We start from the raw sequence: 57671 nt of genomic DNA, 5'->3' as shown, positions 1-57671 counted from the left end.
GGATCCTTGATTTGACTATACAACTTGCCGTCTGAAAATGTACCGGCGCCGCCTTCGCCGAACTGCACGTTGGACTCGGGATTGAGTTCCCGCTTGCGCCAAAAGCCGAAGGTGTCGACGGTGCGTTCGCGCACTACCTTGCCACGTTCGAGGATCAAGGGACGCAAGCCCATTTGGGCCAGCACCAGCGCCACGAACAGGCCGCAGGGGCCGGTGCCGATGACGATCGGGCGCTCTCCACTGTCGTGGCCTTGCGCCTGCAAGCCGCCTGCCACGAAGCGGTAGCTGGTGTCGGGCGAATGTATCACGTTGGGATGGCGCCCGCAGCGTTCTAAGACTGCTGCTTCATCGGTCACTTCAGCATCGATTGCGTAGATCAGGACGATTGCGCTGCGCTTGCGGGCATCGTAGCTGCGCTTATATACGGTAAACCGTGTGAGGCTGGCGGCATCTATACCAAGCCGCTCTAACACCGCCGCACTGAGCTGCGCCTCTGAGTGACCGAGCGGCAGTTTTAATTCAGTAATTCGCAACATAGACTATTAGTCAATTTCAAAATTTAAAAGGTCAATAGCGCTATTTTAACCGCTCCCTAAAACCTGAACCAGCGTGCGGCTCGCACTCGACTGTTGCAAAACTGCACACAGGTCGATGCTGCGGGAAAGTAGTCTCATAAGGATCCTATCTTCGGTCTACGTATCGTTATCTCTGCAAATTATCGTGGCACCTATTAACCGTTAATGTTATCAGCTGTTCCATATGCTGCATTGCAGCACAAAATAAGTGTATTTTTCCTTGCACATGCAGAAGTGTTACAAGTGTTGTTTCTTCGCATAGTTTTCTGTATCGAAATTTGACACTGGGACTTTGGCCATGGTTCTATGTAAGGCTTGAATATTGTTGATCAACTCAGACAATGTTTAGAAGAGCACCCATGAGGTGGCTTTTGAAAATCTGAAGTTTGCCAGTAAGAACACAAGGATTTGAAGAAGCAATACTTTTACCCGAGCAGATCTACCGAAACGCTTAAATTAATTAGGAAATCACATGTTGAGAAAAACAGTTTTAGTGCGCGCCTTGGCAATTGCTTTCAGCGCCGCTTCCTTGACCGCAATGGTCGTGCCTGCCGCTACGGCGCAGTCAAACGTTTCCGGTTCAGTCTACGGCAAAGTGGCCCCAGGATCGGGTAGCAGCGTCGTTCTGAAGAACCTGGACACCAACCAAAGTCGTACCGTTCCGGTTGACCAGGCAGGTAGTTTTTCGGCTAGCGCAATGCCAATCGGCCGCTACAGCGTGACCGTCATGAAGGGCTCGTCCGCAGGCGAGACCTCAACTGTTGAAGTGCTCGCTGGTCAGGGTGTCGAGGCTGCATTCGAAGCGCCAACCACCGGCGTACAGTCGGTCAAGATTACCGGCCGCGCCAAACGCATTGACGTTTCGAGCGCAAACAACGGCGCCACCTTCACCGCGCGCGAACTGGCCAAGCTGCCAATTGCCCAAAACGTCGACGCGATCATCCAGCTGGCACCTAACACGACCCGAGCCGACTCGCGCTATGCCGGCGGAGCAAGTTTTGCGGGCGGCGGTGCGTCCGAAAATGCTTACTACATTAACGGTTTCCCAGTCACCAATCCCCTGACCCAGCTCGGTTCATCCGAACTTCCATTCGGCGCGATCGCCCAGGCACAAATCCTGACCGGCGGCTACGGTGCCGAGTTCGGCCGTTCGGTAGGCGGTGTGGTCAACATCACCACCAAAGGCGGTACCAATACGTGGGAGGCTGGCGCTATGGCAAGCATCGAGCCAAAGAAGCTGCGTTCCGACCGTACTGACATTTACTATCCAACTACCGGCGCGTTCCCGAAAACCGACGACAAGCTGTACCGTCGTCGTTCGGAGAATACCCAGGAAAAGACTGTCGTTGGCGCTTACCTTTCCGGTCCAATCATCAAGGACAAACTGTTCATGTTCGTTTCGGCTGAAAGCACCGAGACCAAAATTGCCGCCACCGATTCCGTCAATGGTATCCGCATCGGTGGTTCGCCTGCAGGCGCCTGGCTGAATCAGGACCGCAAAGTTCAGCGCTACCTGGGCAAGCTGGACTGGAATTTGACCGACAACCATCGCCTCGAACTGTCGTTGATCGGCGACTCGCCAAAAGTTCATAACGCGTACAGTGACTATACCTACGGTCCGGCACCGACCTTTACTGGCACCCACACAGGCGTGTTCTCGAGCGACAAGACCGAGAAGAACATCAACGACAATGGCGCCGCTGTTCAGATCTTGAAGTACACGGGTAATATTTCGGATGCCTTCACCGTACAAGCGCTGTATGGTCGCTCGAAGTCCAAGCACATTGAAGAGTTTACCGGCTACAACCCAACACTGTATACCGTCACAACGACGGCTGGGGACACCCCGGCTGGCGTTACCATCAACAATCCGCAGACCATCACGGGCAACCTGGTTGCGCCAGGCTCGAACGACCGCATCGAATCGTTCCGTCTCGACCTGGAATATAAGCTGGGCAACCACACCATCGGTTTCGGTCTAGACAATAACAAGTTGACCTCGAACAACGCGGGTGAAGTTTCCGCAGGCGGTGGCAACTGGACTTATTCGAAGATTGACCCGGCAACGACGCCTCTGGATTCGTTTGACCTGGGCGGCGGCATGTCCAAGGGCTCCGGTACCAGCGGCAGCCCGTACGGACTGCAGGGCTTTTATGTGACGAAAAACCTGTTCACGACCGTGACGAATGCATATTCGAACCAAAACGCCCAGTATATTCAGGATAAGTGGCAAGTAACCCCGAACGTGGTGGTCACGGGTGGTATCCGGATTGAAGGCTTCGACAACCAAAACGGCGATAAGGTGAAATACCTTGAGCAAAAGAACCAAGTTGCCCCACGTCTGAACGTGATTTGGGACGTAAATGGCGATGCTTCGACCAAGATCTTCGCCAGCGCTGGACGTTATCACTTGCAAATCCCGACCCACCTCGCAGTACGCGGCGCGGGTCGCGCCACCAACACAACTCAGGCATTTGCTTACACCGGTGTTGACGCCAAGGGCGTGCCGACCGGCCTGACCCAGTTATCGGCACCAGCGTCGGCGAACAACGAATACGGCCAGGCCAAAGAGCCTCAGACGTTGTCTTCTGTGGGCCTGAAGCCTACGTTTCAGGACGAAATCACCATCGGCCTGGAAAAGCAGCTGTCGGCTAACATGAACTTCGGCGTCAAGGCAACTTACCGTACGCTCGGTTCGACGATCGACGATTTCTGCGATGGCCGTCCGTTCACGAAGTATGCAAAAGATCACTCGATCAGCACTGCTGCGTGGCAGGAAGAAATCGATGCCGGCAATCCAGCGCCATACTTTGGCTGCGCCAACTTCAATCCGGGCAAAGCTAACGCCTTCTATGTCGACTTCGCTGGTACGACTAGGAACGGCGGTACCGCCAAGAACCTGACGCTGGCCTCGTTTACGAAAGAAGACTTGGGATTCCCGGCCGCCAAGCGTGTCTACAAGGCAGTTGACGTCTTCGCCGAGCACCCGATGCGCAACGGCTGGTACAGTAAGGTGAACTACACTTGGTCGCGCAGCGAAGGTAACACCGAAGGTCAGACCCTGTCCGACGTGGGCCAAACCGACGTTGCCGCAACGCAGACCTGGGATTACAAGGAACTGGCGATTGGTGCTTACGGCAGGCTGCCAAATGACCGTACCCACCAGCTCAAAGGTTATGGCTTCTACGAGTTGACACCACAGATCACCGTCGGCGCCAATTTCCTGATCGCTACCGGCCGTCCAAAGAGCTGCCTCGGTCGTTTCCTGTTTGATGGCACCACGCCTAACTACAGCAACGGTCCACACTATTGCGGTGGCAATTCGGTCGCTACTAACGTCCTGTCGCCACGCGGCACCCGTGGCAATCTGCCAACGGACTCGCGCGTCGATTTGAACATTGTGTATCGCCCAGCAATGGTCAAGGGATTGGGTTTGAAGATGGACGTATTCAACTTCTTGAACCGCCAGGCTGTCGAGTCGACCGAAGAGCGTTGGAACAGTGCGAACAATCGCCGCAGCACGTTTGGTCGTACGCTCAGCACGACCTCGCCACGCTTGATTCGTCTTACCGCCGAGTACAACACCAAGTTCTAATCGATCCTTCGTTGTGATCAAAAAACCCGCAGCCCCTGGGCTGTGGGTTTTTTTTCGCCGCGCGGCAAAGGTCCCTGTGGCCAAAAAAATTTCCGGTACTATTGCCCTATAGATAACTTTCTGGGAATTGGTAAAATGAAGGTGACGATTGCGAGAAAGATGTTGCGGCTGCGTTTCTGTGTACGTTGGCCATGACGGCCCGTGCCGATGAGCTGGCTGATGGCATAAAGGCGTTGGAAAAGCGCGATTTCGCGCATGCGCAGCGGATTTATAGCCGGCTGGGGAATGCCGGCAATACGCAGGAACAGTTGCTTTTAGGCTAACTGTACGGTTTCGGCGAGGTCGTATCTGAAGATCTGGTAATGGCAGAGATGGAGTTTGGCAGAGCCCAGGCTAGTAGCCTGTCGGACTTGAACTGATGGGCCACTGCCACATTCTTGGGCTGCTCAATAAATAGGCAAATTTAGCCAGTTTTTGTCCGTTTATGCGCTTTTTCTGGGAAATTCCCTTATTTACCCGAATTTTGGGCGCAATACGGCCATGCGTTTCAAATTCCACGCCAAACAGACCAAGCTCCATTCGCCGTTAACCAGGTCCAAACCGCGCAGCGAGAACTGACGGAAGCCCATCACCGATTTGATCGGTGCCAAAGACCGGTTCGATGGTTTGCTTGCGCAGGGCATACTGCGCACGCCTGGCCTTAGTTTTAAGCGTGCGCGCCATGGCTTGTACAACGCCGGCATCCTTGGCCAGCGGCGCCGGTTCGCTGTGGCGTTCGCGCCAGTCGGGATGGTGCTGGTCGCGCGCGACGGCGATCAGTGGAGTCACGTTTGCATCCGCGCAGGCGACGATGTTCTTTTCACTGCAGTATCCTGTGTCGGCGAGCAGGCAGGTGGGCATGCCTACGACCGCCGACTGCTCCTTTATGAGCGCCAGCATCGGGACCACTTGTTCCTTGTCGTTGGGCGCCTGCGTGACATGTGAGGCAACCACCAGCATCGTCGCGACGTCAGCTGCAGCTTGTGCATTGTAGGCTTGCTCGAAGCCGCCGCCCGACACCGGCATGATGCGCGATTGCTCGTCCGTCAGATTGATCTGGTCGCTCGTTTTCGGACCTGGTTCGGGCGCATTGGGCGGTTTGCCTCCCAGCTTCTTGCCGGCTTCCTTTTCCTTGGCGGCGCGGCGCGCCATCTTCTCTTCGTATTCCGCCTTCTCGCGCTGAAAGCGCTCCTCGGCAAGCGCTTCAATCTTGCGCTTGGCGCCGGCCATCACCGCCAGGCGGTCTTCGCGGCGCTTGATTTCATCGGGCAGACTGACGCCGTCTGGGACGTCGGTCGCGTCGGCCTGTTCGGCCAAGGCCAGTAACTCCTGCACTTCGGCCTTGAGTTGCACTTCCAGTTTTTCGATATGCCCATGCGACAATGCGCTATGGCGCGAAGCATTGGCGTGAATCTTGGTGCCATCCAAACTGATCGTACCCAAGGTGAGCAAGTTCATTTCCTTGGCCAATTCGAGCACCTGTAGGAACACGTTCACCACCTCGACCAGGAAGCGCCGCCGAAACGTGGCCAGCGTGTCATGGTCAGGATGGGTGCCGGCCGCGATGTAGCGAAACGCCACCGAGTCGTAGGTTGCGCGTTCGAGCCTACGGCTGGAGAACACGCCAGTGGCATAGCCATAAACCAGAATACCCAGCAGCGTCGCTGGATGGTGAGCTTTCGAGCCGCGGCCGGCATATTGCCGTGTCAAATTCGACAGATCCAGCAGGTCGATCACTTCGACAATGAAGCGCGCCAGGTGATCTTCGTTCAGCCAGTCCTCCAGAGAAGGAGGCATCAGATAGGCTGTGTGGCGGTCGATAGTGACGAAGCGGGACATGGTGGAAATCCGTTGCCTGAACAGACAACATTTTCTCATATATACCCTTCGTCAGGGCGATAAGTCCGACACGCTGCTAGCGGGCAAAGCGATTCCTGAGGAAATATCCGGTTTGATGAGCCTGGCCGAACTCGGTCGCGCCCGCGGCACGATGGACAAAGCGTATGCGCAGGCTGTTAGCCTGAATTTTGCATCAAAAAGGGCAAGAATGCCGTAAGTGATTGATAAAATGTGAGTTGAACTAAACCGCTGACGCGATGGCTGGGCGGCTCGATGGCCGCAGGCGGGATTTGCACTGCCGAAATGCTGCTTGCGTTGAAAGGGAATGAGGCAAAGCCTGTGAAGTGGGGGATTTCCCCGGCTCACAGGAGAGTTGCCATGACACCCTTACGCCAACGCATGTCGGACGCAATGCTGCAACGCGGTCTTTCAGCATGCACCCGGGACAGCTACATCGGCGCCATTTACCGAATGGCCAGGTACTATCGGCGCGACCCGGCCGAATACACCGCTGCCGAGGTGCAGGCCTATCTTCTGCACCTTGTCAAAGACCGCAATCTGGCCTATAGCACGATGAATGTGACCGCTTGTGCGTCCCGCTTCCTGTATGAGACGGTGCTCAATCACGAGTGTGAAATGTTCCACATCCCGATGGCCAAGGTTCCCGCCGTCCAGCCTGGATTGCTGTCCCGCAATGAGCTTGCGCGCTTGTTTGCGGCCTGCTCCAGTCCCGTGCATCGCATGCTGCTACAAACGATGTACGCCACCGGCTTGCGTGTGTCCGAGGCCTGCGCCCTGCGCGTGGAGGACATCGACAGCGCTCCTGGCCGCATGTGCATACGGGTCGAGCATGGCAAGGGCGGACATAGCCGCTACACCATACTGAGCGTGACGCTGCTGGCGTATCTGCGTGCCTACGTGCGCGGCACCACGTCGCGCGACTGGTTGTTCTGCAACCAGCGCAACGCGCAACCGGTCAGTGTCTCAAGGGCCCAGCAGGCCTATTATGGCGCCCGTTCCCTGGCGGGCATCACCAAGTCTGGTGGTATCCACACGCTGCGTCACGATTTCGCATCGCATCTGCTCGAAGGCGGAGTCGATCTGTTTACAATCCAGAAGCTGATGGGCCATGCCCATATCGGCACCACAAGCCGCTACCTGCGGCTGATCAGCCCACAGTTTCGCCCGCCGAAGAGCATCGCCCCGCTGGACCTGTTGGCCGGCCTACCCAAACTGTAGTCCCCCGGCATGGTATCCGGTGGCCACTCTGGCCGATGCGCTACGCCAGTGCGGCGCGGCGTATCTGGCAGCGCATGCCCTGAACACGCCCCAGGCGAAGGCCTGGCGGGCGATTGTTGCCTGTCGCACAGCCGCGCTCGGCGGCCAGCACCTGGCGTGCGACAGTTGCGGACACGAGCACTGGCAGTTTCTCAGTTGCCGGTCGCGCCACTGTCCGCAATGCGGCACCCGCGCCAAGGATGTCTGGCTGCAGGGCCGGCTGTCGGAGGTGTTGCCGGTGCCTTACGCCCACACTTGGTGTTTACGCTGCCGCAAGGGCTCAATGGCTTGTATGGCATGCACCCGCGCTGGGTGATCGACACCCTGTTTGCCTGCGTGGCGCAAACGCTCAAGGAGTTTGCGCCAACGACAGGTGGATGGGTGACGCCGGCGGCGCCCCCGCGTTCAGCCTGGTGCTGCACACTTGCACGCAGGACTTGCAGCGCCACATCCATTTGCACGTTGTGATGGCCTGCGAGGTGCTGGCCAAGGATGGCCAATGGGAGGCCCGGCCCAAGTGTTGGAATACCTGGGCCGCTACACCCACCACACCGCGATCGGCAACGAGCGCAGCCGTTCGGTCGACGCCGAACAGGTGGCGTTCACGGTGGGCGCCGACGATCATGGCGGCAAACGCATGGTTCGGCTCGATGGCGCGGAATTTGTGCGCCGTTTCTTGTTGCACATACTCCCCACCGGCATCAAGCGCATTCGCCATTACGGCATCCTGGCGCCTGCCTGCAAAAAGGCCAGGCTCGGCGCCGCACGCCTTGCCTTGGACATGCCCGTCCTTAATCGGCAGGCATTGGAGTCGGCCCAGGCGTACATGCTCAGAGTGAGCAAGGTGGATGTATCGCTGTGCCCATGCTGCAAGAAAGGCAGGCTGCGCATCCTCGAGACGCTGCAGGGATTGCGAAGTTTGTCGGCACCGGCCAGTGCAGTGAGCGCGCAAAGCCTGGGACCACCGTGATGCGTCGAATTTTTCACAGAAGCGATTTCAAGTGGGGCCGCGCTGCCTCATGGAGCCTGCTGCGCACTGCGGGCGCAACCATCCACGCAGGATGCAAACGCCGTGCGCCAGGCGCCATGAACGAGGTCTTTTTATGTGCGTGGAGAGTTCGTCGAAGACAGATTTCGTTCCAGGCCGGCTCATAGTCCGCCCGCATACGCGGATTGAAGCTTTCAATCCCCTATCGCCACAGTCCCGGGTGGCGGCTCAGTCCAACACGGTTTATCTGCCGCTGGGGCTTCGCGGCCTGCTCGCGCGACCGCGGAGCGGCAGATAAACGCTATTCGTTACCTGGACTTGATGCCGGCATGCTGTACGAAGAAATTTATTGCGCGCGCGGTCAAGCTGAAAACTATATCAAACATCTCAAGGACGATCTGGCCGCCGACCGCACTTCCTGCACCAGCTTTCTCGCCAACTGCATGCGCTGCTGCTGCATGCCGCCGCCTATATCTTGCACCAGCAATTGAGAACGCAGGCACTGCAGCATACCGCGCTGTCGCAGGCGCAGCCGTCGACGGTTATCGCCAAGTTGTTCAAGATTGCCGTGCAGGTCAAACAGTACAAGAACAAGATCGTCCTTCATCTGCCGAGCGCTTGCCCGGTCAAACATCTGCTGCAAACATTGACTGAGCGGCTGTGTCTGCCGACTTCACCAAAGACGCTCAACTCTTCCTGAACAAGTCACGTCTGGTCCGCCGAAAACTGACCATCCACCCGCCCGCCATCAACCCTCATACCGCTTCATTGATGTCCCGTTTAATCGGGTAGGGAAGCCATTGCTCGCAACATTGCAATCGCTGCCGATGAGGCCCCGCGTTTGCCAGCGGGAGACGCAGTGGCAGTTTATGAAACATTCAGGCTAGGGAATATTTAAGCTGCACTGCGGTTCGCACGGCAGGCAGCGTTGCCAATAGTAATAATCGCGGCTCTACAAAAATCCCTACACCCCGCCCGGCACTGCAACGGTCGCCATGCGCGCCGTTTCAGTGCGCAGTATCCGCAGCTAAAATTCATCGACCGGGAAGATGCGCGTCAGGCGGTTGGGTCCGCACTGTTAGCCGGCCCGTCGAAGTGTTACATGCCGCCCCACAAAGCGCCCAGCGCCGCCACGGCAGCAATGCCCGCCGTTTCGGTGCGCAAGATGCGCGGACCCATCGACAGGGCCAGCGCGCCGTTGGCGAGCGCTGCTTCTTCTTCCTGCTCGGTAAAGCCGCCCTCGGGTCCGACCATCAGGCTCAAAGCCTGCGGCGGCTGGTGGCGCGCCCAAGCGGCCAGCGATTGTTCGCCCCGCGGGCTGAGCAGCACGCGCTTGTGCAAACCCTGCTGGCCGGTCCAATGCCGGATGTCGTCAATGGCGCCGACCTGCGCCAGGCGATTGCGCCCGCATTGCTCGGACGCTGCCACCACCACCGCCTGCCAGTGCGCGCGCCGCTTGTCGGCGCGCTCGCCCGTCAGCCGCAGTACGCAGCGCTGGGCCGCCAACGGGGCGATAGCCGCCACGCCCACTTCCACCGCCTTTTCAATGATCCAGTCCATCTTGCTGCCTTCGGGCAGGGCTTGGGCCAGCGTGATTGCGTACGGCAGCTCGACGTCGCGCGCGACCTGCGCCTTGATGCTGGCGCTGGCGCGGCGCTTGTCGACGCTGTCGAGCTGGGCGACATACTCGGCGCCGTCGCCGTTAAACAGGCGCAATTGGGCGCCCGGCAGCAGGCGCAGCACGTGCAGGTGGTGGGCCACGGCGTCGGGCAGGGCGATGGTCAGGCCGGCAGCGAGCGGGGTGTCACAGTAGAAACGGGGCATGCGAATCCTGTTTGTCGATCAGAAACAAGGCTTCATTTTAATTCGACCCCTCTTGGTCTGGTAAAATAGTTGGCTCAGATCTCTTGCAACGCCGCCCCGCATTCCCAATCCTCAGACCCAAGCTACCATGACACCTACGCTACCGACGACTTTGATGGCCAACGCGATTCGCGCACTGGCAATGGACGCAGTTCAACTGGCCAATTCCGGCCACCCTGGTATGCCGATGGGGATGGCCGACATCGCCGTGGCATTGTGGGCCGGCCATTACCAGCACAACCCGGCCAACCCGAAATGGGCCAACCGCGACCGCTTCCTGCTCTCCAACGGGCATGGCTCGATGCTGCATTACGCGCTGTTGCACCTGTCGGGCTACGCCTTGAGCATGGATGACATCAAGCAATTTCGTCAACTCCATTCCAAGACCCCCGGTCACCCGGAAGTGGACATCACGCCGGGCGTTGAAACGACTACCGGTCCGCTCGGCCAGGGCATCGCCAACGCGGTCGGCATGGCGTTGGCGGAGTACCTGCTGGGCGCTGAATTCAACAAGCCCGGTTTCGACGTTGTCGACCATTACACCTATGCGTTCCTGGGCGACGGTTGCCTGATGGAAGGAATTTCGCACGAAGTGTGCGCGCTGGCCGGCACCTTGAAACTGAACAAACTGATCGCGCTGTACGACGACAACGGCATTTCCATCGACGGCAAGGTCGAAGGCTGGTTCACCGACGACACCCCCAAGCGTTTTGAAGCCTACGGCTGGAACGTGATCCGCGCCGTCGACGGCCATGATGTGGCCGCGGTCGACGCTGCCATTGCGCAAGCCAAGCTGGCCGACAAGCCCACCCTGATCTGCTGCAAGACCATCATCGGCAAGGGTTCGCCCAACCTGCAGGGCGGCGACAAGGTGCACGGCGCCGCACTCGGCGACAAGGAAGTGGCGGCCGTGCGCGAGCACCTGCTGTGGACCTCGGTCCCGTTTGAAATCCCGGCGGAGGCGTACGCGGCCTGGGACGCCAAGGCGCAGGGCGCCGCAAGGGAAGCGGCCTGGAACGACAAATTCGCCGCCTACCGCGCGCAGTTTCCGGAGCTGGCCGCCGAACTCGAGCGCCGCATGCAGGGCGAGCTGCCGGCCAATTTCGACGCCGTACTGTCCGCTGCCATCGCCTCGTGCGTGGAAAAGAAAGAAAACATCGCCACCCGCAAGGCCAGCCAGAACGCGATCCAGGCGCTGGCGCCCGCGCTGCCTGAATTTTTGGGCGGCTCGGCCGACCTGACCGGTTCCAACTTGACCAACTGGAAAGAGTGCGTCGCGCTGCGTTCCGGCAAGCCGGGCAACCACATCAACTACGGCGTGCGCGAATTTGGCATGAGCGCCATCATGAACGGCATTGCCCTGCACGGCGGCTATATTCCGTTCGGCGCCACCTTCCTGACCTTCTCGGACTACAGCCGCAATGCGCTGCGCATGGCCGCCCTGATGAAGCTGCGCTCGATTTTTGTGTTCACGCACGACTCGATCGGCCTGGGCGAAGATGGCCCGACGCACCAGTCGATTGAACACGTCTCGTCGCTGCGCCTGATCCCGAACCTGGATAACTGGCGTCCGTGCGACACGGTCGAGTCGAGCGCTGCCTGGGGCGCCGCCGTGCGCCGCAAGGATGGCCCGTCGACGCTGATCTTTTCGCGCCAGAACCTGCCGTTCCAGGAACGCAGCGAGGCGCAAATTGCCGACATCGCCCGCGGTGGCTACGTGCTGCAAGATGCACCGGATGCCAAGATCATCCTGATTGCCACCGGTTCCGAAATCGAATTGGCCACCAAGGCCGCTGCCGCCCTGACGGCCGAAGGCGTGGCCGTGCGCGTGGTGTCGATGCCGTCGACCGACGTGTTCGACCGCCAGGACGCCCCCTACAAGGCGTCCGTGCTTACGCGCGGCGTGCCGCGGGTGGCGATCGAGGCCGGCGTGACCGACTTCTGGTACAAGTACGTGGGCCTGGAAGGCGCGGTGGTCGGCATCGACACCTTCGGCGAATCGGCCCCGGCGCCAGTGCTGTTCAAGCACTTCGGCTTTACGGTCGAGAACGTCGTGGCCAAGGCCAAAATCGTACTGGCAGCATAGAATTGACAAACAACTGGCAGGCGCATCAACAACTTCAGGGACCCTCTTTTTTTAATCATCAGGAGCATAAGCATGACGATCAAAGTTGCAATCAACGGTTATGGCCGCATCGGCCGCAATGTACTGCGCGCTTTCTACGAAGGCGGCAAGAAACATGACATCCAGATCGTGGCCATCAACGACCTGGGCGATGCCAAGTCGAACGCCCACCTGACCCGCTACGATACGGCCCACGGCAAGTTTCCTGGTACCGTGACGGTCGAGGGCGAGAACATGATCGTCAACGGCGACGTGATCCGCGTGTTTGCACAGCGCAATCCTGCTGAAATTCCTTGGGGCGACCTGGGTGTGGACGTGGTCCTGGAGTGCACGGGCTTTTTCACCACCAAGGAAAAGGCATCGGCTCACCTGAAGGGTGGCGCCAAGAAAGTCATCATTTCGGCTCCGGGCGGCAAGGATGTCGACGCCACCATCGTGTTCGGCGTGAACCAGGACGTACTGAAAAGCACGGATACCGTGATCTCGAACGCGTCGTGCACCACCAACTGCCTGGCTCCCCTGGTCAAGCCGCTCAATGACGCCATTGGCCTGGAAACTGGCTTGATGACAACCATCCACGCGTACACCAACGACCAGGTGCTGTCGGACGTGATGCATGAAGACTTGCGCCGCGCCCGTTCGGCCACGATGAGCATGATCCCGACCAAGACCGGCGCTGCCGCCGCGGTCGGCCTGGTGCTGCCTGAGCTCAATGGCAAGCTGGACGGTTTCGCAATTCGCGTGCCGACCATCAATGTCTCGCTGGTCGACCTGACCTTTATCGCCAAGCGCGACACGACAGTCGATGAAGTCAACGCGCTGATGAAGGCGGCCGCCGAAGGCGCCATGAAGGATGTGCTGACGTACCAGACCGAGCCGCTGGTATCGATCGACTTCAATCACAACCCGGCGTCGTCGAATTTTGATTCGACGCTGACGAAAGTGTCGGGCCGTTTGGTCAAGGTATCGTCGTGGTATGACAACGAGTGGGGTTTCTCGAACCGCATGCTCGACACCACCGTGGCGCTGATGAACGCGAAGTAATCGTTCTTGGCTGTACACAAAAACGCCCGGCTTGCCGGGCGTTTTTTTGCCATCATCGTCCGCGCATCGTCCGCGTGCCCATGCGGTCAATGCGTGCGGCGGCTATTTGAACTTGTACACCAGCGTCACCCGCACATTGCGTCCCTGCACATCTTCCCGGTCTTGCGGAATCACGCCGCCGCCCGACTCGTTGATCGAGCGGTAGTCGATCGGCGGGCGCCGGTTGAACAAATTGCCCACGTGCGCCGACAAGGTCAGGTTCTTGATCCCCGTGTAGCTGACGTTGTAGTCCGCACGCACATACGAGGCGACGCGGCATTCCTGCGCCGACCAGTCGCGCTCGGCGCAGCCGGCGTCCGTGTACTGGTCGTCGAAATAGTCGCCGTTGAGCGTGGTCGGGCTGTTCCAGGCGAAGCGCAAGCTGTTGTTCACATTGCCGGTCTGCAGCGCGGCCGTGAAATTGGCCACCGTTTTGGAGTAGCCATAACGCCCGGCCAGGTTGTCGCCGTAGCTGCCACCGTCGCGCTCGGCAAAGAAGGTCTTGAAGTCGAGCAGGCGCGTAGCGTTGAACGTCAAGTCCCAGCGCCCGATGCCTGAATCGATGCGCGCTGCCGCGCCCACGTCAAAGCCGCTGGTGCGCGTCTTGGACACGTTCAAAAAGGTGCCGTTGATCGACGACAGCGGGCCGGCCGTGACGCCGTAGCGCTGCTGCACGGTGGCCGTGCTTTCGCCCTCGACCGAGGTGAAGGTCGACTCTTGCGTGAGCGGCAGGCGGTTGATCACGCCCGGCGCTTGCTGCGCCTCGGCGGCCAGCAGCTCGTCGTTCGATTTGAGCGAAATTTCATCCTTGCGCCGGATGCGCCAGTAGTCCAGCGACAGGTTGTAACCTTTGATTGGTTCCAGCACGAAGCCGATGGTGGCGCTGCGCGAGACTTCCGGTTTCAGGTCGGGATTGTTGCGCACAATGCTGGGCACGCCGCCAAAGCATTCCTTGCTCTCGACCGCGTCGGCCTTGGCCGAGGTGATCGCCTTGAGCGGATCGGTCTCGGGCAAGGCGTCGGAGCGGGCGCGCAAGTCGTTGGCGTAGGCCTGCGCTTGCGAGCAGCGCTGCGGGTCCTGGGTGCCGCTGGAAAAGGCGAACTTGCTCGACTGCGCGCTCTCGGTCAGGTTGGGCGCCCGAAAACCGGTCTCGATGGTGCCGCGCAGCAGCAGCGCCTTGGACGCTTCGAAGCGCATCGCCAGCTTGGGCGAGACGTGCGCGCCAAAGCCGGGAAACTTGTCGACGCGCGCCGCGCCGGTCATGTTCAGCGCGTCCGTCAGCGGCACCTCGGCCTCGGCGAAGGCGGAGGTAGAAGTGCGCGCGGCGTCGGCGCTGGCCGCGCCGTTGCTGACGATGTCGCCGGCCAGGAGGTTGGCCGTCGGTGAGATCAGGAATTTCTCGTGCCGGATGTCGGCGCCCAGCGCCATCAGCACCTTGCGGCCTCGAAATTGGCCAACTTCGCCGCTAATCCTGCCATCCCAGAATTGCTGCGTGATCTTGCCGTCGTAACCGTTTTCGGGAAACAGCGCGTTGATCACTTCGGGCGAATTGATCTGGCCCAGGCGGTAGCTGCGGTTGAAGAATTGCTGGTCGCGCAGGTTGCCGTCTTCGTCATAGCCGGGCGTGCCGATGACCTGCGTGAAACCGTTGACGCTGAAAAAAGTGCCGCGGCTGCGGTCGGTCGACTTGCTGCCCATGATGCCGATCGCACTTTCCCAGTCGTAGTTGCGCCAGTTGCCTTTCAGGCCAGCCAGCGCCCGGTATTGCGAACTGTCGGACTGGCGAAAGCCCGGGTCGTCGAGGAAGCGGTAACGCAGGTCCAGGTCCCGGCCCGACTGGTTCAGCGGGTGGCCGGCGGGGATCGGACCATGGTCGAAAGTGCGGGCCTGGCCTGTGGCCGGGTTGCCCCAGGTGGTCACGCCGGCGGCCGAATCGTAGGTGGCGTAAGTACTGCCGTAGGTGGTCTTGGTCTTGGAGTACAACACTTCGGCAAAGCCTTCCATGGTGTCGGAAAAGCGCAGTTTGCCGGACAACAGCAGGTTGGCGCGATCGGCCTTTGGCTGGACTTCAAAGCGGCTGAAGCGATCGTACACGCACAGGCCTGCTGCATTGAGCGTGGTGCAGCCGGGCAGGGCGCCCTGGCCGATCAGGTTGCCCGGAAAACTGAAGGTGGACGGCGCGCCACGGTTGCCGAACATCAGGCCGCTGGCGGGACGCAGGGTGGCGAATTTGCTACCGTAGGCCGGATTGATATCGTCGACGACCTCGCGCCAGAACACGTTGCCGCGCTTGAAGAATTCAACGTTGGCCAGCACGTTGTAGCCGTCCACGGCCATGTCGCCAATGCCGCCGGTGAGGCTGGCAGTGGACTCGTGAAAGCCGCTGTGCTTGCTCGCCTGCTCGTGCGTGGCGCGCGCGGTCAGGCCGCGGTAGTCGCCGCGGGTGATGATGTTGATGACGCCGGCCACCGCGTCCGAGCCGTAAATCGACGAGCCGCCGCTGCGCAGCACTTCGACGCGCTCGATCGCGTCCAGCGGCAGGCTGTCGAGGTTGGTGAACACTTCGTTGTAGTCGGCCAGGGCATACGGCGCCACGCGGCGCGAATTGAGCAGCACCAGCGTTGACTGCTTGCCCAGGTTGCGCAGCGACGCCGACGAGGCGCCGCCGGCGAAGGAACTGCTGCCGCCGACGTCCGACAGGCTGCTGGTCGAGGCGGTCATGGTGTCGACCAGTTCGCGCACCGAATTGACGCCGAGGCGGTCGATCTCGGCGCGCTTGATCACTTGCAGCGGCGTGGCAGTCTCGGCATCGATGCGCGCGATGTTGGAACCGGTGATGACCACGCGCTGGACCGGAGCGTTCGGCGCGGCAGCATCCTGGGCCAGCACAGCATGCGCCGGGCCGAAGGTCAGGGCGACGGCAAGGACAATCTTTTTTAGACGAAAAGGAAACGGCATGATGTTGTTCTCTCTGTAAAGGTGGGGGCAGGCCGGGCACATCGCGGCATCAATCAATGGACAATGGCCCTGTTGACGGAGTTCTGGGAAATGCTTCGGGCTTGAGGCCAGTCAATCCGCCGACGAAAAACAGGGCAAAAAAAACCGCCCGAAGGCGGTTTTTAGCGTTCAACGAAATTGTGCTTAGAACTCGTAGCGCGCCGTCAAGCGAACGCTACGCACCTGCTGGAACGACGTAGGGCGCCGGTAGTTGTTGCTCAGCTGACCTTCGATAATGCGCGTGCCCGTGTCGGGATCGATTTCATTGACTGTAGTTGCGCGGCTGTAGTCGCGCGTCTCGTTCCATTCCACAACCTTCTGTGTGTTAAACAGATTGAAGATGTCCATCTGCAAGCTCAGCTTTCCCTTGGAGATCTTTGGCATGTAAGCCAGCTGGACATCCAGGCTGTTGGTCCAAGGCGTACGGCCTGCCGTTCCGCGCTGACCCAGCACGGAAGTGCGACCGGCGTCCGGACCATCCGAGCGCAGGCAATAGTACGACGATGCGGTCGAGTAGCCTTCTGCGTCGGAGAAATCAGGCTGGGTACCTGGAACGAAGCCGATGCAGCTGGTTGGACGGCCCGACGATGCGGTGGCATTGATGCCGAGGCGCAGGGTATCGGTCAGCGCGTAGTTGCCAAATACCTTCAGCACATGGCGGCGGTCGTTCGACGTGTAGCCATTCGAGCCATGGGTCAGCGAAGGGAAGTCGAAGTCTTGGGATACGCCGGCGTCTTCTTGGTTGATGACCGAGTTCACATAGCCTTCAGCGGTCCCCTTGGTCTTGGCCAGCGTGTACGACGCGTTAACGCTCCACTTGCCATCCCATGGACGATCCAGGGTGAATTCCAGCGCCTTGTAGCTACGGCTGTACTTCTCCAGGCCGACATAGCTGGCTGGAAAGGTGGTCTGGGCCAGCTTGCCATTGTTGTCCAGGTCAACGTTGAGCGTCACGTCATTGCCCGGATTGACGATGGCACACGGCGCCATGGTGCGGGAGTCGAAGTCCGGGTGGCCGTTGTCGGCGGCCCAGCGTTCAAAGCCCAGGTGCGAACAGTAGTCATCCATACCGTTCTGGACCTTGCGGTAGGTGCCCTTGATGCCCGCACGCCAGCCGTTGAACACCAGCTTCTCGGCGCCAAGGATCAGTTCATCCTGGGACATCGGCTTCAGGTTGACGTCGGCGATGGTCGAGGGCAATGGCAAGGCGCCGTCACCATTGACCTGCTTATTGCCGATTTCAACCGTGCCCAATGGCGCCTGGGTGACCGGGTCGCGGCCGGTGTAGGTGTAGAACTGATGGGTGAACAGTTCGCCGCGGGTGGCGCGGATGTTGGTGTTGGCAGCGACTGGAATATAGTAGCGGCCCAGGTTGCCATACACCTTCATGGACGCGTCGCCATTGACGTCCCAAGCGGCGCCCAGGCGCGGGGCCAGCAGGCGTTCGGCCTTGACGAAGCTCACGCCGTCGGAGTTTTTGTTGTCAAACGATTCCCAGCGCAGGCCACCGTACGTGAGTACGTTCTTGGTAATTTTCCAGCTGTCTTCGATGTACAGCGCCGTGTTCTTGACTTCGAATTCACCCGAGGTCGAGGTGATGATGCGCTTGCGCGCATATTTCGCGCCGGGTGCCACGGTATTGGGCACGCCATTCACAGTGCCGGTGGGCGAAGGAATATAGCGCCAGTAGAGGCCGCCCGAGTAGGTCGAGGAACCGGCTGCAGCCGACGTGAACTTCTGGGTGTCGATACCGCCGCGCAGGGTGTGGTCGCCCAACACGTAGTCGACGTCGATGCGGAAGGCGCGGCGGCTGTCCTTGTCGTCCTTTGCGGACGGGTCACGGATCGATTCACCTGGGAAAGGACCGGTCCAGCAGCCGATTTCGGTCTGGTCATCCACGACGACAGGGCAAGACTGGTCGGCCACGCGGAAGCCCGTGGTTTTTTCTACCTTGTCGTCCACGGAACCCACCAAGGCCGACAAGGTCAACGCATCCGTCAGGTAGCCGGTGTATTTGCCGATCAGGGTATGTCCGCCCGAAGTCAGCTTCGATTCCTTGCCGGTACCCACGTGGCTGGAGGCATACTGGTTGGTCAGCGCGTTCTTATAGTCAGTGACGTCGATTTCTTTCTTGTTCGTGATGCCGGTGAACTCGAATCGATGTTTGTCGCTCGGCGTGAAATCGAGCTTGATCATGCCGTTCGGGGTCGTGTCAATGAACGTGTTGCTGTTCGAACCGCGAAAGCGGTGCTCGGAATCGCGCTTGCCTTCGACGACACCGAAGAAGAACAGTTTGTCCTTGATGATCGGGCCACCAAGGAAGACATTGGCGCTGATATCGTTGAACCGGTCGTAAGCACGGTGAACCGTGTACTCGCCAGGGGAATCGAGGTTCTCGACATTCTGGCCCTTGGCTCTACCCGCGTCTGGGCTGTAGATGACCGAAGCGCCGCCTTTCCAGGTGTTGGTGCCGCGCTTGGTCGCGAGCGAAATCACGCCTCCGAGCGAGCGGCCGAACTCGGCGCCGTACCCGCCCACTTTCACCTGCTGCGAACCGATAGCGTCGAATGGCAGGTTGGCGTAGGACAAGAAGTTGCGGATATTGGTAACGTCAAAGCCGTTGATGTAATACCCGTTTTCCGCAACGGACGCGCCGGCAAATGCTGGCAGGTTGCCGGCGCCGAGGTCGGCGTCACCCTTGACCACGCCTGGGGCCAGGATGGCGATGGCGTTGACGTCGCGCGCCACTGGCAGCGCTTGCATCTGCTCGGCGGTAAATACCGTCGTCGACTCCACGCTCGAGACGTCAATCTTGTTGCGGCGGCGTGAAACCAGCACGCGTTGCATTTGACCAGCTTCAGTCAGTACGACCTGGGTGCCGGTACCGATTGACACGGTGACTTCGCGGGCCACGCCGTTCGAAGTTACCGTGTACTGGCCTGGCGGCAGCTTCGATTGTACGAACGAACCGTTGGCATCAGCGACGAGCTGGCGCGAAGTATTGGTGTCAACGCTGGTGATCGTGACTTTTTGGCCTGCGGCGGCCTTGCCGAAAATGGAACCCTCTGACTGCTGCGCGTAGGCTACGGTTGAAACCAGCAAGCTGGCGGCGATGGCCAGTGCGGTACGGGTCAAGGTAGACTGCCGAAATGCATTTTTTCTCATTCCAATTTCCTTAAATCAATGTGTCGCTCGTGAGTTCTGTTAGAACTGCGTAAGGTCAGGTCCAGCTATCATTCTTCTGTACAAGATTGCGCCTTGGGCTATCTCAACACTATTGCAATTTGATGTCAATTTATATGCATGTCAACTGCGCAAGAAACAACGATCGGCGACGCTGGAGGCGGCAATTCCGGTGTCCTGGATGGTCCACGGGGTAAATTCGAGGGCGCCCGTCATTACAGGCGCTATGCGCGGGAGCGGCGCAGTGGGCCGCGCCACGCGAAGGTAAAGGGCGTCATTCAGCGCAGCAATGGCCGGCATGGCCGGGTCAATTCAAACAAAATTGGTGCAATGACGCCGCGCCCGGCAGCACAGCTTGCGCCGCCCACCGGCTACGGCGGCCATCATCCCAGAATCTGACGCCACAGTTGGACGACGCTGGCGCTGTGCTGGGCCACCAGCGCCGGATCGATGCGTGCATTGTCCTGCCCCTGCAGGCGCAACTGGTGCTGCAGCCGGCGCATCGCGCGGTAGGCGTCGCCCACCGCCAGCCCGAGGGCGGCATCGACCAGCCCCAGTTCGCCGGCCACGCGCAGCAGGGCAATATTGCCGGCGTTGGCGGTCAGCTGCGCATACTGCGCCGCGTGGCGCAGTACCAGATACTGGACGATGAATTCAATGTCGATCATGCCGCCCGCGTCGTGCTTGAGGTCGAATAGCGCGCCGCGGTTGGGGTAGGCGTCGCGCATCTTCTTGCGCATCTTGAGCACTTCCGCCTTCAGTTGCGGTTCTTGCGTGGCGCGCTCCTTGCGCAGCACGCGCTCGCGGATGGCTTCAAAGCGCGCGCCGATGGCAGCATCCCCGGCGCAAAAACGGGCGCGCGTGAGCGCCTGATGCTCCCACACCCAGGCCGCGTTGTCCTGGTAGCGCTCGAACGCAGTCAGTTTTGAGACCAGCATGCCGCTCGCGCCATCCGGGCGCAGCGCGGTGTCGATGTCGAACAGGATGCCGGCCGAGGTGTGCGCCGTCATCCACGTAATAAAACGCTGCGCCAGCTTGGCGTAATTGGCGCTCGCGTCCTGGTCGTCATCGTCGAACAAAAAGATCACGTCGAGGTCCGAGACGTAACCGAGTTCCTTGCCGCCCAGCTTGCCGTAAGCGATCACGGCAAAGCGCGGCACTTCGCAGTGGCGGCTGGCGATCGTGTTCCAGGCGGCGTCGATGGTGGCCGCGACGATGGTGTCGGCCAGCGCCGACAGATAGTCGGCCAGGCGCTCGACCGTCAGGTCGTCGGCCAGGTCTTGCGCCAGCAGCCGGAACAGCTGGGCATGGTGGGCTTCGCGCAGGATGTCCATCTGGCGTTCGGTGTCGCCGGCAGCTTCCAGCAGCTGGGCGCGCAGTTCACGCGCCAGCGCCGCGTAGTCGGGCGCGGCGTGGCGCATGCGGTCGTCGAGCAGTTCGTCGAGCACGATCGGGTGCCGGGTCAGGAACGTGGCCGCCCAGCCCGACGCGTACATCATGCGGATCACGCGTTCGAGCGTGTGCGGGTATTCGGTCAGCAGCGACAGATAGGCCGACCGGCGCGCGATGGCCTCGAAAAAGTCGAGCAGACGCCCCAGCGTGGCGCTCGAACTGCCGCCGGCGCTGGTGGCCGCCGTTTTGCCGATCAGCGGCAGCGCCGCGTTCACCAGCGCCAGCAGGCGCGTGCGCGACGCCTCCGGCAAACCCTGGACGCGCGGGCTTTGCCAGGTCGCCATCAGGCGCCGCGCCGCGCCTGCCGGGTCGTCGAAGGCCAGTTCGGCCAGGCGCGCCTGGATCGCTTGCTGGCGGTCGAGGTCGGCCAGTTCGCTGGATGACTGGGGGTCGACATTGCCGGCGCTGTTGCCATTGCCGGCCTTGTCGCTGAAGATGGCGTCGAACTGGCCGGCCACGAAGGACCGTTCCGCGTCCAGGCGCGCGAGCAGCGTGGCCGTATCGGGCAAGCCCATCATCCGCGCCACGGTGGCGCGGTCGGCGTCGTTGGCGGGCAGGGTGTGGGTCTGGGCGTCGTCCAGGTATTGCAGGCGGTGTTCCAGGTTGCGCAAGAAACTGTAGGAGGCCAGCAGGCGCTCGACGGTGTCGGGCGTGAGCAGGTCCTTGTCGGCCAGCACGCGCAAGGTGGCGCGGGTGGAACGCTCGCGCAGCGCGGCGTCGCGCCCGCCGCGGATCAGCTGGAACACTTGCGCCAGAAATTCAATTTCGCGGATGCCGCCGCGCCCCAGCTTGACATTGTTGCTGCGGTCCGGGTGCAGGCGCTCCTGGCGGTCGACCTCGGCGCGAATTTGCGCGTGCATGTTGCGGATCGCGTCGATCACGCCAAAATCGAGGTAGCGCCGAAACACAAAGGGCCGCACGATAGCGTCGAGCGCGGCGATGTCGTCAGGCGTGCCGGTCACGGCGCGCGCCTTGACCCACGCATAGCGCTCCCACTCGCGGCCCTGGACGATCAGGTATTCCTCGACCATGTTCAGGCTGGCCACCAGCGGCCCCGAATTGCCGTTTGGCCGCAGTGCCATGTCGACACGAAAAGTAAAACCGTCCTCGATGATTTCCGACAGCGCCGCGATCAGCTTTTTGCCCAGCCGCGCAAAAAATTCGTGGTTCGACAGCTGGCGCTGGCCCGGTTCGGCCAGCAGCGTATCCCCATCCTCGGGATAGACGAAGATCAGGTCGATGTCGGACGACACGTTCAGTTCGCCGCCGCCCTGCTTGCCCATGGCCAGCACCAGCATGTGTTGCGGCAGCAGCGATTCATAGCCCATCGGCATGCCATGGCTGGCGACCATCTCGGCCATCAAGGCGTCGAGGTGGGTACGGATGGCAAAGTCGGCGAAGCGGGTCATGCTCTCGACCACCTCGGCCAGGTCGGCCTGGCCGTCGAGGTCGCGCCGGATCAGGCCGCACACCAGCAAGTTGCGCAGGCGCCGCATGGCGCGCGGCAGGGGCAGGCCGGTGGCCGCCTCGCGCGCCAGGGCCGCCGCCAAGTCGAGCGTGGCCAGCTTGTGCAGCACCAGTTCATCGATGGCGGCGCCGCGCGTGGGGGCGGCGGCCAGCCAGCGTTGATAGAAGCGCGAGGCGGCGGTCAAGGAGGGTGTTGTCATGTCGGTGCTTTAGGTGGAGTGTCGAAGGCGTACATTACGTACTATAGCGCTTGAATCACTTTGCCAGCAGGACGTCGCACGCCAGCGTGATGCCGTTCTCATCTTGCAGGTCGGCCTGGCAGCGCCGGCAGCTTGCAGCGACCGTTGCATCGGCCAGCAGCGCTTTCAATGCGCCGGCCACCCGCTGCGGGGGAAAATGACACGGCAAAATTTCGCTGCCGGCGCCCAGTTGCGCGACCCGGCTGGCGTTGTCGAACTGGTCAAACGCCATCGGCTGGATCAGCTGGGGCACACCGGCGCGCAAGGCCTGGCTGACCGATCCGATGCCGCCGTGGTGGATGAACGCCGCCGCACGTGGCAACAATGCCGCGAAGGGGGCGTAGGGGACGTGCATGATGCCGTCCGGCAAGCGCGGGGGGAGTTGCCCGGCATCGGCGGTGACGACGATGGCGCGTTTTCCCAGCAGGCGGCAAGCCGCCAGGGCGGCGCTGAAAAATGCATGCGAGACCGCGTTGGCCGTGCCGGCGGTAATGACCACGGGCGCCGTGCCGCCCTCGAGGAACCTTGTCAGCTGGTCCGGCATGGGCTGGTCTTCACCGTGCCCAGCCAGGGGGAAACCCGTCATCTCCAGCGCCGCCGGCCAGTCCGGCTGGCGCGCGCTGAACCAGGCCGGCACCAGGCACAGCGCCGCATCGCCCTGGTGCAGCCACTGGTGAAACATGCGCGTAACAGGGGCCAAGCCGAGGCTGGCGCGAATCTGGTTGAACGGGACCGTGTACAGCGGATCCATGAAGCTGCGGTCCATGGTGCGCCAGAGGAAGCGTTTGACAAAGCGCGGCAGGCCGGCCATGTGGCCGAGCGGCGAGAACCTGGGCGCGCAATGCTCGGAGCGCAGCACCGATGGCGACAGGTGGATCACCGCGACCGGCACCGCATGCGTTTCGCGCAGCAGGCGTGGCGCAAAGGCGAAGGTCGAGCCGATCGCGATAGTCTGGCCGGGCAACACATCGTGCGCCATGCGCTGGTGCGACGCGTGCACGCGCGCCATGACGCTGGCGGCGACCTTGCGCATGCCTTCTCTGGGGTCAGTGGCGGCGGGGGAGTCCAGGAACGCCTGGTACTCGGCGGCCTCGCTGGTGGCGGTGAAGTGCAGGCCGCGTTCCTCGGCGTGGTGCTGGAAATAGCCGTTGCCATACATGCGCACCTGGTGCCCGCGCCGCGCCAGCTCCATGCCGAGCGCCATGAACGGCAAGTTGTCGCCCAGGCTGCCCACGGCCATGATCAGTATTCTCACAAGAAGGTCCTCGATGTGCGGTAGACTATGTTTACGCCGTAAACTACGCTCCTATGTGAACAATGTCAACATCAGATAAGCCCTACCACCATGGCGACCTGCGCAGCACGCTGCTGGCGGTGGCTGACCAATTGATCGATGAAGGCGATGCTGGCGAGCTCAGCCTGCGGGAAGTGGCGCGGCGGGCCGGGGTATCGGCGCCCGCCACGTATCGCCATTTCCGCGACAAGCAAGCCTTGCTGGCCGCCGTGGCCCAAAAAGGTTTTGAGGACTTCAACCTGGCGCTGACCGAGGCGATGGCCGAAGCGGACGATCCGCTGGCGGCAATGGGCCAGGCTTATGTCCGCTTTGCGGTAGCGCGTCCCGGGCGCTTCCGGTTGATGTACGGGCCGGCCATCAGCGAGCGCAGCGCCTACCCGGAACTGCAGACGGCATGGGCGGCGGCAGCGGACGCCATGCGCAGCGCACTGGTCGCGCGCTCGCCGCCGGCGCCCGACGCCGCCGTTGCAAGTTTGAAACTGTGGTGCATGGTGCACGGCTTGTCGCAATTGATTCTCGACGGGATGCTGATGGGATATGACCCGGAAGAGTTGGCACGGGCCATTACCGCCGCTACCCCCGTGTGAATCGTTGCGTGGTCCTTGCGCTTCCATTAACGATTAGAAACAATTGTAGAGCTAACGTGCCTCGCGCAGAGGCGCCGATGGGGTAAAATTGCGGTGCGATTAGGCTCATGCCTACGATCCGAATAAGGTAGGCGGCACCGTGTTAACGCGCTCTTATTGACCATTTTCCCGACGGCGAGCCTCTTTTATTAGCTTATCGATGCACAACCCAGCACATCATGCGCACCTTGCGGACCTTCACCTGGGCAAGCGCTGGCACCGGGCCAGGGCCGCTTATCGCATGGCCAACAAGGCCTCCCACCACGTGCTCGGGTTCACCGTCAAACTGGCGCTGCTGGCCTATTTCCTGTTCTGCTTCGTGCTGCTGTTCCTGCGTTACGCTATCTTGCCCAACATCGAGTATTACAAGGGCGACATCGAAAAGCAGGCCGGCCGCGCGCTGGGCAACAACGTGGCCATTACACGCATCTACGCGTCCTGGCGTGGCCTGCGGCCCAACCTGTTTCTCGGCGACGTCATTTTGCGCGACGGGCAAGGGCGCCAAGTCCTGAACTTGCCCAGCGTGTCGGCCACGCTGTCGTGGTGGAGCGTGCTGGCGCTCAGCCCGCGCTTCGATTCACTGGAAATCATCCGTCCCGACCTTGACGTGCGGCGCCGTCCGGACGGCAAGCTGTCGGTAGCCGGCATCGTGCTCGACGCGGCCGGCGGCGACGGCAAGGGCGCCGACTGGCTGCTCAGCCAGCGCGAGATTGTGATCCGCGAAGGGCGCATACGCTGGACCGACGAGCGGCGCGGCAGCGCCGAACTGGTGCTGGAAAACCTCAATCTGCTGCTGCTCAACCAGTGGAACGAACACCGCATGGCGCTGCGCGCAACGCCCCCTGCCAGCCTGTCGGGTCCGATCGACATCCGCGCCGATTTCACCCATCCGCGCTTTGCCGCGCGGGTGGCCGACGTGGCCCAGTGGAGCGGCGAGCTGTACGCCGATGTGACCAATACCGATCTGGCCGGCTGGAAAGCCTACCTGGACTATCCGTTTCCGGTCAGCCGCGGGCGCGGTTCGGTGCGCGGCTGGATCGCTCTGGAACGGGCCAAGCTGGCCTCGTTTACGGCCGACCTGGGCCTGGTCGACGTCAGCGCGCAGCTGGGGCGCGACTTGCCGCCGCTGGAACTCAAGCGCGTGCAGGGCCGCCTGTCGGCAACCGAAACGTTTGCGTCCGGAAGCAATTACGGGCAGCCAGCGTTCGGTGCCAACGGCCACAGCATCTCGCTGACCAATTTTTCGCTGTTGACCACGGGTGGCCTGGCGCTCGCGCCCACCACCATCGATGAAGCTTACACGCCGGCCGCCGGCGGTCAGAGCGAAAAATTTCGTGTCAGCGCGCGCCAGCTCGAACTGGCCACGCTGGCCAAGCTGGCCGGGCAACTGCCGCTGCGTGCTTCCCAGCGCGCCTTGCTGGCGGACTTCGCGCCGCGCGGCACGCTGTCGGACTTTTCCGCCAACTGGAGCGGCAAGTATCCGGACATCAGCGCGTACGCCATCAAGGGCCGGCTGACGGGCCTGGGCATGCGGGCCCAGGCCGCACGCCTGGCGCAGCCAAAAACGGCGACGGGCGCGGGCGCGGCAGCGATGCCGGCCCTGCCGGGCGTCGAGAACTTGAGCGGCGTGATCAACGCCAACGAAAAAGGCGGCAGCATCCTGCTCGACGCGCCCAAGCTGGTGCTGCAACTGCCGGCCTGGTTCGCCGAACCAAGCGTGCCCTTCGACCAGTTCAACATGCAGGCGAGCTGGAGTTTTGCGCCCAAGGACCAACTGCTGCTGCAACTCGACAGCCTGAACATCGTGCAGGGCACGCTCAAGGCCTCGCTCAGCGGCCGGCACCAGATGCCGCTGGTGGCGCAGCCGGGAAAACCGGCCGGGCTGATCGACCTGAACGGCGCCGTCGGCGGTTTTGACCTTAAAAAGCTGGCGCGCTACCTGCCGCTGCAAACGCCGCCCAACCTGCACGCCTGGCTCACCGGCGCCATCGAGGACGGCATGGTGCAGGATGCGGTGATCCGCGTGCGCGGCGACCTGGCGCAGTTTCCGTTTCGCGGCGACAAGTCGAGCGGCGAATTCCGGGTCGCCGGCCGCCTGGAAAACGCCCGCCTGAACTATGCCCCGACGCATCCGGGCGCGGACGGCGTGACGCCCATGTGGCCGCGCGCCGAACTGATCAACGGCAGCTTCGCGTTCGACCGTGCCGGGATGCAAATCAAAGCTGCCAGCGCGCGCACACTGGGGCTGGCACTGACCGACGTTACCGCCACCATCGCCGACCTGGGTTCGCCTGAGCGCACGCTCGAGGTCGACGGCGGCGCCAACGGCGCAATGCAAGAGTTTTTACGTTACGTGGAAGCGAGCCCGGTGGCCGGATGGATCGGCCACTTCACCGAGCAGAGCCGCGCCAGCGGTAATGCGCGCCTGGGCTTGAAGCTGCAACTGCCACTGACCCACATGCGCGACGCCAAGGTCCAAGGGGCGTTGCAACTGATGAGCAACGACGTGGTCCTGTTTCCCGAGCTGCCACCGCTGCAGGCGGCCATCGGCAAACTCGATTTCACCGAGCAAGGCTTGACGCTGAACGGCGTGGGTGCCAGCTTCCTGGGCGGCCCGCTGGCGCTGACGGGCAGTTCGCAACGCGGCAGCGGCACCCTGATCCGTATGAGCGGCAGCGTGGCCGCCGACGGCATCCGCAAGAATTACCCGTCGGCGGCGATGGTGCCGGTGGTCGGGCGCATCAATGGCAGCGCGCGCTATAGCGGCTCGATCAGCGTCAAGGATGGCCAGCCGGTAATCACGGTCGACTCGACGCTGGCAGGGCTGGGGCTGGACTTCCCGGCCCCGCTGAACAAGGCGCCGGCCGACGCCATGCCGCTGCATTTTACGCTGGCCGGGGCGGCGCCAGGACCGGCTAGCGCGCCGGGCGCCGCGCCCGAGAGCGCGCCGCAGCGCGAAGAAATCAAGCTGTCGCTGGGCCCCGCCATCGCCGCGCGCTACCTGCGCCAGCGCCCGGCCAGGGGCGCCTGGAAACTGGTGAGTGGCGGCGTGGGCGTGAATGTGCCGGCCCCGGAACCGGAAGACGGCTTGACGGTCAACGTGCACATGAAGACGCTCAATGTCGACCAATGGGTGGCCATTGGCAGCCGCATCGGCAACGCCAAGGCGGAACCGGTCGCGTCCGGGGGACCGCCGGCGGCCAATCTGGCGCAGTACGTGGTGCCGGACGTTACGGCCGCGCGCGCCTCTGAGCTGATCATTGGCGAGCGCAAGCTCGACAACGTGGTGGTGGGCGCCTCGCACCAGGCCCAGAGCTGGCAGGCCAGCATCGATTCGCGCCAGGTGTCGGGCCACGTAACGTGGGATGAAGGTCCGGCTGGCCAGGGTCTGGGCAAGGTCACCGCGCGCCTGGCCTCGCTGATCATTCCCGAGTCGTCGGCGGCGGAAGTGAAGGATTTGCTGGAAGGGCCCAAGACGGCGGCGTCAACCATTCCTGCGCTTGACATCGTGGCCGAGCGCTTCGAGCTCTTCAACAAGCAGCTGGGCCGGCTGGAACTGTTGGCCAGCAATTCGCAGGTGGTCAACGGGCGCGAGTGGCGCATCAACCGGCTGCTGCTGGCCAACCCCGACGGCACCCTGAAAAGCACCGGCAAGTGGTCCACGCGCGACGGCGTGTCGGCAACCAGCCTCAATTTTACGCTCGACATCGACGACGCCGGGCGCCTGCTTGAGCGCTTCGGCTTTCCCGAGACGCTCAAGCGCGGCAAGGGGCGCATGAGCGGCGACATCGCCTGGAATGGCTTGCCCTATTCGCTCGACATTCCTTCGCTGTCGGGCAAGATCGACCTGAATTTGGCGGCCGGCCAGTTCCTTAAGAAAGATCCCGGCGCGGCAAAGTTGCTGGGCGTGCTGAGCCTGCAGATGCTGCCGCGCATACTCAAGCTCGACTTTCACGATGTGTTTTCGGAAGGGCTGGCCTTTGACGGCATCAGCGCCAACGCCACCATTGCGCGCGGCATCATGCGCACCGAAAACCTCAAGATGTATGGCGTGGCCGCCACCGTGCTGATGGATGGCTCGGTTGACATTGCCAATGAATCGACCAATTTGCACGTGGTGGTGATTCCCGAATTTAACCTGGGCACCGGGCCGCTGGTGTACGCGCTGGCGGTCAATCCGGTCATCGGCATTGGAAGTTTCCTTGCGCAACTGTTCCTGCGCGCGCCGATGATGCGCGCGCTGACCTATGAAATGCAAGTCACCGGGCCATGGAAGGCGCCGCTGATCGCCAAACTCGGGCGCGGCGCGCATGGCACGCCGGCGCTCCCCGTTCCCGCCACCAAGGAGGCACTGAATAAATGACATCACTTCACACGACGGTTGCAGCGGTACAAATGATCAGCTCGCCCAATGTGGCCGAGAATATCGCCTGCGCGCGCCGCCTGGTGCGCGAGGCGGCCGCCACCGGGGCCAAGCTGGTGACCTTGCCCGAATACTGGCCCATCATGGGTTGGTCCGACACCGACAAGGTGGCCCATGCCGAGCAGGCCGGCGCCGGCCCGATCCAGGCCTTCATGGCCGAGGCCGCGCGCGAGCACGGCATCTGGCTGATCGGCGGCACCTTGCCGCTGGTGGCAAGCGACGCTTCCAAGGTCATGAACACGACGCTGGTGTTCGATCCGGACGGCAAGCCGGTCAGCCGCTACGACAAGATCCACCTGTTCGGTTTTACCAAGGGCGCCGAGCATTATGACGAAGCGCGCACCATCGTCCCGGGCGAGGCGGTGGTCATGTTCGACGCCCCGTTCGGCCGGGTCGGCCTGGCGGTGTGCTACGACTTGCGCTTTCCCGAACTGTTTCGCGCCATGGGCGAGTGCACGCTGATGGTCGTCACCGCCGCCTTCACCCACACCACGGGCCTGGCGCACTGGGAAGTACTGCTGCGCGCGCGCGCCATTGAAAACCAGTGCTACGTGCTCGCTTCGGCGCAAGGCGGGCTGCACCCGAACGGACGGCGCACGTTTGGCCACAGCATGCTGATCGATCCGTGGGGCGAAGTCAAGGCGGTGCTGGCCGAAGGCGCGGGCGTTATCGCCGGCGACATCGACGCCCACTTCCTGGCCGACGTCCGTGAAAGCTTGCCTGCGCTCAAGCACCGCAAACTGTAATGCCTGGTGCTCCGTGCGAAAATTCTGGATATGGCACAATGCCTGTTCACACCTGAAAGAAGCTGCCCATGAAACCCTTCGAACCGAATCTCTCCTCCCTGGCGGTAGCGCGCGACGTGCTGCTCACGCCGTTTGGCCTGGATGAAGGCAAGCTGCTCACCACGCTGGGGACCATGTTTACGCACAAGGTCGACTACGCGGACATGTATTTCCAATTTACAAAAAGCGAAGGCTGGAGCCTGGAAGAAGGCATCGTCAAGACCGGCAGCTTTTCGATCGACCAGGGCGTGGGCGTGCGCGCCATTTCCGGCGACAAGACGGCGTTTTCGTATTCCGATGAAATCTCCGAACGCGCCTTGCTCGACGCCACGGCCGCCACGCGCACCATTGCACGGGTCGGTTCCGGCAAGATCAAGATTGCTTCGCGCATGACCCCGGTGGGTGGCCGTTCGCTGTACCTGCCCAACGACCCGCTCGCTTCGCTCGACGCGACGGCCAAGGTCAAGCTGCTCGAACGCGTCGAGAAAATGGCGCGCAAAAAAGATCCGCGCGTGGTGCAGGTGATGGCGGGCCTGGCCGGCGAGTATGACGTGGTGCTGGTGGTGCGCAGCGACGGCGTGCTGGCGGCCGACATCCGCCCGCTGGTGCGCGTGTCGGTCAGCGTCATCGTCGAGCAAAACGGGCGCCGCGAATCCGGTTCGGCCGGCGGAGGCGGGCGCTACGACTACGCCTACTTCAGCGATGAAGTGCTGGATAAATACGCCAGCGAAGCGGTCAAGGGCGCGCTGGTCAATTTGGAGGCGCGTCCGGCGCCGGCCGGGCCGATGACCATCGTGCTGGGGCCGGGCTGGCCCGGCGTGCTGCTGCACGAAGCGATCGGGCACGGCCTGGAGGGCGACTTCAACCGCAAGGGCTCGTCAGCGTTTTCGGGCCGCATCGGCCAGCGCGTGGCGGCCAAGGGCGTGACCGTGGTCGACGACGGCACGCTGGCCGACCGCCGCGGTTCGCTCAACATGGACGACGAAGGCAATCCGACCCAGTGCACCACGCTGATCGAGGATGGCATTTTGAAGGGATATATCCAGGACACCATGAACGCGCGCCTCATGAAGATGCCGGTCACGGGCAACGCGCGGCGCGAATCGTTTGCCCACTTGCCGATGCCGCGCATGACCAACACCTACATGCTGGGCGGCGACAAGGACCCCGAAGAAATCCTGGCGTCGGTCAAAAACGGGCTGTATGCGGTTAATTTTGCGGGCGGCCAGGTTGACATCACCAACGGCAAGTTCGTGTTTTCAGCCAGCGAAGCGTACATGATTGAAAACGGCAAGGTGACCTATCCGGTCAAGGGCGCCACGCTGATCGGCAATGGTCCGGACGTGCTTAACCGCGTCTCGATGATCGGCAACGACATGCGCCTGGACTCGGGCATCGGTGTATGCGGCAAGGAAGGCCAGAGTGTGCCGGTAGGCGTGGGCCAGCCAACCTTGCGCATTGAAGACGTGACGGTGGGCGGCACCGCATAACAGCGGCGCCGTGCAATGTAAATGAAAGGGCGCCCGCAAGGCGCCTTTTTTCTTACACATATGCTTCATTGGCGATGCATGCATGGCGCAATGCGCTGCGCTTTTGCGCCCTACGATGCAGCCATACAATGTGCTGCTGTCGAAAAAACGGGCGCTTTGCGCCGCGTGTTTTTACGGGACGACAAACTTGGCGTAGGGCGCAAAAGCGCAGCGCATTGCGCCATGCCTGCGCCGCGTTGGCCTAAAACTTGTACGTGGCCCTCACGTAAAATGTCCGCCCCAAGGGATCGGTGTACCGCGGATCGTAGCCCTGCTGGAACCGGGTGGTCTGGTTGGTGTAGGGCGGATCCTCATCAAACAGGTTCTTGATGCCGGCCGTGACGTCGATGTCCTTGTTCCCCGAATACGTGCCCGACAGCGTCCAGGTGGAGTACGCATCGACCCGCTGTTCGAATTCGGGATCGACACCGTTCTGGTCATCGTAGCCAGACAGGTAGCGGTTGGTGAGCGTCATTGTCCACGGCGCCTGGTTCCACGCAATGCTGGCATTGTGGCGCCAGCGGAACACGGGATTCTCGTCCGCATAGCGCCCCGCATTCTGGGTAAACGGCCCGCCGCGCTCGTTTTGGTAATCATACTTGTCCACATAGGTGCCATCCACGGTGAGCGTGAGGTTGCCCCACGGCGCGCGCGGCAGCCGGTACAGCAGGCTGAGGTCGAGGCCGCGGGTGCGGATTTCACCCAGGTTCATGGTGTTGGCCAGTACGTAGTCGAGCCGGGTGCGGGTGGCGTTATACACGTACAGACTCTGGTATTTCTGGTAGTCGCCAAAAATGGTCTGTTCGGCCAGTTCGTTGATCTGGTCTTTGAGCAAGATATCCCAATAGTCGGCCGACAAGGTCAGTGCGCGGGTGGGCTCGAGCACGATGCCGGCGCTATAGGTGCGCGACGTTTCGGGCTCGACGTTCAAGCTGCCCCCGGAGCGAATATTCTGCTGCTGGTTGCACACCAGATTGGGGTTGGCGCCGGCCACCGCCGTACCGTTAGGGCACAGCACCGGATCGTCCCATGGTTCAGCCGTATTGGTGGTGGTCTGGGGGCCGTAAATGTCGTACAGCGTGGGCGCCCGAAAACCCTGGTTGTAGGAGCCTCGCATCAGCACCCGCGGGCTGAGTTGCCAGCGCAGCGCCACCTTCGGATTGAAGTTGCCGCCCACATCGGAGTAATGGTCATAGCGCCCCGCCAGATTGATTTCCAGGTCTTTGATCAGCGGCACATTCACTTCCGCAAACAAGGCCTGGATGGTGCGGCTGCCGCGCTGGTCCTGGGCATCGGCATAACCCGAGCTGGAGGCCTGACCGGCCAGCGTCCGGTTGACCAGGTACACGGCCTTGTCGTGCCGCACTTCGCCGCCGATGGCAAAGCCGAGTGGTCCGCCGGCCATAGTCATCAGGTCGCGGCTGGCCTTGAAGTCGAGCGCAGAACTGTTGACTTTGGCATTCAGAAACCTGCCCAACAGCAGCGAGTTTTGCAGGAAGGCCGTGCCGGCGGCGGTCTGCTCGCCGAACGGGTTGAGGATGCCGGCGCCTACGCCTTCGATCATGCGCTCGTCGATCACGTAGCCGCCGGTAAAGGCACTGCGCGCGCGGCCGACCGAGTGGGTCAGGCCGGTGTTGTAGTCCCAGCCGTAAAAGCTGCCTTCCAGGCTTGCCAGGATGCGCTCGGACAGGCTGACGTCGAGCTGCTCGCGCTGGCCGGTGACGAGCGGGCGCCAGCTGATGTCGAGCGGCTCGCCGGTCAGGCCGGCCACCGCCGGTGTAATGCCCCGGCCCGGATAAAACGGGCTGGTGACAAACATCATCATGCCGATCCCGGCCAGTGGCGGCGGCGCGACCTTCGACGCATTGGTGCTGCGCGTGTGCATGTACTCAAGGTTGGCCGTGTGATCGGGACCGAATTTTTTGGTGAAGCGGCCGAGAAAGGATTCCTGCTGGGTCAGCGGGATATTGTCGATATAGCGGGTGTAGTCGAAGCGGCAGGTGTTGTTGCCGGGGTCGGTGCTGGGCACCGAGCCGGGCGGCAGGCAGCCACCGGCAAAGCTGGGGTTGCCGGAGATGCCGAGGTCGGAATAAAAATTGGCGGGGAAGGGCGTGCCGCTGGTCTGGACCACGCCGTGCTGGGGCTGCACGCCGGTGCTTGAGAACGCCCGGTCGGTCGCTACCAGTGCCGACTGGCGGTGGTAGTCCGCCACGGCCAGCAGGTTCCACCCATCGGTGTTCAGGTCGCCCCAGCCGCCGGTGATGTTGATGCGCTGCTCGTCGCCGCCGCCTCTGCCTTCGGGCACGAAGGCTTCGACCGTCACGCCGCGGCCCGTGTAGGAGCGCTTGGTAATGAAGTTGATCACCCCGCCGATGGCGTCGGTGCCGTAGATGGCCGAGGCGCCGTCGCGCAGTACTTCGACCCGGTCGAGCGCGGCGACGGGGATGATGTTCAAGTCTACCGAGTCGGCAAAGAAGGGATGGTTGGCGAGGCGCCGGCCATTGAGCAGCACCAGCGTCTTGTCGCCGCCCAGGCCGCGCAGGTCGGCCGTGGCACGGCCACCCGTGCCTTCGCCGACCGATTGGCTGGCGCCCTCGCCGGACTGGTTCATGGGGATGGTGGCCAGTACTTCCTGGGCGGTTGACAGGCCCTGCTTGGCGAAGTCTTCAGCGCGGATCGAGGTGATTGGCAGTGATGTTTGCGCGGCCAGGCGCTTGATCGAGGAACCGGTGATTTCGACCCGCTGCATGGGCGCGGCGGCGTCCTGCCGGGCCAGTGCGGGCGCGGCCGCCAGCACGGCGCCGAGCGCGGCGCCGCCGGCAAACAGCATGCGCAAGGCGACGGACAAAGTCTTTTCATTCATGGTGGAATACTCCAGGTGAGTAGGAGAAAATAAAAGCGCGCACCCGTAACGGGCGGGCTTGACTCTTCCAGTTTTGCATCCGCTTTTATGGCTCGGCTGATCTGGCTCAATCGTTGCGGTAATGAGCGAGCGTTTGTGGAAAGGCCGCAACCGCGCCCGGCACGCCAAGTGCAGCGGGGAAAATTGCTGCACTTGCCAGCGGGCAGGGATTGTGTGCTATAGTCATTTAAACACTTTGGAGTGCAGCATGCACAGCGTTGTCTTCTTTACCTGCCACTTTTACTTTAGCGATTCCAGCCCCGAGGCGGTGGAGTAGCGGCAGGTTCACGTAGCAACGACGAGATCCAGCAGAATTCCTAAAAAACCGCCAGCGATGGCGGTTTTTTTTTGACCAGATTTCATTCATTTAACGAACGGAGAACACCATGCCACGCACCGACGACTTACGCATCCGCGAAATGAAGGAACTGACGCCACCCTCGCACTTGATACGCGAGTTTGCCTGCGGTGAAGCGGCCGAGCAGACCGCCGCTTCCGGGCGCGTGGCGCTGCATCGCATCCTGCACGGTCAGGACGACCGTCTGATGGTGGTGATCGGACCGTGCTCGATCCACGACACCAAGGCGGCGATGGAATACGCGCACCGGCTGGCCGAGCAGCGCGTGCGCTTTGCCGGCGACCTGGAGATCGTGATGCGCGTGTACTTCGAAAAGCCGCGCACGACGGTGGGCTGGAAGGGCTTGATCAACGACCCGTACATGGACAACAGTTTTCGCATCAACGACGGCTTGCGCATGGCGCGCGAACTGCTGCGCGACATTAACGAGCTCGGCCTGCCGGCCGGCACCGAATTTCTCGACGTGATCAGCCCGCAGTACATCGCCGACCTGATCAGCTGGGGCGCGATCGGCGCGCGCACCACCGAGTCGCAGGTGCACCGCGAGCTGGCCTCGGGCTTGTCGTGTCCGGTTGGCTTCAAGAACGGCACTGACGGCAACATCAAGATTGCGGTGGAAGCGATCAAGGCCGCCTCGCAGCCGCACCATTTCCTGTCGGTGACCAAGGGCGGTCACTCGGCGATCGTGTCGACCAACGGCAATGAAGACTGCCACATTATTCTGCGCGGCGGCAAGACGCCGAATTACGACGCGGCCAGCGTGGAGCAGGCTTGCCAGCAGATCGCCGCGCAGGGACTGGCCGCGCGCCTGATGGTGGACGCATCGCATGCGAACAGCTCGAAAAAGCCGGAGAACCAGATTCCCGTGTGCGCCGATATTGCCGCGCAGGTGGCTGGCGGCGATACGCGCATTGTCGGCGTGATGGTCGAGTCGCACCTGGTGGCGGGACGCCAGGACCTGGTGCCGGGCAAGGAGTTGGTGTATGGGCAGTCGGTGACCGATGGGTGCATCGATTGGGAGCAAAGCGTGCAGGTGCTTGAAGGGCTGGCGGCGTCCGTGCGCCAGCGCCGGTTGCGCCAGGAAAGTTAGGTACCTACCACATTGTCCTCGCGTACGCGGGGACCCATGGAACGGTCGCTCAGTTGAACCGTTCTATGGGTCCCCGCGTGTGAGGACGATGGGGCAAGCAGCTGCCTCGCTAAAACGTGAAACTGCCGCGCAGGTACAGCGCGCGCCCGGTCGGGTCGGTGTACCGCGGATCATACCCCTTCTGGAACAGCGTCCCCTGGTTCGAAAACGGCGGATCCTTGTCGAGCAGATTCTTCACGCCGGCAATCAAGGTCAGCCCCGTAATGCCCGTGTAGCTCCCCGACAAATTCCACAAACTGTACGACGACACCCGGTTCACCGTGTCCTGGTCGGCATATCCGGTGCGGTAGGTCTGCGACAGCGTCGTGCCCCATACGCCGCGGTTCCATGCAAGCGTTGCCGTATGCTGCCACCTGAACACCGGCACCGCATCGGCATAGCGCCCCACGTTATGGATGAATTCGCCACCGCGCTCGTTCTGGTAGTCGTAGCGGTGCACCCAGGTGCCGTCCACCGATGCCGTCAGGCCGCCCCAGTCGCCCTTGGGCATGCGCCACGCCGCACTGACGTCGACGCCGTCGGTCTTGACTTCGCCCAGGTTGTTCAAGAAGTCTTCAATGGCGTTCGGCGAACCGTCGGGATTGCGCAGGAACAGCGCGCGGTAACGCGCGAAATTGCCGAAGATGGTTTGCTCGGGCAGCGCGGCAATCTTGTCGCGCAGCGCGATGTTCCAGTAGTCGGCCGCGAGCGTGAGCGCCGGCGTCGGCTCGATCACGGCGCCAAACGAATACGAACGCGACTTTTCCGGCTTCAGGTTGGGATTGCCGCCCTGAAGCTTGAACTGCTGCAGGTTGCAGTCGCGCAGCGGATTGGCGCCGGGCTGCGCCACGCCGCCCGGGCACAGGATCGGATCATCATATGAATCGTTGGTGTCGTTCCGGGACGGCGGCCCGTTCTTTTCGAACAGCGTGGGCGCCCTGAAGCCCGTGGTGGCCGACGCGCGCAGCAGCAAGGCGGGGGAAGGCTGGTAGCGCACGCCCACCTTGGGATTGGTGGTGTTGCCCACATCGCTGTAGCGGTCGAAGCGCGCCGCGAAGGACACTTCCAGCGCCTTGGAAAACGGCGCCACCACCTCGGCAAACAAGGCTTGCACATTGCGCGAGCCGCTTTTGGAAAGCGAACCGGACAGGCCCGAGCTGCTGGCCTGCGAGGCGATCGCGCGGTTAACGTCGAAGTCGGCTGTTTCGTGGCGCAGCTCGGCGCCCATGGCGAAGGCGAGCTGGCCGCCGGGAAGCGCCATCAGGTCGCGGCTGGCGGTCAGGTCGAGCGCGCTGCTTTTTACTTGCGCGCTTTGCACCTGGCCGCGCAGCGCCGTGCTGGCCAGGTAGGCGCGTCCGGCATCGTTTTGCAGCGCGAACGGGTTGAGGACGCCGTTGGCCACGCCGGCCGCGAACGAGGCATCTTGCACATAGCCGCCGACAAAGTCTTCGCTCGACTTGCTGATCGCATGCGTCAAGCCCGCCTTGTAGTCCCACTTTGCAACCTGGCCTTCCATGGCCGCCACGATACGGCTCGTGCGCCCGGCCGAGTCGATGGTGCGCTGGCCCGCTTCCAGCGGACGCCAGTTGACCGACAGCGGCCCGCCGCTGGCACCGGCCGGATAGTAGGGACTGGTCGCCGGCAAGATCAAGCCGGTTTGCGGCGGCGGCGCGGTGCGCGAGGTAACGTCGTTGCGCGAATGGAGCAGTTCAAGCGTGGCCACGTGGCCGTCGCCCACTTTCATGGCGCCTTTGACGAAGACGGCGATCTGTTCCTGGTCGGGCGTGTTGTCCACCTGGCGCGTGTAATCCTGGCGGCAAGTGGTGCCGCCCGGCGCCGGCACCGAGAATGGCGGGTTGCAGCCGCTGGCAAACGAGGGATTGCCGGCGCGGTCGGCACGCGCATCGTAGTAGTTGCCCGGGAAGGTGGTGCCGCTGGTGACGTCCAGCCCCCGCTCGCGCACAATGCCGGTCTGCGAAAACGAGCGCTGCTGCGAGCCGATCGATTGCTGGCGGTGCCAGTCGACGACGCCCAGTACATTAAAGCCATTGGTGTCCAGGTTGCCCAGGCCCGAGGACAGATTGACGCGTTCCTCGTCGCCGCCCGCCTGGCGTGGACGGATCACTTCGGCGCTGATGGTGGTGGTGGTGACCGAGCGCTTGGTGATGAAATTGATCACGCCGCCGATGGCGTCGGTGCCGTAGATGGCCGAGGCGCCGTCGCGCAGCACTTCGACCCGGTCCAGTGCGCTGATCGGAATCATGTTCAGGTCGACGCTGGCGCTGTCGTACGGATGGTTGGCCAGGCGCCTGCCGTTGAGCAAGACCAGCGTTTTGTCGCCGCCCAGGCCGCGCAAGTCGGCGCTGGACTGGCCACCGGTGGGCAGGCCGCTGTAATTGCCGCCCACGGCGTTGCCGCTGCCCATGCCGGACTGGCTGGAGGGAATCCGGGTCAGCGCTTCCTGCACGGTGGTGACACCCTGGCGCGTAAATTCTTCGGCCTTGATGATGGAAATCGGATTGGCCGTTTCCGCCTGCAGGCGCTTGATGGAGGAACCGGTGATTTCCACCCGCTGCATCGGGGCGCTGTCCTGGGCTAAGGCCGGAAAGGACAGCACGGCGCCGGCGGCGAACATGGTTTTCAGTGACAGCGACAAGACGGTTGGCTTCATGATGTACTCGGCTCCCATGGAAGAAAGCGCAATGGAAGCACCGGGCGGCGATTGGTGTCAATCGTACAATCTTGATTGTTATGCTAAATACGACAAAGGCGCGCGGCTTGCATAGTGCGGCCCCGTCAAACGGCGAAAGGTGTAATCCCCCGGAATTTATGGAAAACAACGGAGCGTGGCCCTGCGCCCCTAAATGGGTTATCGTAAGGCCACTTTTCCATGAGACGCGCAGCATGACCGGACACTGGCGCCAGAAACTGGCAGCATTCGCACTTGCTCTTACTGCCTGCACGGGCGCGCTCGCCGCCGAACCGGTCAAGACGCTGCGCTACATTTTTCCGGCCGCTGAAACCGGGTTCGACCCGGCCGTCGCGCGCGACCTGTACACGGGGCACGTCACGCAAGCCATCTTTGAAACCCTGTTTACCTACGATTACCTGGCGCGCCCGGTGCTGCTGGTGCCGCACACGGCCGCCGCGTTGCCCGAGGTATCGGCCGACGGCATGACCTACACCATCCGCCTGAAAAAAGGGCAGCTGTTCGCGCCCGATGCGGCCTTCAAGGGCCGCGCCCGCGAGCTGACCATGGCCGACTATGTGTATTCGTGGAAGCGGCTGTTCGATCCGCGCCTGGGCTCGCCGCACGCGGGACTGCTGGCGGGAAAAATCGTCGGCCTCGACGCGCTGGCGGCCAAGGCAAAGCTGGCCGGCCGCTTAGACTACGACGCGCCGGTGGCCGGCTTCGAGCTGATCGACCCGTATACGCTGCGCATCCACCTGACCCAGACCGATTTCAACCTGGGCATGATCCTGGCGCATGAGCCAACTGTGGCGGTGGCGCGCGAAGTGATCGAAAAGTACGGCGACACACGGGGCGCGGCGCACGCCAATCCAGTGGGCACCGGTTTTTACAAGCTGGCCGAGTGGGTACGCGGCAGCCGCATCGTACTTGAAAGAAATACGGTGCACCACGCGGAAACTTGGAACTTCAAAGGCAACGGCACGCCGGAAGATGCGCGCATCATTGCGCAGATGCAGGGTAAAAGCATGCCGCAGGTGGCACGCATTGAAATCAGCGTGATGCTCGAAGACCAGTCGCGCTGGCTGTCGTTCCAGAGCGGTGCGGTGGACTTGTTTTGGCTGGACGGCCCGCTCGCGCCCAAGGCCATCGTGGATGGCAAGTTGCGGCCCGAACTGGCGGCCAAGGGCGTGCAATTGTCGCGCCAGGTCGACCCGGAAATCACGTATTACTACTGGAACTTGCAGGACCCGGTGGTGGGCGGCTTTTCCAAGGAAAAGATTGCCCTGCGACGCGCCATTGCCATTGCGCACGACGTGGACGAGGAAATCAGCAAGGTGTGGAACGGCCAGGCGCAGCGGCTCGACTATCCGATTCCACCCGGCGTGGTCGGCTACGATCCGGCTTACAAAAGCATGTTGCAGTACGACCGCCTGCTTGCCAACAAGTTGCTTGACCGCTACGGCTACAAAAAGGGCAAGGATGGCTGGCGTACGCTGCCCGACGGCAAGCCGCTGGTGATTCGCTACACCTCGCGCAACGAAGCGTCTGGCGTGCTGCTGGCCGAGGTGTGGCGCAAGACTTACAATGCGATCGGCATTCAGATGAGCAACGAGCGCATGATCCTGCAAGACTTGCTGGCCGGCGAACGGGCCTGCAAAATCCAGAGCCGCAACTTTCAGTGGGCGGCCGACTATCCCGACGGCGAAAATTTCATGCAACTCCATTACGGGCCGAATGTCCACCTGAACAATGCGTCGTGCCTGGCCGATCCGCAGATTGACCAGTGGTACGCGGCCAGCCAGAAAATGCCGGCCAGTCCCGAGCGCGACGCGCTGTTTCACAAAATGGCGCGCAGGATCGAAGTGCTGGGCGCGGCGCGCATCGGCTACGCGCGCATTCGCAACATGTTGGCGCAGCCCTCGGTGCTGGGCTACAAAAAACATCCCATCCTGCACCAGGAATGGCAATACATCGACATCGACGCCGGCAAGTTGCCGGCGCGCTAGCGCAACCTGGGGAAAGCGACAACCATGCTGAGCTTTATTTTGCGCCGCCTGTGGCAGATGCTGCCCACCATGGCCGGCGTCGTGCTGCTGGTGTTCCTGCTGTTTAACTGGGTGGGCGGCGACCCGGCCTATATTTTGGCTGGCAAGATGTCGAACGCCGAGGAAATCGCCAACATCCGGCGCCAGCTCGGCACCGACCAGCCGTATTACGTTCAGCTGGGAATTTTCGCCAAGCAGATCGTCACTTTCGATTTCGGCAATGCGTGGAGCACGGGCGAACCGGTCTCGCGCATCATCGGCAGCCGGCTCGGGCCATCGCTCACGGTGCTGGTGCCGCTGACCATCCTCGAAACCTTTTTTGGCATCGCGCTGGCGCTGGCGATCGCGTTTGTGCGCGGATCGCTGACTGACCGCGCCGTCATGATCGCGTGCACGGCCGGCATGTCGATCAGCATCCTGGTCTACATCATCGTGTTCCAGTACGGCCTTGCATACAAGCTTGGACTGTTTCCGGTGCAGGGCTGGGGCAGCAATCTGGGCGAGAATTTGCTGCGCTACGCCACGCTGCCCATTTTGATCGGGCTGGTGGTGTCGATTGCGCCCACGCTGCGCCTGTACCGCACCTTCGTGCTCGACGAAGTGAACCAGGACTATGTGCGCACCGCGCGCGCCAAGGGACTCTCGGAGCGCCGCATCATGTGGGTGCACGTGCTGCGCAACGCATCGATCCCGATCATCACGCACGTGATGGCCAACCTGCCGGCGCTGTTGATCGGCGCCTTCATGCTGGAGCGCTTCTTTGGCATTCCCGGCATCGGGCGCGAGGTGATCCTGGCGGTGGAACGCAGCGATTTTCCGGTGATTAAAGCGATCACCGTGTACGTCGCTGCGGCCACCATGGTCTTCAACCTGCTAGCCGACCTGCTGTACCAGGCAGTCGATCCGCGCGTGGAGCTGGTCTAGCATGGCCGGCATGATCGATCATCCGGCCTCGCCTGGCCTGTGGACGCTGGCCTGGCGCCGCCTGCGGGGCGACCGCGTCGCCATGCTGTCGCTGGCCGTGGTGGCGCTGTTTCTGGCGCTGCTGGTGCTGTCGGCCTGTGGACTGGTCGCCAATGACTGGGAAGACGAAGTGGCCGTCAGCTATGCGCCGCCATCTTTCATAGGCGCACCCGCCAGCGGTGCGCCATCGACCGTTGCGGCGCGCGCCGACAGCGCCAACCCCTTCGATCCGCTGGCCGACGACATCCGCGCCATCCAGGCGCAATTGGACAGGAATGCGCCGGTGGACATGTACGGCGTCGAAGATCCGCTGGCCGCCGACCTGAAGGCGCTGGGCGCCTCAAGCGCGGTGGCGGCGCTGGCCAAGCGCGAAACGCTGCCGTTCGGCGCCGACAAGTGGGGCCATGACGTCATCAAGAAAACCATCAAGGGCGGGCAAACGTCGATCGTGGTGGGGCTGGTAGCGGCGCTGCTGGCCGTTACGCTGGGCACCTTGTTCGGCGCCGTGGCGGGTTACTTTGGCGGTGTGGTGGATGATCTGTTCAACTGGTTCTACAGCATTTTCACGTCGATACCGTCGATCCTGATGATCCTCACGGTCGCCGCGGTGCTGCAGCAAAAGGGCGTGATGACGATTGTGCTCATTTTAGGCCTGACCGGCTGGACCGGCCCGTTCCGCCTTATCCGCGCAGAGTACATGAAGCACAAGGCGCGCGAATACGTGATGGCGGCCGACGCCATCGGCGCTTCGCACTGGCGCAAGATGTTCTCGCACATTTTCCCCAATGTCAGCCACGTGGCGCTGGTGCAGGTGTCGATCCTGGTGGTCGGCTTCATCAAGGCCGAGGTGATCTTGTCCTTCCTTGGCTTTGGCGTACCGGTGGGCGTGGTTTCATGGGGCAGCATGCTCAATGAGGCGCAGAACGAACTGATACTTGGCAAATGGTGGCAGCTGACGGCTGCCGCACTGGCGATGGCGGTGCTGGTGACAGCCTTTTCGCTGCTCACCGATGCGCTGCGCGACGCGCTCGACCCCAAGCTGAAATAAGGATTGACCATGCTGCTCCAGGTACGCAATCTGCGTGTGAACTTCAGGATCGACAAGCACGTAACCTTCGAGGCGCTCAAGGGCATCTCGTTCGACATTCCGGCCAACGCCACGGTGGCGCTGGTGGGCGAATCGGGCAGTGGAAAGTCGGTCAGCTCGCTGGCGGTCATGGGCCTGCTGCCAGCTGAAAATACGGTCATCGATGCCGCCGGCAGCATTGTGTTCGACGGTCGCGAGTTGCTCGGCGTGGCGGCGGCCGAGCGGCGCGCGGTCTGCGGCAAGGAGATCGCGATGATCTTCCAGGAGCCCATGTCGTCGTTAAATCCCGTCTTTACTGTGGGTTACCAAATCGCCGAAGTGCTGCGCCAGCACATGGGCATGAATGCGAAGCAGGCGCGCGCGCGCGCGTTGGCGCTGCTCGACGAAGTGGGCATTCCCGACCCCGCGCGCAAGATCGACGCGTATCCGAGCCAGATGTCGGGCGGCCAGCAGCAGCGCGTGATGATCGCCATGGCCATTGCATGCGAGCCAAAGCTGTTGATCGCGGACGAACCGACCACCGCCCTCGACGTCACGATTCAAAAACAGATCCTGGACTTGATCGCGGCGCTGCAAAAGAAGCACCAGATGTCGGTGCTGTTCATCACCCATGATCTGGCGCTGGTGGGCGACATTGCCGAACACGTGATCGTGATGCGGCATGGCGAAGTGCGCGAGCAGGGCAGCGCGCGCCAGGTGCTCGAGCACCCGGCAGACGACTACACGCGCGCACTGCTGCATTGCCGACCGCGCCTGGACCAGCGGCCCATGCGCCTTCCCGTGATTGACGACTTCATGCAGGGCCGCGCGCAAGTGAATGAGCAGCGCGAGCGCGGTTATGACGCGGATGACGCGCCGCTGCTGGTCGTGAACAATTTGAGCAAGAGCTTTTTTGTGCGCGAGGGCTTGTTCGGCAAGCGCGAGTTCAAGGCCGTGAAGGACGTGTCGTTCACGCTGCCGCGAGGGAAAACGCTGGGTGTGGTCGGCGAGTCGGGCTCGGGCAAGACGACGGTGGGCTTGACGCTGCTGCGCCTGCACCAGGCAACGGGCGGCACGGCCATGTTCAATGGGCGCGACCTGATGGCAATGAAGGATCGCGAATACCTGCCCTACAAGCGGCGCATCCAGATCATTTTCCAGAATCCCTATGCGTCCTTGAATCCGCGCTTTACGGTCGGCCAGATATTGATGGAGCCGATGCGCATTCACAGCATTGGCGCCAATGACCGCGAACGCAGCGCGATGGCCATGGAGCTGCTGGAAAAGGTGGGCTTGCCGGCGCAGGCTTTTCATCGGTATCCGCACGAGTTTTCGGGCGGTCAGCGCCAGCGCGTTGCCATTGCGCGTTGCCTGACGATGAAGCCGGAGATCCTGGTGTGCGACGAATCGGTGTCGGCGCTGGACGTGTCGGTGCAGGCGCAGGTGCTCAACCTGCTGCAGGATTTGCAGGATGAATATGCGATGAGCTACATCTTCATTTCGCATGACCTGGCAGTGGTGAAGTACATGGCTGATGAGGTGATGGTGATGCATCAGGGGAGCGTGGTGGAAATGGCGGGGTCGGACGAGTTGTACCGCAATCCGCAGCATGCTTATACGCGCACGCTGCTGGCCGCAATTCCCGGCAGCGGGCGCGGTTGAAGTAGCGATGAATTACTTGCAGAGCGGCAGGGCGGAATAACGGTATTGGATTGCCACCGTGGCGAAGAGTGGGACCCTGAACGCCTCGCAGGTGACTTGACCAAATGTGCATGCGTTTGCTTGCGGGCGTCGGGTGATCGATGATGTCGGCAACGCGACCGCGTACAATGGACCGAGGCGGTCTTAGCCGCCTATTAACCTTTACTCGATGGAGCTATAGCGATGACTCTTGTGCACTCCTGCACGGAATGTGGCGGTAACGAGCATTTTTCGAAAGAAGTGAGTCCGGGGGACGAGTTACTGCCGGTGGGAAGTCTGCATGGCGCCAAGTATCGCGTTGTTGTTTGTGGAGCTTGCGGACTCACTCGGTGGTTTGTCGCGGAGCGTTTCCTGGCACTGGTGAGAGAAAAATTCGAAACGGAATAGCAGTCTATGCGGGTGCGAAAACAGGCATGTGGGAATTCGATTTTTTGGGATAGGTCGCCCTTTTGACGGGTGCACATTCCTTAGGACTTGCAAAAATGAGGCAGGCGTGGAAATTGAGGGCCGTTGGGCGGATGCAATCTGCCAAGTGCACGTGCGAACGTGACGCTTGCCCTTGGCGGATTGCATCCGCCCTACGAGGTTTATCTCAGCAACATGGCAAAGCCGGGGTCAGACCACTTCTGGTCCGAAGCAGGCGTGCATCTGACGACGAGATGTGTCCGGGCGAGTTTGCGCCCCAATGCCCCCGGATACCCGACGACGATGCCCGGTCGTAGCCAAACCGCGTATTGGGCTAAGATGACTGGATGCCCAATTTAATCGAACTACTCGAACTGTACGGTGTGTTCATTGTCTTCGCGATCGTCCTGGTCGAGCAGGGCGGGTTGCCGATCCCGGCGTTTCCCGTCCTGGTCGTGTCCGGTGCGCTGGCGGCCGACGGCGGCATCAGCTGGCCGGCGTGCATCGTCGTGGCCATGGCGGCCTGCCTGCTGGCCGACCTGTTCTGGTTCAGGGCAGGGCGCTACTACGGCGTGGGTGTGCTGCGCCTGCTGTGCAAGATATCGCTGTCGCCTGATTCCTGTGTCAGCCAGACCGAAGACAAGTTCGCGCGTTTCGGCGCCAAGTCGCTCATCGTCTCCAAGTTCATTCCCGGCTTTAATATCGTCGCCTCCCCCATGTCCGGAGCGCTCGGCGTTTCCACGCCGCGCTTTATCGCCTTCAGCATGGCCGGCAGCCTGCTGTGGAGCGGTAGCGGCGTTGCCCTGGGCGCCTATTTCTACAAAAGCGTAGATCAGCTCTTGGACACCATGAGCGCGATGGGATCGACCGCGCTCTTCGTCGTATTGACGCTGCTGGGCCTGTTCGTGCTGTATAAATTCGTGGAGCGGCGCAGGTTTCAGCGCGACCAGTCCATTGCACGCATCAGCATTGCCGAGCTGGCCAGCCTGATCGACGACGGCCACCAGCCATTGATCGTCGACGCGCGCAGCAATATCGCGCAGCAGCTTGAAGCGCCCATTCCCGGCGCCGTCATGTTCGACGCCTGCGACGCGGCCGGGTTCATGGTCGGGCTCGACAAGGACCGCCATATCATTGTTTATTGCAGCTGCCCCAATGACTTCACGGCGGCCCAAGTGGCCAGGCAATTCTTGTCGAATGGATTTCACCGCACGCGCCCGCTCAAGGGTGGGCTTGACGCATGGAATGCGCACCGGTCCTAGCGTTGGTGCGCGACGTAGCAAGACTACTAAAATAAATACGGAAAAATTGAAATCTGGTTTCTACTTGTTCGTTTTTGTACCTAAACTACAAAGAATGCTTGCGCCGGATGACACTAATCCTTTAAGCTTTGATGGTTACCAGAAAAATAGCCATCATGACTGTACAGCCTGCCAATGTGACGACGCCCGATTCCTCCGCCTTTTATGCGGATGGCCCACGGCTGCTCGCCGATATCGGCGGCACCAATGCACGTTTTGCCTTGGAAAGGGCGCCTGGCGATACCGGCCACATCGAGGTGCTGTCGTGCGCCGCCTATCCAACGCTGGCCCACGCGCTGCAAGCTTACCTGGCGGTGCCGGCCGTAGCCGCTGCCTTGACCACACCCTTGCGCCACGCGGCGCTGGCGATCGCCAATCCGATCACGGGCGACCTGGTGCGCATGACCAACCATCACTGGGAGTTTTCAATCGAGGCCCTGCGCCTCGAATGCGGTTTCCAGACGCTGGTCGTAGCCAATGATTTCACCGCGCTCGCGCGCGCCTTGCCGCACTTGTCCGCAGACCAAAAGATGCAGATCGGCGGCGGCGCGCCGGTGCCCAATACGCCGCTTGGCCTGGTTGGTGCTGGCACGGGCTTGGGTGTTTCCGGTCTGATTCCCTGCAAGTCGAGCTGGACTGCGCTGCTGAGCGAAGGCGGGCATGTGACGTTTTCGCCCGCCAATCCAACCGAGATCGCCGTGCTGGAATTTGCCTGGCGCGAATTCGACCATGTGTCGGCCGAGCGCTTCCTGTCGGGCGATGGCATCGAACTCATGCACCGGGCGCTGACGAGCCACAAGGGTTTGTCGACGCCGAGCCTGGATGCGCCGGAAATTTCGCGCCGGGCGCTGGCCGGGGAATGCACGCTGTGCGAGCAAGTCATCGATATGTTTTGCGGCATGCTCGGCACCGTCGCCGGCAACCTGGCCATTACGCTGGGCGCACAGGGCGGTATCTATATCGGTGGCGGCATCGTGCCGCGCCTGGGCGACATGTTCGCGCGCTCCTCGTTTCGCTACCGCTTTGAGCAAAAGGGCCGTTTCGTGCACTACCTGGCGCAGGTGCCTACCTTCGTCATCACAGCCCAATACCCGGCGTTTCTGGGCGTGTCGGCCATCCTCGCCGAAAAACTGGCAGACTAAGCTTACCGCCCCTGGCGCCGCGGTTTGTCCCTTGCGCGGTTTTATCAGGTACAATGGCCGAAGTTTGGAGTGAACGTGTTTGTCCGTTCGTTTCCGGCGCACCCGGATTTTCTACTGCCCCGCGTCGCAACGAATTAACGTTTCGCTTTAAAATCAACAGTTTAGGTTGGCTGGCATTGCCAGCTGCCATGTGGACGGGTTCGGATCCCGCCACCGGTAACATTCCCGCCCCGCGCACTTCGCCCGGGCGACGGATTCCAGTTTCAACGTTTTTTTCCGGCAGCAGGCTTCACGTGATGACGGTCGCTGCCATTCGTTGATTGGTTTTTACTTGTAAGTTCCGCACACGACATCGTTTATGAATACTGATGAGGCCAAGCGAGTCCTCGAAACCGCTTTGCTCTGCGCGCGTGAGCCGATGTCCATTCACGGCATGAAAAAACTGTTTGTCGACATCGACGACAACGGCCGACCGATGGGCATTGGCGTCGGTGGCGACACGATCAAGATCATGCTGGAACAATTGCGGCATGACTGGAAGGACCGCGGCATTGAAATCGTCAGCCTGGCCACCGGCTGGCGCTTCCAGAGTCGCCCGGAAATGAAGCAGTATCTTGACCGGCTGACCCCGGAAAAGCCGCAAAAATATTCGCGGGCCACGCTTGAAACGCTTGCCATCATCGCGTATCGGCAGCCGGTCACGCGCGGTGATATCGAGGAAATTCGCGGTGTGGCGGTCAATTCGCAGACCATCAAGATGCTTGAAGACCGCTGCTGGATCGACGTGATCGGTCACCGCGAAGTGATCGGACGCCCGGCCTTGCTGGGCACCACCAAGCAGTTTCTCGATGACCTGGGTTTGAATGCGCTGTCCCAGTTGCCACCTTTGCAGCAAATCAGCGGGATGCAAAGCGGCCTCGAAATGGAAGCACTGGAGGCGGCACTGCAAGAAAATTTTGACAAGGCAGCAGCCACAAGCGCTGCCAAAGACGATGGTGCGGGAATCGGTGAGACGGCGCAGGAAATTGCACCGTTCATTCCAGAGTCCGGCTCCGATACTTCAGAAGTTGAAGTGCTTATTCACGACCCTGCGCCAGAAATAACGGTTGACGCTGCGCCAGGTCAGCACAACCCAGAAACGAACGATGACAACTAAACCGACAGAGACAAACGCCGCCGACATGCCCGCTGTTGCCGCCATTGACGCCATTGATACTGCAGCGGCCAAGCCGAAGCGGCGCACCAAGGCCCAGATTGAAGCGGACGCCGCAGCCGGCATCGATGCACCGAAGCCCAAGCGCGCCGCCAAGAAAGTTGCTGCCGAAGGCGAAGCCGACGCGCCCGTCAAGGCCGCACCTAAGCCGCGCGCTAAAAAAGTCGTCGCTGCTGACGATGCCGGCGCCGTGCGGGTTGCCGCTGAAACTGCTGAAGCTGCCCCGGCAGAACGCAAGGCGCGAGCGCCAAAAGCTGCCGTTGCCGAGCAAGCCGCTTCCGCGCTCCAGGCCGACGCTGTCGAAGGCGGCGGCGAGCCGCGCCAGGAGCGTGGTCCTCGCGGCCCGCGCCAGATGCGCGAACTGCGCGGCGTGCGCGAAGCGCGCAAGCAGATGGAGCGCCCGGAAGGCGCCGAGCCGGTCGTGGCGCTTGAAGGCGCCGAGCCTGCGGTGCGTCCCGAGCGCGGTCCGCGTCCTGAGCGCACGGCCGAACAGCGCAACCGTCCTAAAAAGAACAAGAAGGGCAATCCCGGTCTGCAGCACCACAAGAAGGGCGAGCGCGGCGTGTACGATGCCGACGCCGCTTTCTCGTACGTCACCTCGGACGCGTTCGACGCCAACGACGGCGGCCGCGGCCAGCCGCAAAAGCCGGCCAAGCGCGACCTGACGTCCGACGACGACGCGCCCAAGCTGCACAAGGTGCTGGCCGAAGCCGGTCTTGGTTCGCGCCGCGACATGGAAGATCTGATCGTTGCCGGACGCGTGTCCGTCAATGGCGAGCCGGCCCACATCGGCCAGCGCATCTTGCCGTCGGACGCGGTGCGCATCAACGGCAAGCTGATTCACCGAAAAGTCACGAGCAAGCCGCCGCGCGTTCTGGTGTACCACAAGCCGGCCGGCGAGATCGTCAGCCATGACGATCCGGAAGGGCGTCCGTCGGTATTCGACCGCTTGCCGACCATGAAGGCTGGCAAGTGGCTGGCCGTCGGCCGCCTCGACTTCAACACCGAAGGCTTGTTGCTGTTTACGACCTCGGGCGACCTGGCCAACCGGTTGATGCACCCGCGCTACAACATCGACCGTGAATACGCGGTGCGGACGCTGGGCGAACTCGAAGAAGGCATGCGCCAGAAACTGCTGGCCGGCGTCGAGCTTGACGATGGTATGGCGAACTTTACCAAGATCGCCGATGGCGGCGGCGAAGGCATCAACAAGTGGTACCGCGTGGTGATCGGCGAAGGCCGTAACCGCGAAGTGCGCCGCATGTTCGAGGCGATCGGCCTGACCGTTTCGCGCCTGATTCGTACGCGGTATGGCGCGATGACGCTGCCAAGCGGTCTCAAGCGCGGCCGCTGGGAAGAGATGGAAGAAAACACCGTGCGCGATCTGCTCTCCGCGTTCGGCGTCGAGAAAAAAGGCGTGGGTCCGCAAGATACGCGCGGACCAAAAGGGCGCAGTGGCGAGGTGCGCGGCGAAGCGAAGCCGCGCGATGATGAAGATTCACGCAATAACGGCAACCGCATCGACCGGGTTGACGCCAACCGCAATGCCGATCCGTTCGGCCCGCCGAAGTCGCGCGGCCAGGGTGGCCGTCCCGGTGGACGTCCACAGGGCATGGGCGGGCAGCCGCGCAGTGGCGGTCCGTTCGAGGGCAATGGCCCGGCGCGCGGACAGCCGCGCAGTGGTGGTCCGTTCGAGGGCAATGGTCCGGCGCGCGGACAGCCGCGCAGTGGTGGTCCGTTCGAAGGCAGCGGTCCGGCGCGCGGGCAGGGCGGCCAAGGCCGTCCGCCAGGTGCGCGATCGCAGGGTGACGGACAGCCGCGCACCGGCCGTCCGGGTGGCGGCGGGGCCGGCAGCAAGAGTGCCGATGGCGCGCCACGCGGTCCACGCCAGCCGGACCCGCTGCAGACGACGTTCGGGTTTGGGAATGCGGGTGGCGGGAGTCGCCGGCCGCAGGGTCCGCAAGGGCCGCGCGGAGCTGATCATGGTTTGCCGCGCCGGGGGCGCCGGGGTTGATTATTTGAGCTGAGTATTGCGGGGCGAACACGGCTTGCGAGTCGCCGCACCGCCCCTTTTGCGAGGGCGATATGCGAAACGATACAGCGTCCCCGCGAAGGCGGGGGCACATTGAGCGGTTGCCAAGCTCAATCGTTCTATGGGTCCCCGCGTGCGCGAGGACGATGTTGGTGAGTGTTCCACAACGCGAATATCGCGTTTGTTGGGGTAGCCAAAGCGGCTCCCGACGGGCTGCATAACCCTACTGTGCGAGGGCGATGCGTCAAAAGTTACATTCTCCTCGCGTAGGTCAGGACCCTTGGAGTCGGTCTTCGCAGCAATACTTTGTACGCGATAAGTGTTGTTTGCCTGTCCATTACGTGCATGCCGATTGCGGCAAGCACTCTAACAGGTTATAATCTGCAGCCTAATAAAAGTTATGCGCAGCCAAGTCTGCAAGTGCTTTCATCTGGTAGAGATATAAGAAGATGGGCAGATGCCCATTTTTTTTTTGGTGAATCGTTTTTGGAGAATGTGTTTGCAGCAGTTTGACTTAATCGCCAAGACAGTCAGTGGCCTGGGCTACGAGCTCGTTGATGTAGAACGGGGCGAGCGCGGGATCCTGCGCGTATACATCGATTTCACGGCTGCCGACGCGCTCGAAAAAGGCCTCATCACGGTCGAAGACTGCGCAACCGTCAGTCACCAGTTGTCGCACGTGCTGACGGTAGAGAACGTCGCCTACGAGCGCCTGGAAATTTCGTCGCCGGGGCTGGATCGCCCGGTGCGCACGATGTCCGATTTTGAGCGCTTCGAGGGCCATGAGGTCACCATCAAGCTCAAGACCGCGATGCCCGGTGCTGCGAACCGCAAAACCTTCACGGGCATGTTGCAAGCCCCGCAAGGCGACAAACTCGCAATCGAATTTGAAAGTAAGGAAGGTCCGGCGCTGTTGGAGTTTACGCTCGCCGACCTGGACAAGGCACGCTTGGTGCCGCAAGTGGATTTTAAGGGACGCAAAGCATGAGCCGCGAAGTTTTATTATTGGTTGACGCGCTGGCGCGCGAAAAAAATGTCGATAAAGATGTCGTCTTCGGGGCGCTCGAATTCGCTCTGGCGCAAGCCACGAAGAAGCGCTATGAAGGCGAGGTCGACATTCGCGTCTCCATCGACCGCGAGTCGGGCGAGTTCGAGTCCTTCCGCCGCTGGCACGTTGTCCCTGATGAAGCGGGCCTGCAGTTGCCTGACCAGGAAATCCTCCATTTCGAAGCCAAGGAAAACATCCCTGACATCGAGGTGGACGAGTACATTGAAGAGCCGATCGAGTCTGTCGAGTTTGGCCGCCGCTTTGCGCAAGACACCAAGCAGGTTGTCCTGCAGCGCGTGCGTGACGCCGAGCGTGAACAAATCCTGGTCGACTTCCTCGAGCGCGGCGACTCTTTAGTTACCGGCACCATCAAGCGCATGGAACGCGGCGACGCGATTGTTGAATCGGGCAAGATCGAAGCGCGCCTTCCGCGCGACCAGATGATCCCGAAAGAAAACTTGCGCATCGGCGACCGGGTCCGCGCTTATATCTTGCGCATCGACCGCAACATGCGCGGCCCGCAAGTGATCCTGTCGCGCACCGCGCCGGAATTCATCATGAAGCTGTTCGAACTGGAAGTTCCAGAAATCGAGCAAGGCCTGCTGGAGATCAAGTCGGCGGCCCGTGATGCTGGCGTTCGCGCAAAAATCGCTGTCTATACAGCGGACAAGCGCATCGACCCGATCGGCACCTGCGTCGGCATGCGCGGTTCGCGCGTGCAAGCCGTCACCGGCGAACTGGGCGGCGAGCGCGTCGACATCGTATTGTGGTCGGACGACCCGGCGCAATTCGTAATTGGCGCCCTGGCCCCGGCCAACGTGTCGTCGATCATGGTCGATGAAGAAAAGCATGCGATGGACGTCGTCGTCGATGATGAAAACCTGGCGATCGCCATCGGCCGTTCGGGCCAGAACGTGCGCCTGGCTGCTGAATTGACGGGCTGGAAAATCAACATCATGACGGCCGAAGAATCGGAAAACAAATCGGCGCAGGAAACTGCAGCGGTGCGTGCCCTGTTCATGGAAAAGCTGGACGTCGACCAGGAAGTAGCTGACATCCTGGTAGAAGAAGGATTCGCAAGCCTGGAAGAAATCGCTTACGTGCCGATTTCGGAAATGCTCGACATCGAATCGTTCGACGAAGATACCGTCAACGAACTGCGCACCCGCGCCCGCGACGCCCTGGTGACCGAAGCAATCGCTTCGGAAGAAGGCCTCGAAGGCATGGACGAACAGTTGGTCAACCTGGAAGGCATGGACCGCACCACTGCGGGCAAGCTGGGCCTGGCCGGTATCAAGAACGTCGATGCATTTTCCGCGCTGGCCTATGACGAATTCGGCGCCATTTTGGCCCTGTCGTCCGAGCGTGCACGTGATCTGATCAAAAATGAATTTAATGATGTGACCGACGACGAGATGAAGCTGGTCGACTCAAAGTATGACGACCGCGCCAAGGCGCTGCAGGCGAAAGCCTGGAGCCTCGCAGAATTGGCCAAGGCTTAATTTGAGTATCTTTATCATCTGTCTCGACACAAAGAAAAGAGGACTGAATGGCGAGTAACAACGTAGCCCAATTTGCCACCGAACTGAAGATGCCTGCAGATTTGCTGCTGACGCAGCTGCGTTCTGCCGGCGTCGAGAAAAGCTCGACGTCAGATCCATTGTCGAAAGATGATAAGGATAAGTTGTTGAATCACTTGCGCCGCACCCACGGTGTGGCGGGCGAAGGCGAGAAAAAGAAAATCACGCTGACGCGCAAGGAAACAACCGAGATCAAGCAGGCTGACGCCTCCGGCAAATCGCGTACCATCCAGGTCGCGGTCAAGAAAGTGCGCACCTTCGTGCAGCGCGATGAGCCTGTTGCGCCGGCGGCTCCCGCAGCACCGGCAGCACCTGTCATCGACGCTGCTGAAGTGGCGCGCCGTGAAGACGAAGCGCGCAAGCAAGCCGAACTGATTGTGCGCCAGGAAGCGGACCTGCGTGAAAAGCAGGAACGCCTGGCCAAGCTCGACGCCGAAAAAGAAGCGCAAGCCAAGCAGGCCGAGTCCGAAGCCAAGAAAGAAGCGGCTGACGAAGCCAAGCGCGCCGCCGCCGCAGCTGCCTCGGCAGCGACGGCCGGCGCTGGTGCTGCTGCCGCTGCCGCCGACGACGAGACCAAGAAAGCTGCTGCCGAAGAAGCCAAGAAAAAGGCAGCCGTGGCCGCCAAGGAAGCTGCCGACCGCGTGGAAGCGAATGACCGCGCCCGCAAGGCTGTCGCTGACGAAGTGGCCCAGATCAAGGCCATGATGAATGCGCCGCGGCGCGCGATCAAGGCTCCCGAGCCGGTTGCGCCGCCCGTTGCTGCCATCAAGCCGAAGGCCCCTGAAGGCACGCTGCACAAGCCGGCCGACAAAAAGCCTGGCGAAAAAGCTGCCGACAAGAAGCCATTGGGCGCCGACAAGAAGTCGATCAAGTCCGCCAATGTATCGTCCACCTGGTCCGACGACGCCAAAAAGCGCGGCGCACCGGGCGGCATCAAGCCACGTGGCGCCACCGGTTCGCCGGGCGGGCGCGATGGCTGGCGCGGTGGCGCCAAGGGTGGTCGCCGTCAGTCGCACAGCGACGACCGCGAAACCAATTTCCAGGCGCCGACCGAAGCGGTGGTCAAGGACGTTCACGTTCCTGAAACCATCACGGTTGCCGAACTGGCGCACAAGATGTCCGTCAAGGCATCCGAAGTGATCAAGCAGCTCATGAAGCTGGGCCAGATGTGCACCATTAACCAGGTGCTGGACCAGGAAACGGCCATGATTCTGGTCGAAGAAATGGGCCACAAGGCGTTTGCAGCCGAGCAGGACGATCCGGAAGCACTGCTGGCCGACCAGGGTGAGCACGCTCACTTCGAGTCCAAGCCGCGCGCACCGGTCGTTACCGTCATGGGTCACGTTGACCACGGTAAAACGTCGCTGCTCGATTACATTCGCCGCGCCAAGGTGGCGTCCGGCGAAGCTGGTGGCATTACGCAGCACATCGGCGCTTACCACGTCGAAACGCCGCGCGGCATCATCACCTTCCTCGATACGCCAGGCCACGAAGCATTTACCGCGATGCGTGCCCGGGGTGCGAAAGCAACCGACATCGTCATCCTGGTCGTTGCTGCCGACGATGGCGTGATGCCGCAGACGAAGGAAGCCATTGCTCACGCAAAAGCTGCCGGCGTACCGCTGGTCGTTGCGATCAACAAGATCGACAAACCAGGCGCCAGCCTCGACCGCGTCAAGCAGGAACTGATCGCCGAGCAGGTGGTGCCTGAAGAATACGGTGGCGAATCGCCATTCGTGCCAGTGTCGGCCAAAACCGGCGAGGGCATCGATGCCTTGCTCGAGCAAGTGTTGCTGCAAGCCGAAGTGCTGGAACTGAAAGCACCAATCGATGCGCCGGCCCGTGGCCTGGTGGTCGAAGGACGTCTCGACAAGGGCAAGGGCCCGGTCGCAACGATCCTGGTGCAGTCCGGTACGCTGCGCCGCGGCGACGTGATTCTTGCTGGTTCCTCGTTTGGCCGCGTGCGCGCCATGCTCGACGAAAACGGCAAGGCCATCACCGAAGCGGGTCCATCGATTCCAGTCGAGATCCAGGGCTTGACCGAAGTGCCGGTTGCCGGTGAAGAAGTCATGGTCATGGCTGACGAGCGCAAGGCGCGTGAAATCGGTCTGTTCCGTCAAGGTAAGTTCCGCGACGTCAAGCTGGCCAAGCAGCAAGCAGCCAAGCTCGAGAACATGTTCGACAATATGGGCGAAGGCGAAGTCAAGAACCTGCCGGTCATCATCAAGACCGACGTCCAGGGTTCGCAGGAAGCGCTGGTCGGTTCGCTGCAAAAGCTCTCGACCTCCGAAGTGCGGGTACAGGTTGTGCACGCGGCGGTGGGTGGCATTACCGAGTCCGACGTCAACCTGGCCGTTGCATCGAAGGCAGTCATCATCGGCTTTAACACCCGTGCTGACGCCCAGGCACGCAAGCTGGCCGAGTCGAACGGCGTGGACATCCGCTACTACAACATCATCTACGATGCGATCGACGAGATTCGCGCAGCGTTGTCCGGCATGCTGGCGCCTGAAAAGCGCGAGACCATTACCGGTGCGGTCGAGATTCGCCAGGTTATTCTGGTGTCGAAGGTCGGCGCGATTGCCGGTTGCCTGGTCACCGATGGTGTGGTCAAGCGTTCGTCGTCGGTACGCCTGCTGCGCAACAACATCGTGGTGTGGACTGGCGAGATCGATTCGCTCAAGCGCTTCAAGGACGACGCCAAAGATGTACGCGCCGGTCTCGAGTGCGGCCTGTCGCTCAAGAACTACAACGATATCGAAGTGGGCGATGTGCTCGAGGTATTCGAAGTTCAAGAGATCGCCCGTACGCTGTAAGCGTCAAGTTGCAGTAATCGTAGGGCGGAAAAGCGCAGCGCGTTCCGCCATGCTAGCGTCAACATGGCGCGAACATGGCGGAATGCGCGAACGCTTTTCCGCCCTACGTTTTTTATAGAGTAGGATTGAATTATTATGGCCAAACACAGCAAAACCATGCCCGCCCGCGGTCTCCGCGTGGCCGACCAGATCCAGCGCGACCTGGCCGAAATCGTCGCCTACGGCTTGAAAGATCCGCGCATCGGGATGATCACAATCACCGAAGTGCAGATCACGCCGGACTACGCGCACGCGAAAGTGTTTTTCACCATGCTCAAGGACGACAAGGAAACGATCAAGAACACGGTCGACGGCCTGGGCGCCGCTTCCGGTTTCATCCGCAACCAGCTGGGCAAGCGCCTGCACATCCACACGCTGCCGGCGCTGCATTTCGTGCATGACACGTCGACCGCGCGCGGCATGGAAATGTCGATGCTGATCGACCAGGCGAATGCGACCCGCGCAGCCGATGCGGAGCCGGATGTCAAGCCAGAAGGCGAGGCCGAGTAATTTCAGGATTCGCAAGGCTGGCATCGTAGCAAAATATACCCACATCGTCCTCGCGGACGCGGGGACCCATAGAACGGTCGGTCAGCGCCGATGTTCCATGGGTCCCCGCGTGCGCGAGGACGATGTGTTTGGCGCGCGTCATTCACTGTCGGTAGGAATACATGAAACAACACCACCCCAAAAAGATCCGCGACCTGGTCGATGGCGTCCTGCTGCTCGACAAGCCGGTCGGCCTGTCTTCGAATGACGCCCTGATCAAGGCCAAGCGCTTCCTGAACGCGAAAAAAGCGGGCCATACCGGCACGCTTGACCCGTTCGCGACCGGCCTTTTACCGTTGTGCTTTGGCGAAGCAACTAAATTCTCCCAAGACTTGCTCGAAGCCGACAAGACTTACCTCACCACGGTTCACCTGGGCATTACCACTAACACCGGCGACACCGAGGGCGACACCATCGCCACCCACGAGGTCAGCGTCACGCGCGAGCAGATCGACGCCGTGCTGGCCCAGTTCCGCGGCCCCATCATGCAGGTGCCGCCAATGTATTCCGCCCTCAAGCGCGACGGCAAGGCCTACTACGAATACGCGCGCGAGGGCATTACGCTCGAGCGCGAGGCGCGCCCGGTGACCATCCTCGCGCTCGAATTCGTCGACTACCAAGCGCCATTCCTGAAGCTGTCGGTCACCTGCAGCAAGGGCACCTACATCCGGGTGCTGGGCGAAGATATCGGCAACGCGCTCGGCTGCGGCGCCCATCTGAACGCGCTGCGCCGCACCCAAGTCGGCGCGCTGACCATGGACGGCATGGTCACGCTTGAGGACATTGGCGCCCATCGCGCACCGCTTGAACTGCTCGCGCCCGTGGACGCCTTGCTGTCGTCGTTCCCCGCGCTCGCCTTGACGCCGGAACTTGCGAAGCGCTTTTTGCAGGGCCAGCGCCTGGCGCTGGGTAAGGAAGCGCTCACTTTGCCTGAGGGACTGGGCCGGATGCGGGTGTATCACGAAGGTCAATTGCTGGGAACGGGCATCATGCAGGAGTATTCCATCCTCGCCCCTGAACGCCTGATAGCTACTGCCCATGGCCCGGCCAAGCAACTTGAGTAGTTCGGGAGCAAACTGGTATCAGCGCTTGTGGGGGGAGGGAACGAAGCTTGCCCGGGTCATTACGGCAGACTTCGCCTGTTTCGCCAAGCATCATCGCTTTCCACTCCACGCATAAGCGCTAATTTTTAAGTATCACGTAGATAGCAACCAATGCATTGGAGAAAATATGGGCGGTTTCAAATACCAAGCGCAACACTGGGTTAATTAACAGTGTCAGTCGGATGTTGCAGCAAGGCTATGTGCTGA

Annotated in this window: 33 protein-coding genes and 3 pseudogenes (1 of these 36 running past the window's edge); 26 read left to right on the top strand and 10 right to left on the bottom strand. The window is 61.8% G+C overall.

Translation table 11 applies throughout. The features are described 5' to 3' along the window. Nucleotides 1-536 carry the beginning of an NAD(P)/FAD-dependent oxidoreductase gene (locus ACP7BV_RS17360; RefSeq protein ID WP_426105591.1) on the bottom strand. Its footprint begins 1108 nt before the window's first position, so 536 of the gene's 1644 nt are visible here — the first part of the coding sequence; the start codon lies at nucleotides 534-536; its stop codon lies off the left edge, out of view. A gap of 511 nt (nucleotides 537-1047) precedes the next feature. Between ACP7BV_RS17360 and ACP7BV_RS17355 the strand changes: the two genes are divergently transcribed. Beyond that, on the top strand, nucleotides 1048-4170 hold the full coding sequence (locus ACP7BV_RS17355; RefSeq protein WP_426105589.1) for a TonB-dependent receptor: 3123 nt from the start codon (nucleotides 1048-1050) through the stop codon (nucleotides 4168-4170). Between the two features lie 191 nt (nucleotides 4171-4361). After that, complete coding sequence (locus tag ACP7BV_RS17350; RefSeq protein ID WP_426105588.1) at nucleotides 4362-4493, top strand: hypothetical protein; 132 nt, start codon at nucleotides 4362-4364, stop codon at nucleotides 4491-4493. A 189-nt stretch (nucleotides 4494-4682) separates the two neighbouring features. On the opposite strand, the gene ACP7BV_RS17345 is transcribed toward ACP7BV_RS17350, so the two are convergent. Then, nucleotides 4683-4853 (bottom strand): transposase, encoded by a 171-nt coding sequence (locus ACP7BV_RS17345; RefSeq protein ID WP_426105587.1) that lies wholly within the window; start codon nucleotides 4851-4853, stop codon nucleotides 4683-4685. Between the two features lie 148 nt (nucleotides 4854-5001). Beyond that, nucleotides 5002-6006: pseudogene (locus ACP7BV_RS17340) on the bottom strand (transposase); the annotation flags it as partial. A 40-nt stretch (nucleotides 6007-6046) separates the two neighbouring features. Here ACP7BV_RS17340 and ACP7BV_RS17335 point away from each other — a divergent pair. The 4 genes and pseudogenes from ACP7BV_RS17335 to ACP7BV_RS17320 form a co-directional block, all read left to right on the top strand. After that, nucleotides 6047-6265 (top strand): hypothetical protein, encoded by a 219-nt coding sequence (locus tag ACP7BV_RS17335; protein ID WP_426105586.1) that lies wholly within the window; start codon nucleotides 6047-6049, stop codon nucleotides 6263-6265. Nucleotides 6266-6426: 161 nt separating this feature from the next. Beyond that, nucleotides 6427-7287 carry a tyrosine-type recombinase/integrase gene (locus ACP7BV_RS17330; RefSeq protein ID WP_426105585.1) on the top strand — a complete coding sequence of 287 codons (861 nt, stop codon included), beginning with the start codon at nucleotides 6427-6429 and terminating at the stop codon, nucleotides 7285-7287. 19 nt (nucleotides 7288-7306) lie between these two features. Beyond that, a pseudogene (locus tag ACP7BV_RS17325) lies at nucleotides 7307-8296 on the top strand (IS91 family transposase). Between the two features lie 350 nt (nucleotides 8297-8646). Further along, a pseudogene (locus tag ACP7BV_RS17320) lies at nucleotides 8647-9014 on the top strand (transposase); the annotation flags it as partial. A 398-nt stretch (nucleotides 9015-9412) separates the two neighbouring features. Here the strand turns inward: ACP7BV_RS17320 and ACP7BV_RS17315 are convergent. Continuing rightward, nucleotides 9413-10138, bottom strand: coding sequence for a 16S rRNA (uracil(1498)-N(3))-methyltransferase (locus ACP7BV_RS17315; protein WP_426105584.1), 726 nt, complete (start codon nucleotides 10136-10138; stop codon nucleotides 9413-9415). 127 nt (nucleotides 10139-10265) lie between these two features. On the opposite strand from ACP7BV_RS17315, the gene tkt reads away from it, so the two are divergent. After that, the gene (tkt, locus tag ACP7BV_RS17310; RefSeq protein WP_426105583.1) at nucleotides 10266-12263 is read left to right on the top strand and encodes a transketolase; all 1998 of its coding nucleotides are present in this window, start codon (nucleotides 10266-10268) and stop codon (nucleotides 12261-12263) included. 72 nt (nucleotides 12264-12335) lie between these two features. Beyond that, nucleotides 12336-13346, top strand: a complete 1011-nt coding sequence (gene gap / locus ACP7BV_RS17305) for a type I glyceraldehyde-3-phosphate dehydrogenase (RefSeq protein ID WP_426105581.1) — start codon at nucleotides 12336-12338, stop codon at nucleotides 13344-13346. A gap of 102 nt (nucleotides 13347-13448) precedes the next feature. Here the strand turns inward: gap and ACP7BV_RS17300 are convergent, their stop codons facing one another. The 4 genes from ACP7BV_RS17300 to ACP7BV_RS17285 all read right to left on the bottom strand — a co-directional run bounded on the left by ACP7BV_RS17300 (nucleotide 13449) and on the right by ACP7BV_RS17285 (nucleotide 23978). Then, nucleotides 13449-16343, bottom strand: a complete 2895-nt coding sequence (locus tag ACP7BV_RS17300) for a TonB-dependent receptor domain-containing protein (protein WP_426105580.1) — start codon at nucleotides 16341-16343, stop codon at nucleotides 13449-13451. Between the two features lie 183 nt (nucleotides 16344-16526). Next, nucleotides 16527-19547, bottom strand: a complete 3021-nt coding sequence (locus tag ACP7BV_RS17295) for a TonB-dependent receptor (protein WP_426105578.1) — start codon at nucleotides 19545-19547, stop codon at nucleotides 16527-16529. A 401-nt stretch (nucleotides 19548-19948) separates the two neighbouring features. Then, nucleotides 19949-22684: a bifunctional [glutamate--ammonia ligase]-adenylyl-L-tyrosine phosphorylase/[glutamate--ammonia-ligase] adenylyltransferase gene (glnE, locus tag ACP7BV_RS17290; RefSeq protein WP_426105576.1), complete on the bottom strand. Its 2736-nt coding sequence runs from the start codon at nucleotides 22682-22684 to the stop codon at nucleotides 19949-19951. Nucleotides 22685-22739: 55 nt separating this feature from the next. Then, nucleotides 22740-23978 (bottom strand): glycosyltransferase, encoded by a 1239-nt coding sequence (locus ACP7BV_RS17285; protein ID WP_426105575.1) that lies wholly within the window; start codon nucleotides 23976-23978, stop codon nucleotides 22740-22742. A 62-nt stretch (nucleotides 23979-24040) separates the two neighbouring features. Between ACP7BV_RS17285 and ACP7BV_RS17280 the strand changes: the two genes are divergently transcribed. The 4 genes from ACP7BV_RS17280 to tldD all read left to right on the top strand — a co-directional run bounded on the left by ACP7BV_RS17280 (nucleotide 24041) and on the right by tldD (nucleotide 31341). Continuing rightward, complete coding sequence (locus ACP7BV_RS17280; protein WP_426105574.1) at nucleotides 24041-24604, top strand: TetR/AcrR family transcriptional regulator; 564 nt, start codon at nucleotides 24041-24043, stop codon at nucleotides 24602-24604. A gap of 199 nt (nucleotides 24605-24803) precedes the next feature. Then, nucleotides 24804-29006: a YhdP family protein gene (locus tag ACP7BV_RS17275; RefSeq protein WP_426105572.1), complete on the top strand. Its 4203-nt coding sequence runs from the start codon at nucleotides 24804-24806 to the stop codon at nucleotides 29004-29006. Beyond that, nucleotides 29003-29812: a carbon-nitrogen hydrolase family protein gene (locus ACP7BV_RS17270; protein ID WP_426105570.1), complete on the top strand. Its 810-nt coding sequence runs from the start codon at nucleotides 29003-29005 to the stop codon at nucleotides 29810-29812. Before ACP7BV_RS17275 ends, ACP7BV_RS17270 begins: the two co-directional genes overlap by 4 nt. A gap of 68 nt (nucleotides 29813-29880) precedes the next feature. Further along, nucleotides 29881-31341 carry a metalloprotease TldD gene (tldD, locus tag ACP7BV_RS17265; RefSeq protein WP_426105569.1) on the top strand — a complete coding sequence of 487 codons (1461 nt, stop codon included), beginning with the start codon at nucleotides 29881-29883 and terminating at the stop codon, nucleotides 31339-31341. A gap of 241 nt (nucleotides 31342-31582) precedes the next feature. Here the strand turns inward: tldD and ACP7BV_RS17260 are convergent, their stop codons facing one another. Beyond that, complete coding sequence (locus ACP7BV_RS17260) at nucleotides 31583-34243, bottom strand: TonB-dependent receptor (RefSeq protein WP_426105568.1); 2661 nt, start codon at nucleotides 34241-34243, stop codon at nucleotides 31583-31585. A 425-nt stretch (nucleotides 34244-34668) separates the two neighbouring features. Between ACP7BV_RS17260 and aroG the strand changes: the two genes are divergently transcribed. Continuing rightward, nucleotides 34669-35730, top strand: a complete 1062-nt coding sequence (gene aroG, locus ACP7BV_RS17255; RefSeq protein ID WP_426105566.1) for a 3-deoxy-7-phosphoheptulonate synthase AroG — start codon at nucleotides 34669-34671, stop codon at nucleotides 35728-35730. 109 nt (nucleotides 35731-35839) lie between these two features. Here aroG and ACP7BV_RS17250 read toward each other — a convergent pair whose 3' ends face one another. Further along, a complete protein-coding gene (locus ACP7BV_RS17250; RefSeq protein ID WP_426105565.1) occupies nucleotides 35840-38440 on the bottom strand; it encodes a TonB-dependent receptor in 2601 nt (866 codons plus the stop codon). 233 nt (nucleotides 38441-38673) lie between these two features. On the opposite strand from ACP7BV_RS17250, the gene ACP7BV_RS17245 reads away from it, so the two are divergent. The 13 genes from ACP7BV_RS17245 (at nucleotide 38674) to truB (ending at nucleotide 57425) form a co-directional block, all read left to right on the top strand. Next, nucleotides 38674-40467, top strand: coding sequence for an ABC transporter substrate-binding protein (locus ACP7BV_RS17245; protein WP_426105564.1), 1794 nt, complete (start codon nucleotides 38674-38676; stop codon nucleotides 40465-40467). Nucleotides 40468-40491: 24 nt separating this feature from the next. Further along, nucleotides 40492-41430, top strand: coding sequence for an ABC transporter permease (locus ACP7BV_RS17240; protein WP_426105563.1), 939 nt, complete (start codon nucleotides 40492-40494; stop codon nucleotides 41428-41430). Between the two features lie 10 nt (nucleotides 41431-41440). Further along, nucleotides 41441-42517, top strand: coding sequence for an ABC transporter permease (locus ACP7BV_RS17235; RefSeq protein WP_426105646.1), 1077 nt, complete (start codon nucleotides 41441-41443; stop codon nucleotides 42515-42517). Nucleotides 42518-42526: 9 nt separating this feature from the next. Further along, the gene (locus ACP7BV_RS17230; protein ID WP_426105561.1) at nucleotides 42527-44197 is read left to right on the top strand and encodes an ABC transporter ATP-binding protein; all 1671 of its coding nucleotides are present in this window, start codon (nucleotides 42527-42529) and stop codon (nucleotides 44195-44197) included. A gap of 791 nt (nucleotides 44198-44988) precedes the next feature. After that, nucleotides 44989-45903, top strand: coding sequence for a VTT domain-containing protein (locus ACP7BV_RS17225; protein WP_426105560.1), 915 nt, complete (start codon nucleotides 44989-44991; stop codon nucleotides 45901-45903). A gap of 155 nt (nucleotides 45904-46058) precedes the next feature. Then, nucleotides 46059-47084 carry a glucokinase gene (locus ACP7BV_RS17220; protein ID WP_426105558.1) on the top strand — a complete coding sequence of 342 codons (1026 nt, stop codon included), beginning with the start codon at nucleotides 46059-46061 and terminating at the stop codon, nucleotides 47082-47084. Nucleotides 47085-47442: 358 nt separating this feature from the next. Continuing rightward, nucleotides 47443-48240, top strand: coding sequence for an SMC-Scp complex subunit ScpB (gene scpB / locus ACP7BV_RS17215; RefSeq protein WP_426105556.1), 798 nt, complete (start codon nucleotides 47443-47445; stop codon nucleotides 48238-48240). After that, nucleotides 48230-50311 (top strand): 23S rRNA pseudouridine(2605) synthase RluB, encoded by a 2082-nt coding sequence (gene rluB, locus ACP7BV_RS17210; RefSeq protein WP_426105555.1) that lies wholly within the window; start codon nucleotides 48230-48232, stop codon nucleotides 50309-50311. Before scpB ends, rluB begins: the two co-directional genes overlap by 11 nt. A 511-nt stretch (nucleotides 50312-50822) precedes the next feature. Continuing rightward, nucleotides 50823-51317, top strand: coding sequence for a ribosome maturation factor RimP (rimP, locus tag ACP7BV_RS17205; protein WP_426105644.1), 495 nt, complete (start codon nucleotides 50823-50825; stop codon nucleotides 51315-51317). Further along, a complete protein-coding gene (gene nusA / locus ACP7BV_RS17200; protein WP_426105554.1) occupies nucleotides 51314-52879 on the top strand; it encodes a transcription termination factor NusA in 1566 nt (521 codons plus the stop codon). Before rimP ends, nusA begins: the two co-directional genes overlap by 4 nt. 47 nt (nucleotides 52880-52926) lie before the next feature. After that, nucleotides 52927-55773 carry a translation initiation factor IF-2 gene (infB, locus tag ACP7BV_RS17195; RefSeq protein ID WP_426105552.1) on the top strand — a complete coding sequence of 949 codons (2847 nt, stop codon included), beginning with the start codon at nucleotides 52927-52929 and terminating at the stop codon, nucleotides 55771-55773. 135 nt (nucleotides 55774-55908) lie between these two features. Further along, nucleotides 55909-56322, top strand: coding sequence for a 30S ribosome-binding factor RbfA (gene rbfA / locus ACP7BV_RS17190; protein ID WP_426105551.1), 414 nt, complete (start codon nucleotides 55909-55911; stop codon nucleotides 56320-56322). A 161-nt stretch (nucleotides 56323-56483) separates the two neighbouring features. Further along, nucleotides 56484-57425: a tRNA pseudouridine(55) synthase TruB gene (gene truB / locus ACP7BV_RS17185; RefSeq protein WP_426105549.1), complete on the top strand. Its 942-nt coding sequence runs from the start codon at nucleotides 56484-56486 to the stop codon at nucleotides 57423-57425. The last annotated feature ends 246 nt before the right edge of the window (nucleotides 57426-57671 follow it).

Source organism: Massilia sp. TSP1-1-2, from assembly GCF_049896185.1.
Classification (GTDB): Bacteria; Pseudomonadota; Gammaproteobacteria; order Burkholderiales; family Burkholderiaceae_D; genus Telluria_A.
This window is presented reverse-complemented; position numbering and strand designations above follow the sequence as displayed.

Excerpts from the sequence above, each read along its gene's own strand:
- ACP7BV_RS17355 (WP_426105589.1), top strand. The coding sequence starts at position 1,048 with ATGTTGAGAAAAACAGTTTTAGTGCGCGCCTTGGCAATTGCTTTCAGC.
- ACP7BV_RS17350 (WP_426105588.1), top strand. The coding sequence starts at position 4,362 with ATGACGGCCCGTGCCGATGAGCTGGCTGATGGCATAAAGGCGTTGGAA.
- ACP7BV_RS17345 (WP_426105587.1), bottom strand. The coding sequence starts at position 4,853 with ATGCCCTGCGCAAGCAAACCATCGAACCGGTCTTTGGCACCGATCAAA.
- ACP7BV_RS17335 (WP_426105586.1), top strand. The coding sequence starts at position 6,047 with ATGGTGGAAATCCGTTGCCTGAACAGACAACATTTTCTCATATATACC.
- ACP7BV_RS17330 (WP_426105585.1), top strand. The coding sequence starts at position 6,427 with ATGACACCCTTACGCCAACGCATGTCGGACGCAATGCTGCAACGCGGT.
- ACP7BV_RS17315 (WP_426105584.1), bottom strand. The coding sequence starts at position 10,138 with ATGCCCCGTTTCTACTGTGACACCCCGCTCGCTGCCGGCCTGACCATC.
- tkt (WP_426105583.1), top strand. The coding sequence starts at position 10,266 with ATGACACCTACGCTACCGACGACTTTGATGGCCAACGCGATTCGCGCA.
- gap (WP_426105581.1), top strand. The coding sequence starts at position 12,336 with ATGACGATCAAAGTTGCAATCAACGGTTATGGCCGCATCGGCCGCAAT.
- ACP7BV_RS17300 (WP_426105580.1), bottom strand. The coding sequence starts at position 16,343 with ATGCCGTTTCCTTTTCGTCTAAAAAAGATTGTCCTTGCCGTCGCCCTG.
- ACP7BV_RS17295 (WP_426105578.1), bottom strand. The coding sequence starts at position 19,547 with ATGAGAAAAAATGCATTTCGGCAGTCTACCTTGACCCGTACCGCACTG.
- glnE (WP_426105576.1), bottom strand. The coding sequence starts at position 22,684 with ATGACAACACCCTCCTTGACCGCCGCCTCGCGCTTCTATCAACGCTGG.
- ACP7BV_RS17280 (WP_426105574.1), top strand. The coding sequence starts at position 24,041 with ATGTCAACATCAGATAAGCCCTACCACCATGGCGACCTGCGCAGCACG.
- ACP7BV_RS17275 (WP_426105572.1), top strand. The coding sequence starts at position 24,804 with ATGCACAACCCAGCACATCATGCGCACCTTGCGGACCTTCACCTGGGC.
- ACP7BV_RS17270 (WP_426105570.1), top strand. The coding sequence starts at position 29,003 with ATGACATCACTTCACACGACGGTTGCAGCGGTACAAATGATCAGCTCG.
- tldD (WP_426105569.1), top strand. The coding sequence starts at position 29,881 with ATGAAACCCTTCGAACCGAATCTCTCCTCCCTGGCGGTAGCGCGCGAC.
- ACP7BV_RS17260 (WP_426105568.1), bottom strand. The coding sequence starts at position 34,243 with ATGAATGAAAAGACTTTGTCCGTCGCCTTGCGCATGCTGTTTGCCGGC.
- aroG (WP_426105566.1), top strand. The coding sequence starts at position 34,669 with ATGCCACGCACCGACGACTTACGCATCCGCGAAATGAAGGAACTGACG.
- ACP7BV_RS17250 (WP_426105565.1), bottom strand. The coding sequence starts at position 38,440 with ATGAAGCCAACCGTCTTGTCGCTGTCACTGAAAACCATGTTCGCCGCC.
- ACP7BV_RS17245 (WP_426105564.1), top strand. The coding sequence starts at position 38,674 with ATGACCGGACACTGGCGCCAGAAACTGGCAGCATTCGCACTTGCTCTT.
- ACP7BV_RS17240 (WP_426105563.1), top strand. The coding sequence starts at position 40,492 with ATGCTGAGCTTTATTTTGCGCCGCCTGTGGCAGATGCTGCCCACCATG.
- ACP7BV_RS17235 (WP_426105646.1), top strand. The coding sequence starts at position 41,441 with ATGATCGATCATCCGGCCTCGCCTGGCCTGTGGACGCTGGCCTGGCGC.
- ACP7BV_RS17230 (WP_426105561.1), top strand. The coding sequence starts at position 42,527 with ATGCTGCTCCAGGTACGCAATCTGCGTGTGAACTTCAGGATCGACAAG.
- ACP7BV_RS17225 (WP_426105560.1), top strand. The coding sequence starts at position 44,989 with ATGCCCAATTTAATCGAACTACTCGAACTGTACGGTGTGTTCATTGTC.
- ACP7BV_RS17220 (WP_426105558.1), top strand. The coding sequence starts at position 46,059 with ATGACTGTACAGCCTGCCAATGTGACGACGCCCGATTCCTCCGCCTTT.
- scpB (WP_426105556.1), top strand. The coding sequence starts at position 47,443 with ATGAATACTGATGAGGCCAAGCGAGTCCTCGAAACCGCTTTGCTCTGC.
- rluB (WP_426105555.1), top strand. The coding sequence starts at position 48,230 with ATGACAACTAAACCGACAGAGACAAACGCCGCCGACATGCCCGCTGTT.
- rimP (WP_426105644.1), top strand. The coding sequence starts at position 50,823 with ATGTGTTTGCAGCAGTTTGACTTAATCGCCAAGACAGTCAGTGGCCTG.
- nusA (WP_426105554.1), top strand. The coding sequence starts at position 51,314 with ATGAGCCGCGAAGTTTTATTATTGGTTGACGCGCTGGCGCGCGAAAAA.
- infB (WP_426105552.1), top strand. The coding sequence starts at position 52,927 with ATGGCGAGTAACAACGTAGCCCAATTTGCCACCGAACTGAAGATGCCT.
- rbfA (WP_426105551.1), top strand. The coding sequence starts at position 55,909 with ATGGCCAAACACAGCAAAACCATGCCCGCCCGCGGTCTCCGCGTGGCC.
- truB (WP_426105549.1), top strand. The coding sequence starts at position 56,484 with ATGAAACAACACCACCCCAAAAAGATCCGCGACCTGGTCGATGGCGTC.